Here is a 53,108-nt window from a genome sequence, read left to right as displayed (position 1 = left end):
GGGTGCGCTGGGTGCGTGTCGAGTTTTGTCGGGGGCGCTTGTTTTGACTCGGCGGCTGGCGGCCATGCCTCGTGAGCACATCGGCGACCGTGCGGTGGCCGGGTTGGGTGGTGGGCTGGTGGCGGTGTCGGGTGGTGGTGCGGGGGTGGACCACGTGGGGTGTGGGCTGGCTTAGCGTCGCGGGTATGAGGGTGCTCGGGGGTGGGGTGGACGTTGGGGGGCGGATTCGGGAGCGGCGGCTGGTTCGGGGGTGGAGTGTTCGGTTTGCGGCCAGCCGGGCTGGGGTTTCGCATGCCAGCTGGAGCCGGATCGAGCGGGGGGTTCAGGCGGCTGACAACCGGTTCATGGTGGCGGCCATTGCGAAGGCGCTGGAATGTGCGCCGGAGGATCTGGTGGGGGCGGGAGTGCCGGCGCCCGATCGGGTGACGGCGGCGGCTCGGGCCGGCGTGGTGGGGCTTCGTACGGCGCTGATTGATATTGATCTCAGTGAGCCGGCGGTGGGGGCGGCGCCGTCGGTGAGTGAGCTGGGCCGCAGTGTTGCGCTGGGTCGATGCGCTGCACCAGGCGTGTGACTATGCGGGGGCGGCTCGGCTGCTGACGGGGCTGCTGCGTGACCTGCACGCCGAGACCGCGGGGCCGGATCAGGCTGAGGCGTTGCGGCTGCTCTGTGACGCGGCCTCCATCGCGGCCACGGTGTTGCGGTGTCTCGGATTTCCCGCGGATGCGTGGCTGGGGGCGGAACGGTGCCGGGACGCCGCCGACGCGTCCGGTGATCCGGTGTTGCGGGGGCAGGCGGCGTACGCGCTGGCCAGGGCGGCCGTTGCGTGCGGGTCGTATCAGCGAGGGCAGACGATCGCCGAGCGAGCCGTGGACGATCTCGGGCGGTACGCCGACCGCGCCGACGGTGCCGAGGTGCTCGGGTCGTTGCACCTGGTCGCCGCGTTGGCCAGCCGGAGCCGGCAGCGGCTCGACGACAGCCGGGACTGGCTGAACGAGGCCGCGGAGCTGGCCCGCCGCACCGGGGAGAGCAACCTGCTGAGCATGTTCTGGGGTCCGACCAACGTGGAGCTCTGGCGGATGAGCATCGAGGTCGACGACGGCGACCCCGGCCGGGTTGTCGAGATCGCCCGGCGTACCGACCCGTCAGCGATCTCGGCCGGTGTGCGGCAGGTCTTCTACTACGCCGACACCGCACGGGCGCTGGCCCGGCTCGGCGGACGCGACCGGGAGGCGATCCGGCTCCTGCTCACCGCGGAGCGGATCGCGCCCCAGCACGTACGCACATCGGCCGAGCTCGCGGCGACCGTCCTGACCCTGCTCGAACGTTCCCGCCGTCAGGCGGGTGGCATGGAGTTGCGCGGTCTTCGCGAACGCATGCAGACGGGATGAGACTCAGAACCCGTTTCCCGATGCTGCCCCTGTCGTTTACCCGGTCGATCGTCCCTACCGGCGACGCGCCGCGACCGCGGCGCGCAGAGCCGGCCAGAGTCTCAGTCGCCGGCTCCCGTCAGTGGCGGCGATGAGCTCGGCAAGCTGCGCCCGCTCGTGATGCGGCACCATCGTGATCACGAGAAGCAGCGGCAGCGACGCGGCTATCACCTCAGTGAGGGCGATCAGCACGACCAGTAGGCCGACTACGCCTACGACAGCGAGAGTGGACATCGTTTCCTCCGATCAGCGGGTCACGGCGACCGCGACGACGAGCACAAAGGCAATGCTCACGGCGAAGATGACGACGACCGCCGCGGCGGCCGACTGGATGATCGCGCCGACCGGTCGCACTGCCCGCCCGGCGAAGCGAAGAGCCACCAGCAGACAGACGCCGGCTAAGAGAAGGAGGAGCCCCGGACGATCCACCAGGGCCGGAAGGTGCGGCTGCGTGTCGATCATTTCGGCACTCCAAGGGCCGTAGCTGACCAATTACCCTCAGTGTGTATTCACCGCGCGTGAATATCCAGCGAGTTCAGTCTGTGCTAAGTGGATCGTGAATAGGTATCGATCAGCTACATGGCAATGTGATAGCGTTCACCTTGCAACCATGCACTCCGACGGGTGACAGAATCGCCCGATTCATCCCGGTATCCCGGTCCTATTCGACCAGATGGGATACCAATCCTGCGCAAAATATGCGAACTCCTGAGTACGGAGTTCTTATCTTGACTAGGGTGCCCTGGTGACTAACTCTTTCGAGGGAGCCGGCGAAGTCGGCTCCAGCGACACCTCACTGAAGGTGATCGCCAACCGCTGTGCCGCCGGCTCGTGCCCCACGATCTACGAATCGGCCTCCGGTTCGCTCGTGGTCCAAGGCTTTATCGTGAAATCGCAGAACACGGGGATCGACGTCCCTGCCGGTGAGGCTCTCGTCGAGATTCCCGCGGAGCTGCTGGCGGAAGCCATGCGCAACTTGTCCTGACCACCACAGGGGGTGCTTCGGTGTCATCGGCTCCAGGCACCCCCGCCGACTCCGGCGAGCCGGTGGGGACCGTGCTGGCGCGCATGCGGCGCGCACGGGAGCTGACGGGTGCGATGCTCGCTGCCCAGGTCGGCATGAGCCAGCCCAAGATCTCCCGGATCGAGCGGGGGCAGGGCGCCGCCGATCCCGAGGACGTCGCCGTCATCGCGCGGGCCCTCGGCGCCACGGAAAGCGAGGCGCAGGCACTGAAGGAGCGCGCCGAGCGCGCCCACAACCGTGTCACCGACTGGCGCCCCACTGCCACCAACCTCGCCGGCAGGCAGGGCACCCTTGCCGGTTGGGAGCTGGCGGCCACCGAGATCCGTGACTTCCAGCCGGCCTTGATCACTGGACTGCTGCAGAGCGACCGTTACGCGCGCGCCGCCTTGTCTGGGTTTCAGCGCTCACCGCAGCCACAGAATCGCGACGCCGCCCTCCATAGCGCCGTGCTCGCTCGTCTCGGTCGACAGCAAGCGCTGGCTGATGGAGGCAAAACCTTCCACTTCGTCTTCACCGAGTCGGTGTTGCGCAACCGGATCTGCTCGCCGATCGACATGCTTGGTCAAATCGAAAAGCTCCGGGAGGTCGGCGAGCAGCCGAACGTCCGGATTGCGATCATCCCGGACGATGCCGAGGTCGAGCTGCCCGCGCTGCACGGCTTCGTGCTCTACGACGACGACCTGGTCGTCATCGACCTCTTCAACACCGGGCTGACCACTCGTGGGCGCACGGACGTGGCCGAGTACCGCGAGGTCTTCGATGCCTTCGCGCGGCATGCCACCGCAGACGTCGCCGAGATGCTCGACCGGTATCACGGCTACTACCTGGATCAGATCCAGCGGCCCGGGGGACGCTAGCCGCGGGCGGTGTGGCGTTCGATCAAGGGCATGGAGCGGGGCTCCGTGGTGGACCAGGAGCCCTCGGCGCGGTGGACGGCCAAGCCGGCGGTTTTCAGGGTGACGTCGTTGCCGTCGTACTGGTCGTCGGGGAGCAGGAGCAGGGAGACCTCGGAGACGGTGGGGTTGTGGCCGACCACCAGGATCGTGCGGACCGTGTCGGGGATGGTCTGGAGCAGGTCGAAGACCTCCGTGCGGCCTCCTGAGTAGAGGGACTCCTCGTAGCGGACCTCGGGGGCGCCGCCGCCGGGCTTGGCCTGGGCCAGGGCGATCGACACGCCCTGCCAGGTCTGGCGGGTGCGGGCGGCGGGGGAGCAGAGGACCAGGTCGGGGTGGAGGTGCTCGTCGGCCAGCCAGGCACCGGCGGCGTCGGCGTCGGTCTCGCCCACCTCGGTGAGCTTCCGGTCGAAGTCGGGGAAGTCGCCGGGGGTCTCGGCTTTGGCGTGGCGGAGCAGAACGAGCGTCCGTGCGGTCATGAGGACAGCTTGCCTGATTGAGGAAACGAGCGGGTGGGTAACCCAGTGTCGAGGCATTGACCCCGGTGAGGATCAAGGAGGCCCGTGATGGGCATCGGCGGCAGCATCTTCCTGCTGGCGGTTGGCGCGATCCTGGCGTTCGCCGTCAACGCGGATATCAGCGGGCTCGACATCAACATCATCGGCTGGATCCTGATGGCGGCCGGCCTGGTCGGGCTCATCATCACCCTCTGGTACTGGAACAGCCGCCGGCGCACCGTCGTGACGCGGCAGTCCGCGGGGCCGGTGGCCGGCACGACCACGCCGTACCCGAACCAGCAGGTCCGTAGCGAGTACCGGGAGACCCGGCGCGAGGACGCCCCGCCGCCCCCGCCGCCCGGCTACTAAAGAGACTCGCGACGCCGGCCGGCCGCCTCCCCCCTAGCGGCCGCGCCGGCGTCGCGCGCTTTCAAGTCGGCCCGCCCGCACAACGGAGGCCACCCAAGCCCGCGAGACGCGGGGCGGGCCGACGGATCAGAGGGCCGACTTGATCGCCGTCGCCACCGGGGTCGCCGGGCGGCCGAGGAGCTGCTCGAGGTCGTCGCGGGGCACGAAGAGCGCGCCCGCGGCGGTGGCGCGGTCCACGTCGGCGAAGACCTCGGCGGCCTCGCTCGGCAGGCCCACGCCGATCAGCAGCTCCTTGTACTTGTCGACGTCGAGGTCGGTGTAGGTCACCTGCTTGCCGGACTGGCGGGAGATCTCGGCGGCCAGCTCCGCCTTGGTGACGGCCTCGCCGCCCAGCTCGTAGATCTTGCCCACGTGCCCGTCGGTGGCCAGGACGGCCGCCGCGGCCTCGGCGTAGTCGGCGCGCGGCGCCACGCTGATCTTGCCGTCGCCGGAGGCGCCGACGAGGCCCTGGGCCAGCGCCTGGTCGACCGGGTAGTTCTCGATGTACCAGCCGTTGCGCAGGATCACGTACGGGAGGCCCGACTCCTTGATCAGCCGCTCGGTCTCGGCGTGCTCGGCGGCGAGCTTCATGTCGGTGGTGTCGGCCTTCGGCGCGCTGGTGTAGACGAGCAGGCCGACGCCGGCGTCCTTGGCAGCCTCGATGACGTTGGCGTGCTGCGGGACGCGCTTGCCGGGCTCGGAACCCGAGATCAGCAGCACCTTGTCGGCGCCCTCGAAGGCGGCCCGCAGCGCCGCCGGGTCCTCGTACGCCGCCTGACGGACCGTCACGCCGAGGTCGGCGATCTTTTCGATCTGGCGGCCGACGCCGACGATCTCGGTGGCCGGCACGCCCTTGGCGAGCAGCGACTCGATGGTGAGGCGGCCGAGGTGTCCGGTGGCGCCGGTGACGACGATGGTCATGGAAGCTCCTACGAAGGTGTTGGTCCGACGCCAGGAAGCAACAGCGCAGGTCGGCGACCACTTCCCGTTGGATAGTAGGCACCTTTAAGTGCAATACTTACCCGTGTGGAAGTGACTGCGTACGCGAAGGACTGCCCGAGCCGGCAGATCCTCGACCGGATCGGGGACACGTGGAGCGTTCTGATCGTGGTGATGCTGGCCGACGGCCCGCAGCGCTACACGGCGCTCGCCAAGAAGATCCAGGGCGTCAGCCCCAAGATGCTCACCCAGACGCTGCGCGGCCTGGAGCGCGACGGCCTGATCACCCGGACGGTGCACGCGGAGGTGCCGCCGCGCGTCGACTACCAGCTCACCGAGCTGGGCACCAGCCTGCTCGGGTTGGTGCGGGCGCTGGAGAACTGGGCCGAGTCGCACATCGAGGACGTGCAGCGGGCCCGGCACGCCTACGACAACCCGGGCGTCAAGAGCGACTACGCGTACAGCGCGAAGTAGATGGCGATGTGGTGGCACAGGGCGGCCACCAGGGTGCAGGCGTGGAAGAACTCGTGATGCCCGAAGACTGTGGGCCACGGGTTCGGCCTGCGCAGCGCGTAGAAGACCGCGCCGACCGTGTAGATCACGCCACCCACCGCGAGCAGCACGAGGCAGGTGACGCCGCCGACATGCAGCACGTCGGGCAGGATCGCGACGGCGCCCCAGCCGAGCGCGACATAGAGCGGGGCTCCGGCCCAGCGCGGCAGGTGCGGCCAGATCGTCTTGAGTGCCACTCCGCCGATCGCGCCGCCCCAGATCAGCGAGAGCATCAGGGTCGCCTTGCCGCTGTCGAGCAGCAGGACGCAGAACGGCGTGTACGTGCCGGCGATGAAGATGAAGATCATCGAGTGATCCATGCGCCGCATGATCTGGTAGCCGCGTTCGCTCCAGACGCGCCGGTGATAGAGCGCACTGATGCCGAAGAGGCCGCACACGGTGGCGCTGTAGATCAGGACGCTGAAGAACGGCGACATGCCCGGCCGGCTGAGGGCGATCGAGGAAAGCACGATGCCGCAGGCCAGGGCGACGAAGAACGCGTACTGGTGCAACCGGCCGCGCAGACGCGGCTTGCCGAGGTCGGCCGGCTTCATCCGAAACGGGGCGGAGGTCGTCACGAGACCAGGTTACGGTATCGTAAGTTACCCGCAAGTAGAACTGGGATGACGTCATGAGGATCCGCCGGGCCGGCGCCGCCGGACTGCTGATCGAATGCCGTGACTCCGAGCAGGTCGAGGCCTGGCGCCGGGAGCTCTGGCGGCGTCGCGAGGCCGGTGAGCTGACCGCGACCGACATCGTCCCGGGTGCTGGGACCGTGCTCCTCGACGGCGTGCCGCCGGGCACCGCGGAGCTGCTGGAGAGCTGGCCCGAGCCCGATCCGGCCACGATCGCCGAGGGTCCTCTGGTGGAGGTGCCCACGATCTTCGACGGCGAGGATCTGGCCGACGTCGCCGAGCTCTGGCGGGTCTCGGCCGAGGAGGCGATCGCGCGGCTTCGGGACACCGACTTCATCGTTGCCTTCTGCGGCTTCGCTCCCGGTTTCGGCTATCTGCGGGGGCTTCCGGAGGAGTGGGCGGTCCCCCGGCTCGCCGCTCCGCGGCCTCGCGTCCCGGCCGGCTCGGTCGCGCTGGCGGGCGCTTATTGCGGCATTTATCCCACGGCCTCCCCGGGCGGGTGGCGGCTGGTCGGCCGGACGACCCTGGATCTTTTTGATGTACGCCGTGAAGCGCCGGCCACGCTCAGCCCCGGCGTGCGAGTGAAGCTGGTGCCCGCCACATGATCACCGTGACACGCAGCGGCCCCCTGACAACCGTGCAAGATCTTGGCAGGCCCGGGTACGCGCACCTCGGCGTCCCGCGGTCCGGCGCGCTGGACGTGCCCGCCCTGCGCCGCGCGAACGCGCTGGTCGGCAACCCGCCGGACGCGGCGGGGCTGGAGACCACGCTGATGGGGTGCGCGCTGCGGTTCTCGGCGGCGGCGCGGGTCGCGGTCACCGGGGCCGAGGCGGTGGTCAAGCTGGACAAGGTGCCCGTCGACGGCGTGATCGACGTACCGGCGGGATCGGTCCTCGATGTGGGGCGGGCGATCAAGGGGGTGCGGTCGTACATCGCCGTCGCCGGAGGGATCGACGTCGAACCCGTGCTGGGCAGCCGCTCGACGGACACGCTGTCGGGGCTCGGGCCGGCCAAGCTGACCGACGGCGCGACGCTGCCGGTGGGGTCGGCTCGTGGTGCTTCCCTCGACGAGGGCTCGCCGGCTGACTACCCCGAGGAGCTGGAGCTGGGGGTACGGCTGGGGCCGCGCGACGACTGGTTCGCGCAGCGGGAACTGTTCGTCACCCCGTACAGGATCAGCCCGATGAGCAACCGGATCGGATGCCGGCTGGCCGGCAGCGCCCTGACCCGCACCCGGATCGGCGAACTTCCCTCCGAAGGCGTGCTGCTCGGGGCGGTGCAGGTGCCGGCGGACGGGCAGCCGCTGATCTTCCTGGCCGACCATCCGACGACCGGCGGCTACCCGGTGATCGGCGTGGTCGACGACGTGACGCCCCTTGCGCAGGCGCGGCCGGGGACTACCGTGCGATTCCGTGCCCTCCATTGACCTCAACGCCGACCTCGGCGAAGGATTCGGCCGGTGGCGCCTCGGCGACGACGAGGCGCTGCTCGACATCGTGACCTCGGCGAACGTGGCATGCGGCTTTCACGCCGGCGACCCGACGACCATGCGGTGGGTCTGCGCGGCGGCGGTCGACAAGGGAGTCGCGATCGGCGCTCAGGTCGGATACCGCGACCTGGCGGGCTTCGGCCGGCGGCGGATCGACTACGAACCGGACGAGCTGCGCGACGACATTCTGTATCAGATCGGGGCCTTGAGCGCCTTCGGGCCTGTGGCGTACGTGAAACCGCACGGCGCCCTCTACAACGTCGCGGCGGTCGACGACGTGCAGGCGGGCGCGGTGGTCGCCGCGGTGCTGGCCTACGACTCGACGCTGCCGGTGCTGTGCCAGCCGGGGTCGACGCTGGCCCGGCTGGCGGTCGAGGCCGGGCTGACAGTGGTGGGCGAAGGCTTCGCGGATCGGGCTTATCGGGCGGACGGCACGCTGATGCCGCGCTCTGTGCCGGGAGCCGTGCTGCACGATCCGGACGCGGTGGTGGCCCGGGCGGTGCGCATGGCGGTCGAGCGGGTGGTCGAGACCGGCGACGGGCAGCTGGTGCCGTCGCCGGTCGCGTCGATCTGCGTGCACGGGGACACGCCGGGGGCTGTGGAGCTGGCCGGGCGTGTCCGTGCGGGCCTGCGCGAGGCGGGGTTGAGCGTCGAGCCGTTCGCTTAGGCGGTGTGGTTACGCCTCGTCCATGCCTCGCAGGATCAACGGGAGGCGGGTGGGGGCATCCGGGGTTACCACGACGGGGACGCCCCAGTCCTGGCGGGTCAGGTGGCAGGCGGCGAACTCCACGTCGACGTCGCAGGTGGCGGCCTGGGCCACGACCTGGAGCACCCCCTTCGGGACGTCCGGGTTGATCACCAGTGGGCGGGTGAGGTCGGTGGTGACGCCCGCGCCGGAGAGCAGCAGCTCGGGCGGGGAGGCGGAGACCTCGAGCCGGGTGGAGGGACCGAACTGGGTGTCGAGCTTCTGGCCGGGGGCGGGGGTGAAGATGACGTCCAGCGTGAGGTTGCCGGGGGCCACGGGTGAGGGCGGGCGCTCGGTGCGGTGGCGTTCGCCGGTGACGCTCTGGACAGCGCCGGGGGCCAGGCGGGTCAGGCGGTGGGCGGCCGATTCGACCACGAGCACGTCGCCGGTCGAGGTGACCAGCACGTCGCTTGGCTCGGCCAGGCCCGAGTCGACGGTGGAGACCGTGTCGGCGGTGGGGTCGTAGCGGCGTACGGCGCCGTTGTAGGTGTCGGCGATCAGGACCGAGCCGTCGGGCAGCGCGGCCACGCCCAGCGGGTGCTGGAGCAGGGCCTCCTTGGCGGGGCCGTCCACGTGGCCGAAGTCGAAGAGGCCCTGGCCGACGGCGGTGTGCATGACGCCGGCCTCGATGTAGCGCAGCGCCGACGTCTCGCTGTCGGCGATCCACAGGCGGTCGCCGCCGACGGACAGGCCGGACGGCTGGGCCATCCACACGTCGGGGATGGGGCCGTCGCGCAGCGACTCGACCGTCGTGCCGGCGTAGACGCCGACCGTGCGCTTGATCGGGTCGAACCACCACAGCTGGTGGATGCCGGCCATCGCGATGATGACCTTGTCGTCGAACCAGGCGAGGTCCCACGGCGAGGAGAGGTCGGCGGCGAGCGCGTCGTGCGGGTGCTCGTCGACGGCGGAACGCCAGGGGCGGCCCGAGCCGGCCACCAGCGTGATCTCGCCGTCGGAGAGGCGGACACCGCGCAGCTGGTGGTTGACCGTGTCGGCGACGACCACGTCGTAGCCGGCGACCGAGGCGACCTCGGCGGGGAGCTGGAGCAGGCCCTGCGGTTCGTTGAACGGGCCGAACCGGCGCACCAGGGTCTCGCCGTCGGCCTCCAGCTCGGCGACCGAGTGGCCGGTGGAGTCGCTGACCAGCAGGTTGCCGTTCGCCAGCTCGATCGCCTTGCCGGGGAAGCGCAGCAGGGTGTCGGGGGCGGGCGGCGGAACGTACGGGCCGTCGCCGCGGTGCAGGGTGCCGTCGGCGGTGTGCTTCTCGATCAGCTCGTCGATCAGGCGGGACAGGCCCTCGGCATGCCCCTCACCGGCCATCGAGGCGACCAGGTAGCCGGTCGGGTCGATCACCGCGAGCGTCGGCCACGCCTTCGCCGCGTACTGCTGCCAGAGGTGCATGTCGCCGTCGTCGACGACCGGGTGGTGCACGCCGTAGCGCTCCACGGCGGCGGCCAGGGCCTTCGGGTCGCGCTCGTGCTCGAACTTGGGCGAGTGGACGCCGATCACGACGAGGGCGTCACCGTACTGCTGCTCCAGCGGGCGCAGCTCGTCGAGGACGTGCAGGCAGTTGATGCAGCAGAAGGTCCAGAAGTCCAGAATGACGATCTTGCCGCGGAGATCGGCGAGGGTCACATCCCGGCCGCCGGTGTTCAGCCAGCCACGGCCCCGGAGCTCCGGCGCCCGCACACGTCCAGTCATCCGACCATCGTGCCGCACCGGCATCGCCGGCGCGGCACGAAGGTGGTCAGGATGACAACGGCGTCACTTGTTGGGCTTCAGGCAGAGGACCTGCGACTTGCCGTCGCTCGTGGTGGTCAGCACCGACGGGTTGGCCGGGTCGGCGCACTGCGACTTCTCGTCCACGATGGAGACCACCTGGAACGTGTTCGCGCCGCCGCAGTCCGTCTTGACCGCCGCGCTGCCGTCCTGCTTGACGCAGTCGCCCGTCTTCATGGCGGCCTGGTCCTCGCCGCCGGCGACCAGGAACACCAGGCCGAAGACGACGCCGAGCAGCACGATCGCGCCGAGCACGACGGCGAGCAGGATCGGGAAGACCCGAACGTGCGGGGTCTCCGGCTTCGCGGCCGGCGCCTCGGGCTTGAAGCTGTCGAACTTGCCCTGCTCGGAATCGGGGCCGGGCCAGCTGGTGGTGTCGTTCGGGCTCGGCGGGGTCACCGTGGCACGGCTCGCGGCGCTGCCGAAGCCGCCGCTGGTCTCCGGGTTGCCGAAGCCGCCGCTCGTGTCGGGGCCGCTGCCGGGCACGAAGGCGCCGCCAGGCTGGCCACCCGGCGCCGGGAAACCGCCGGTCGCGGGCGCGAAGCCGTTGCCGTTGATGCCCGGGGGCATCGGGGGCAGGGCAGGAGCCGGGACGTACGGCTGGTCGCGGCCGGCGACGTCGGTGGTGAGCTCGTTGAACTGGTCGCCCTGCGCGCCGGGACGCGGCCCGAACGGCGAGTTGCCGCCGGGGGCCTCACCGGGCCGGGGGCCGAAGGGCGAGCCACCGGGAGCGCCGAACGGCGAACCGCCGGGCGCGCCGAAGGGCGAGTCGCTGGGCGCGCCGAAGGGCGAGTCGCTGGGCGCGCCGAACGACGAGTCACCCTGCTGACCGTAAGGCTCACCCTGCTGACCGTAAGGCGAGTCGGGCTGCCCGAACGGCGAGTCGGCGGGCTTGCCGAACTGCGTGTCGGGCTGGCCGGACTGCGGGTCGGCGGGGCGGCCGAACGAGTTGTCGCCCGGCTGCCCGAACTGCGAGTCGCCGGGCTGACCGAACTGGGCGCCCCCGGGCTGCCCTTCACCGGCCTGGCCGAACTGTCCGTCACGGGGCTGGCCGAACTGTCCGTCACCAGGCTGGCCGAACGAGGCGTCACCGGGCTTGCCGAACGGGGCGTCACCGGGCTTGCCGAACGGGGCGTCACCGGGCTGACCGAACGGCGAGTCACTGGGCTGACCGAACGCCGAGTCGGCGGGCTTGCCGAACGGCGAGTCACCGGCCTGGCCGAACGGGGCGTCACCAGGCTGACCGAACGGGGAATCGGCGGGCTTGCCGAACGCAGCGTCGGCGGGCTGGCCGTAGGGTCCGTCGGCCGTGGGTGAGCCGGGCGGCGTGCCGAACGGGGAGCCGCTCGCGGAGTTGTCCGGGGCGCCGTAGGTGGAGCCGCCAGCGGGAGCGCCGTAGGTGGAACCGCCGAACGACGAGCCCTCGGAGCCGGGCGTGCCGGGCCCGAACGGGGCGGTCTCCGGCGGCGCCGCGGGAGCGCCGGTCGGAACCGCGGCGGAGGCCGAGGCGGCACCGGCGGGCGAGACGCGGGCGCTGGCGCGGGCCGGCGACTGCGGAGCGACACCGGGCGTGCCGGGCTCGTTGCCCGGACCGCCGCGGTCACCGGACTGGAAGTCGAAGCCGTCAGGCCGGGCGGTGAACATGCCCGTCGGCTCGCTGAAGTCCGCGGCCGGCTGGAAGCCCTGAGGAGAAGCCGGCTGGAAGCCCTGCGCCGGAGCCGATGGGAAGCCCTGCGAGGCGGGCGGGAACTCCGGCGCGGCGGCAGCCGAGGAGGAGGGCGCCGCAGAGGCGTCCTCCTGGTCGGGCTCGGCGGGCGCGGGCCGGCCGTAGACACGCGCCTGCGGGGCGGCCGCCTGCGGGGGCAGCTCGGTGGCCTCGACCGGGGCGACGCGGCTCGCTGTGGGCACGGAGGCGCTGGCCGTGACGGGCCGCGCCGAACCGACCGCGGGCGAACCACCGGCGGCGGGACTGGCCGGACCGGCCGACCCGACGGAGGCGGAGCCGGACGACGATGAGGATCCGGCGGAGGCGGAGCCGGACGACGAGGAGCTGAATGACGACGAGTCGGGCGACGAGCTGAACGACGACGAGTCAGGCGACGAGCTGAACGACGACGAGCCGGGCGACGAGCCGAATGACGACGAGTCAGGCGATGAGCCGAACGACGACGAGCCGGACGACGGGGATCCGAACAAAGAGGCCTCACCCGACACGGGCCCGCTCGAACCGGCGCCGGCGGGACCGGAGCTCGGCTGGAACTCGGACGGGTCGCGCGGCTGCGGCACCGATCCGTTGCGGGAGTCGGAGCCGGTCAGGGCGCCGAGCGCCGCGCCCGGCACCCGCTGCGGATAGCCGCTCGGGTTGTCGCCGGCGGGCTCGGGACGCCTGTACGGAGCGTGCTCGTCGGGCGCGTCGCCGGACTGTCCGTCACCACCGAACGGCGACGCCGGCCGCGCGGAGCCGTAGACCGGGGCGGACCCATCCGCCGGGCGAGCGGACCCATAGGGCTGGGCCTCGTCGGCGGCCTGGCCGAACGGCGCGGGAGGCTGCGCCGAGCCATAGACGGGCTGCTGCTCACCCTGGGGAGCGCGCCCGAACGGATCGGGCAGCGCCGCGCCCCGGCTGGGCAGATCGGACGGCGTGCCCCGGCTGGGCAGATCGGACGGCGTGCCCCGGCTGGGCAGATCGGACGGCGCGCCGCCCTGGCCGGGCTCACCCGAGCGGCCGAACGGATCGGACGGCGCCCCCTGGCCGGGCTCGCCGGAGCGGCCGAACGGGTCGGCGAACGACTCGGACCGGTAGGGGTGCGGCGGGATCTCGGCGGAAGCCGAAGACGGGGAAGGCCCCGAAGACGGGGAAGGCGCCGAGGAGCCGGAAGCCACGGGGAACGCGGCAGGCGCGGACGCGGACCCGGAGGCGGGGAACGCGGCAGGCGCGGACCCGGACCCAGCACCGAAGGCGCTGAACCCGCCGGACGGCGGACCGTCGGCGGCGCCGGGCGACTGCGGGCTGCGGATCGGCAACTCGCCGCTGGGTGAGCCGTTGGGTGAGCCGTTGGGCGACTGGGTGCGGATCGGCAGGTCGCCGCCGGGCTGCTGGGGCACCGCCTGTGGGGCCTCGGGCTCGGGGGCACCGGCCGCGCCGCGCAGCGGGAAGCCGCCGCTGCCGCCGCCTCCGCGGGTCGGGAACGCGGAACCGCTGCCGCCGCCGCGCACCGGGAAACCGGCGGGGGCCTCCGGCGCCGGCGGAGCCGCCGCGGAGCGCACCGACGGCGGGGCGTCGGGCAGGTCGCTCAGGGTCGCGCCGGGCACGCGCACGCGCTGGTTGTCGAAGACCGAGATGCCGGGCGGCCGCCCGGTGGCCGGGTCGACCTGCTGCTCGCCGCCGCGGTTGGCCTCACCGGCGGCGAAGCCGTTGAAGCCCTCGAACTCGTCCACGGTGCCGGCCGGGTTGGCGTTGCGCTGCGGGAGCGGCGCGCCCTGGCGCTGGACGAACTGGTTCTCGGAGTCGGGGGTGGAACGCACCGGGGGCGCCCAGGCGGACTCCTGCGCGGGCGCTTCGTAGGACTCGCCGGGGGCGACCGAACCGTAGGGCGAGGCGCCGGCGCCCCGCTGGGGCAGCGCGCCGCCCTCGTCGGGCTGTGGCACGCGGGCCGATCCGTAGGGCGTGCCCCCTCGGCCGTCGGGGCCGAAGGAGGCGACCGTGGGCACCACGAACGGCGAGCCGCCGTTGGGCGTCGCCTGCGGTGGCGGGCCATACGAACTGGGGAAACCGTCGGCGGGCGGCTGGGCGGACGCCCGGCCCGAAGCCCGCTGCGCGTCGGTGTCCGGCGGGAAGCCGTCCGACGTGGGTCCGCCCGACGTGGCCTCGGCCGGTCGGGAACCGGCGTAATGCCCCTCGGACGTCATGAGCGCCTCCTCATACATTTCGGCCGTGCCGGGCTTTGCACGGACGCGGCCCGCCGGCGGGCGCCGGAGGCCGTGCCCAGCTCTGAGGCCAGGCCGTGCGGGATCCGCGGGCCAAGTGACGAGGCCGTGAACCCCGGCCCCCGCGCCGACCGGCCGAGCCGGCTCGATGGCCGTGCCCAACCGTACCGGGCGATGGCTGCAGGAGGAATCCCGGTGTACGTCCGGAAGGGGACCGATCAAAGATCTTTAAGCGTGACGTGAAAATGCAAACGGCCCGTCCGGAGGGAATCCGGGCGGGCCGTGGCGCCGTCGGGTCAGAAGTTGCGGCGCTGGGCCATGAGGGCGATCTCGTCGCGCATCGACTGGGTCGGGGCGCTCATCCACGCACGGTCGATGGCACGGTTCTCGCGGTTGATCATCCGGCGCCGGCGGAGGCGTTCGGTGATGCTCATTGCTGCAGTCACTTCCCTTTTGTGCCGGGATCTTCCGGCCACATCGTGGTGCTCGTCTCGGTGGGTCCATTGTGCTACTCACCGAGACGAGCTGCCAACGATTTAGGGGGTGACGTGCAGCACCTGCCTAACGATCGTAGGTCAAGAAAACTGGTTGCCTAAGCATCAACGGTGTGCCTAGCTCCAGGAGAGCAGCGCCCCCTCCGGGTCGGTGAGGAAGTCGCCGACGTCGCGCAGGAACTTCGAGCCCAGCTCCCCGTCGATGATGCGGTGGTCGAAGGAGAGCGCGAGCGTGGTGACCTGGCGCGGCTTGACCTTGCCCTTGTGCACCCACGGCATCGGCTTGATCGCTCCGAACGCCAGGATCGCCGACTCGCCGGGCGGCAGGATCGGCGTGCCGGTGTCCACCCCGAACACCCCGACATTGGTGATCGAGAGCGTTCCGCCGGACATGTCCGAAGGCGGCGTCTTGCCGGATCTTGCGACCTGCACCAGCGTGTTCAACGCCTCGGCGAGCTCCCGCAACGTGAGACGCCCGGCGTCCTTGATGTTGGGAACGATGAGGCCGCGCTCGGTGGCCGAGGCGATGCCGAGGTTGACGTACTCCTTGACGACGATCTCGTTCGTCGCGCCGGACCAGGTCGAGTTGACCATCGGGTGACGCTTGACGGCGAGCAGCACCGCCTTGGCCACCAGCAGCAGCGGCGAGATCCGGATGTCGCGGAACTCACGGCGCGCCTTGAGCTTCTCGAGCGCCTTCATGCTCCGCGTCACGTCGATCGTGAGGAACTCCGTGACGTGCGGCGCGGTGAAGGCCGACGCGACCATGTTCTCCGCGGTGAGCTTGCGCACGCCCTTGATCGGGATGCGCTGCTCACGGGAGGCGTCGAAGACGGCCGCGGCCGGTCCGGTGGTCACGCTGGGTGCCGCGACCTCCGCGGACTGCCGATTCGCAACAGCCTTCTGTACGTCATCACGGGTCACCGAACCCATGGGCCCGGTCCCGGATACCGACGCAAGATCGACGCCGAGATCCCGCGCGAGCTTGCGCACCGGCGGTTTCGCGAGCACCGGACCGGCCGGGCGGCCGTTGGTCACCGGCGCGGCGGGAGCGACCGGCGCGGGCGGCGGTGGCGGCGGAGGCGGGGCAGCGGCGCTCGTCGAGGGCGCTGACGGCGTACCGGATCGGGGTCGTCTCTTCGCCGTTGTGGTCCTGGGGCCGTAACCCACGAGGACCGGCGTGCGGCCGGCGGCCGGCGCGGGACTGCCCGCCATGCCCGGCTCGACGGCGCCCTCGGCCGGCGCGATCTGCACCGCGGCCAGCGACTCGGCGGACGGCACGGGACCGTCGAACGACGGCACGGGCCCCGCCGACGGATCGGTGTCGATCGCGATGATCGGCGTGCCCACCTCGACCGTCGTGCCGGCCTCGACGAAGATGCGGGCGACCACGCCGCCCCACTTCGCCGGGATCTCGACAGCGGCCTTGGCCGTCTCGACCTCGACGATCGGCTGGTTGAGCTCGATCGTGTCGCCGACCTTGACGAGCCACGACAGGATCTCGCCCTCGGTGAGACCCTCACCGAGGTCGGGCAGGGGGAATTCCTTGATCCGGGACATCGGCGTCACCATCCGAACGATCGGTCGACGGCGTCCAGGACCCGATCGAGATCGGGCAGGTACTCCTCCTCGACCCGGGCGGCCGGGTAGGGGATGTCGTAGCCGGTGACCCGCAGGACCGGGGCCTCCAGCGAGTAGAAGCAGTGCTCGCTGACCCGGGCGGCGATCTCGGCGCCGAGGCCGAGCGTGCCCTGGGCCTCGTGCACGACGATCGCGCGGCTCGTGCGCTTGACCGACTCGTACACGGTCCCGTAGTCGATCGGAGAGAGCGAGCGCAGGTCGATGACCTCGAGGTTGCGCCCGTCCTCGGCGGCGGCCGCGGCGGCGTCGAGAGCGGTGCGGACCATCGGGCCGTACGCGATCAGCGTCGCATCGGTGCCCGGCCGGGCCACCCGCGCCTGGTGCAGCGGGAAGGCGCCCGCCGGGTCGGCGCCGAGGTCGACGTCGCCCTTCTCCCAGTAGCGGCGCTTCGGCTCGAAGAAGACGATCGGGTCGTCCGAGGCGATGGCCTGCTGGATCATCGTGTACGCGTCGGCGGGGTTGGAGCACGTGACGACCTTGAGGCCGGGCGTGTGCGAGAAGTACGCCTCGGGCGACTCGGAGTGGTGCTCGACCGCGCCGATGCCGCCGCCGTACGGGATGCGGATCACGATGGGCAGCTTGACCTTGCCCATGGAGCGATAGGACATCTTCGCCACCTGGGTGACGATCTGGTTGTACGCGGGGAAGACGAACCCGTCGAACTGGATCTCACAGACCGGCCGGAAGCCGCGGATCGCCAGGCCGACCGCCGTGCCCACGATGCCCGCCTCGGCCAGCGGGGTATCGATCACCCGCTGCTCGCCGAAGTCCTTCTGGAGGCCGTCGGTGATGCGGAAGACACCGCCGAGCTTGCCGACGTCCTCGCCCATGACGACGACCTTGGCGTCGTTCTCCAGCGAGCGGCGCAGGCCGTGGTTGAGCGCCTTGCCAAGGGTGATGTTGTCGCTCATCAGTGCTCGCTCCCCTCGAACGAAGCCTGGTAGTCGGCGAACTGCCGGCGCTGCTCGTCGAGATCGGGCGAGCCGTTGGGATAGACGTGGTCGAACATCGTGACGGGCGCGGGATCGGGCATGGCCAGCACCCGCTCGCGCAGGTCGAGGGCGAGCGTCTTGGCCGCCTCGTCGACCTCGGCGAAGAACGCGTCGTCCGCGATCTGCTGCTTGGTGAGGAACGCCCGGAGCCGGGAGATCGGGTCCTTGGCCTTCCACGACTCGACCTCGCTGGCGATGCGGTAGCGCGTCGGGTCGTCCGAGCTGGTGTGCGCGCCCATGCGGTACGTGTACGCCTCGATCAGCGTCGGGCCCTCGCCCTGGCGCGCGCGGTCGAGCGCGGACCGGGTGACCGCGTAGCTGGCCAGCACGTCGTTGCCGTCGATGCGGACGCCGGGGAAGCCGAAGCCGGCGGCCCGGCGGTAGAGCGGGATGCGGGTCTGGCGCTCGAGCGGCTCGGAGATCGCGTACTGGTTGTTCTGGCAGAAGAACACGATCGGGGCGTTGAACACCCCGGACCAGACGAACGACTCGTTTACCTCGCCCTGGCTGGTGGCACCGTCGCCGAAGTAGGCGATCACGGCCTCGCCGTCGGGGCCGCCGGTCTTGCCGTCCATGGTCACGCCCATCGCGTACCCGGTGGCGTGCAGGGTCTGTGCCCCGATCACCACCGTGTAGCCGTTGAACTTGTGCTCGTTGGCATCCCAGCCACCCTGGTCGACGCCGCGGAACAAGCCGAATGGCATGATCGGGTCGATGCCGCGGGTGTAGAGGACACCGTGCTCGCGGTAGGTCGGGAAGGCCATGTCCTGCGGGCGCAGGGCCCGTCCGGAGCCGACCTGGGCCGCTTCCTGGCCGAGCAGGCTGGCCCAGAGGCCGAGCTCGCCCTGCCGCTGGAGCGCGAGCGCCTCGCCGTCGAGCCGGCGGACCGTCACCAGGTCGTGGTAGAGGCCCTTGTACTCGTCGTCGGTGAAGTCGACGGAGTACGTCGTGCCGTCCGCGGTCGTGACGCTGTCGACGCGCTCCCCCTCGGGGGTGAGCAGTTGGACGAAGCCGCCTGCCGGTGCGTCGGCACCGACTTCGCTTTCGCCGTTCGCCATCGTGTCTCCCTGTTTCGTGTCAGCGCCGCGGCGGGTGTTGCCCGTCCACGCGGCGAACCGCCTCGGTCGCCGCGCCTGGCCCGGGTGAGGTTGCCGCGCAGCGTTTCGGCGCGGGCCGAGACCCCGCCGGGGAGTGACGGCCCCCACCACGCCCCGCTGAGTCGGCGAAGCGACGGCGGCGGTGCCGTCGCCCCCATCCTGACAGAGAACGTGAGCCCCGTTACAGGTCGGGTCGATCACAACTGCGAAATTCACCGGTCACATCGGTGCCCGTATTTGTCCTATTAAGTGGTTTTCGTACGGTCACTACCGTACGAACGGAGCGATTCCGCCGCTGCCGATATGCGGATGCGTCGTTCACTCCGGTAGCCGGGACGGATCCATGTTGATCATTTGCGTGCCGTGTCGGCCGACCTGTTCGTGACTCGTTCGTGACCAGCTCGTGACTCGCGATCGTGACTCGTTGGGAGGGAACCGGACCGTGCCGGATCAGCGCGACGACGATCTCGTGCCGCCGATGAAGGTGATGCGCAAGCGTCTCAACGGGGTGTACCGCGCCGACACCGGCTTCTCCGGACCCACCCGCCGGTACGTGCTGATCGTGGCGCTCCTGGTGGGGCTCGCCTCGATGCCCACGCTCGCGGCGATCACGGCCGGCACCAGCGAGATCAACGGGGACCGCACCGACACGATGGACGTGCCCGTGCTGCCGCCGGCGGTGCCGGGGCCGGTCTCGGTGCCGCCGTCCGCGTCGGCCTCGGCCGGGCCGGCGCCCGCCGTGCCGGCCCCGGGGGAGTCGCCCACCTCGCAGGGCGCGCGGCAGGCCGCCGACGCGGCGCGCCGACTGGGGATCCTGCTGGGGCAGGCCGGTATGCGAAAGCCGGCGCCGGCCACCCGGCCGGACGCCCCATCGGGGGACACGCCGCGCGGCGCGCGCCCGGCGGGCGAGAGGACCGGCGACAAGAAGGCCCCGAAGAAGCGGTGGGCGGCGGCTCGCGCGGGGATCCCGGCCGTGCCGGATCTGCCGGTCGTGCCCGCCGAGCCCAGGGAGCCGGAGCTCCAGGCGCCGCCGGCCGACGACGTGCCCGCCCGCGACGACGCGCCCGCCCGCGACGACGCGCCCGCCCGCGACGACGCGCCCGCCCGCGGTGGCGCGCCCGGCCGTGATGAGCCGTCCGGCCGTGATGAGCCGTCCGGCCGTGATGAGCCGTCCGGCCGTGATGAGCCGTCCGGCCGGGACGCCGGCGACGAGGGCGACGAGGGCGACGACTGGTCCCACGACGGCTCCTCCGGCGAGGGGGACGACGGCGACCAGGGCAGCGAAGGCAACCAGGGCGGCAAGGACGACCACGGCAGCGACGGCGACCAGGGCCACAGCGACCAGGGCCACGGCGACCAGGGCCACGGCGACCAGGGCCACGGCGACCAGGGCCACGGCGACCAGGGCCACGGCGACCAGGGTGACGGCGAGATGCCGTCCGTGCCCGGGCTGCCCGAGGTGCCCGACGAGCAGCCCGCCTGGAACCACCGTCCCGTCTGCCACGAACGCGGCCGCTGCGGCGACGAGCCGTCCCATCATCGCCGGCCCGGCCATTCCGACGATCGCCGCTGCGAGCGCGGCGAGAAGACACCCGAGAAGAAGGTCAACCGTCACCGGAGGTCAGCAGTGACCGAACGCCCGCACAACATCCGAGCGACCCGCATCCTCGAGCGCAGCTATGCGAACACCGGCGGGTATCACGGCCGCCGCCTCATCCCCGAGGCCCGCTCGGAGGAGAACCAGATCGCCAACCGGTCCTACCGGGGCGCCCACCGCGCCGGCAGCCTGCACCACGCCGACGACCAGACCCCGGAGCAGCGGCGCAGCTCCCGCGTCGGCCGGCATCACGCCGACCACGCCGAGGACCACACCCGGCATTAGCCCCCGTCGAGGCGGTAGCGGTTGGCCTCCAGCCAGGCGTCGATGGCGTCGGCGTCGTTCGGGTCGACGCCCTCGGAGATCAGCTGGGCCACGGCCGCCGTCGCCGGGCTGCGCCGCTCGCCCGTCGCGTACAGCCGGGCGAACTCGGGGATCATCTCCTCGACCACCTCGTCGGTCTGCGTCGCCGCGCTCTCGGGCAGGTCGCGGCGCCGCGTCGCGTAGGCCGACCAGGCCCGCGTGACCCGCGGCAGCATCGCGGCGTCGTCCATGTCGAGGACCGCCCGCCGGTGCACCCAGTCGAGCAGGAAGAGCCCGGCCACCGCCGGGCTCCAGCGCAGCGGGTCGGGCTCGGGCAGGCCGGCCGCGTGGTCGAGGATCAGGCTCAGGCAGAAGTGCAGTGAGGCCAGCTCGTCGTCGGCGGTGATCCGGTCGAGACCGAAGCGGGACGCCTCGGGCGAGGACATGAAGTCGCGCACCAGGTCGTGCCCGTTCGTGGGCGGCGGCTCGTCGAGCGGCGGCGTCGTGGTGGCCGGCAGCAGCGCCAGCCGGGCCGCGGCCAGCGCGCGATCGGTGGAGAGCGAGCCCTCGGACGGCAGGTCGCCCAGCCCGTCGGTGATCTCGAGGTGGCGGGTGACCTCGCCGCGCAGCCGGCCCGGGTCCTCCTCGCGGAACCAGGTCAGCTCGTCGTCGGCGCACATCTGGCGCACCTGCGCGAGGATCCGCTCGGCCGACGTGCCGACGAAGATGTCCTTGGTGATGCCGATGTTGTGGTCGACCAGGGCGACGACGGCGTGCTCGGGACCGCCCTCGTCCGCGTCCTCGTAGGCGTAGGTGACCAGATAGGACGTCTGATCGCCGTACACGTCGCCGTAGGCGTAGCACCCGGTGGGCCGCACGCGCCCCAGCTGCGCCGTCCACGGCGGCGCCTGCGATCCGCGGCGCACCTGGTCGGCGCCCTCCGCGTCGGGCACCAGCGTGGCGAAGACCTCGCGGATCGTGGTGGCGGCGGCGGTGCGCCGGCGCGCGGTGGCGGCGAGGAAACCGCTGACGAAGTCGCGCACGGCGGCGGCCCTGTCCTCGGCCGCCACGGAGTAGACACTGCCGAGCAGGGCGGTGCCCAGCATCTCGGCGTCCAGCGCGCAGTCGAGCTTCGCCACGTCGCGGGCCGCGTGCAGGACCGCTTCGTACGGAGTCTGAGGTGCCGGCATGTCGCGAGCGTACCCGTGACTGTCGCTGCTGGAACTACTCCGTGCGGACCGCCGTGAGAGCTTCACGCGCTTGTGCGTACGCGTTGAGCACCTCGCGGACCGGGGCGACCACGTACTCCCGGGCCACCTCGGTGATCGACTGCCGTAGCCGCTGCTCGGCCTTCTTGCGGGCGCGTCTCGATCCCCACTCAACGATCGGCTTGAGCGCGAGCCACAGCACCACGCCCAGGAAGAGCCCGCCGAGCAGCAGGACGGTCGGCAGTGGCACCGCGCCGACCTGGGGATTGTCCAACTCGGGCAGGCCGAGCAGCCGCACCACGTAGCCCAGCAGCAGCCAGCCGAGACCCACCACGGCGGCCGTGATCAGCAGCCACTGGAGGGCACCGACCGCACGCCACCACAGCGGCGTCTTGTCCATGCCGAGCTGGGTCTTGCCGACCGCGCGGTCGAGCGCGTCCGGCAGGTCGGCGGCCCGCGAGCGGGCGGCGTTGGTGAGCGCCGGCGTCCACACCTCGGGCAGCGGGGCGGCCGCGCGGGTGGCGACGGCGCGCACCGAGAGGCCGACCGCGGACTTCTGCGCCGCGTCCGCCTCGGGCAGCGAGGTGCGCGGCACGATGTCGGTGGAGACCGCGTCGGTCTCGGCGGCCGTGTCGAGATGGAGCCGCTTGAGCGGGTCGGGCCGGAGCTTGCGCAGGCCGCGGACGAGCGGCCAGCCGGTGGCCGCGGCCGCCCGGTGCCGGTACGCGGCCGCCGCGGCGTCGGCCGCCGCCCCCACGCCGGCCGAGGCCGCGAGCGCCTCGGTGAGCTGGCGGACCGTGGCCCGGTCGACCTCGTCCTCGGCGGCCGGCGGCCCGATCATGGCCATCAGCGGCTCGCTGACCGCGTCGACGTCGCCCGCGACGCGGCGCAGCGCGGCCTGCTTGCTCGCCACCGTGGTCTCGAGCGTGGTGCGCAGCTCGGCCAGCATGCCGGGCTGCTTGGCCGAGGTGGCGAGCACCGGCGCCGCGCTCAGGCCGTCGTCGACGAGCAGGCGCTTGAGGTCGTCGAGCACCAGCTCGGTGTCCTGGGTGGACAGCCGGTCGGCCTGGTTGAGCACCACGACGGTGACGTCCGCGTGCGAGCGGAACTGGGAGAGGTAGGCCTGGTGCAGGATCCGGTCGCCGTACTTCTGCGGGTCGACCACCCAGACGATCTGGTCGACGAGGCCGAGCAGCCGGTCGACCTCGAGCCGGTGTCCACGTTCGACGGAGTCGAAGTCGGGCAGGTCGAGCAGGACCAGCCCGCGCAGCGCGGCCTCGTCGTCGCCGTCGAGCGCGCTCTCCCGGATGAACCGGTGGCGCGGCAGCACGCCGACCCAGTCGAGCAGCTTGTTCGCCGGCTCGAGCGGGCCCCACACGCAGGCGTGCGCGACGCCGGTGGTCGGCCGGCGCACGCCGACCGGCGAGAGCTTGAGCCGGGCCAGCGCGTTGAACAGGCTGGACTTGCCGCTGCCCGTGCTGCCGGCGAGCGCGACGACGGTGTGGTCGCGCGAGAGCGCGAGCCGGTTGCCGGCCCGCTCGATCAGCGTGTGGGCGGCGACCAGGTCGCCGTCGGGCAGATGGGGGTCGACCAGCCGCAGGAACCGGCCCAGCGCCTCGAGCCGCTGGACCAGCCGATCGGGGTCGACGCGGCCGTCGTCCGCGCTGTGTGCGCCTCGCACCTTCTCCACCAGGCTCATGACGCGCTCCCGGTCAACGCGAGTTCGCTACGGGCTTCCTCCACCTCGGCGGCGGCGCGCCGAAGCTCGCTCCCAGGATCGGCCGCCGGGCCGGCCTGGGCAAGGCGGTCGCCGAATCGGGCCGCCTCCTGGTCGAGCAGCTCGCCGACGCGGAGCATCAGGTCTTCGCGGGCCTGCGTGGCCAGGGTACGGATCGCCTGGTCGCCGAAGATCGCCTCGAGCACCTTTTGGGCGGCGACCGTGGTGGCCGCGCCGCTGGCGACCTCGAGGCCGGTCGGGATGAAGGCGGTCGTGGTGAAGACGGCGATCATCACGGCCAGGCCGGCGCCGTTCACCGCGTAGGCCGCGCCGCGGGCGACCACCCTCTTTTCGGCGCCCTCGGAGCGGACCAGGCCGAGCACCCACTCCTGCCAGTCGCGGACCAGGCGCTCGGCCCGCTCCGGCAGCTCGGGCGAGGGCCGCTGGAGGGCGGGCTCGAGCAGCGCCGCGCCGGCCGGGTGGGCCTGCCAGGCCGCGTACGCCTGCTCGGCGGCGTCGGCCGCGACCCCGCGCAGCAGCGTGACCAGCTGCGACTCGAGCGCGGCCTGGAGGTTGCGGCCGGGCAGCGGGCGCCCGGTGATCGCCGAGATGAGCTTGTCGCGCAGCTGGCCGACCTTGTTCTCGAGGGTCTTGAGGAACTCGCCCGTGCCGACGAACTCCTGCCACCGGGCCAGCACCTCGCCGCGCAGCAGCCGTCCGTCGCGCAGGCCCTCGGCCATCGTCCGGCGGGCGTTGCGATAGGCGGCGTCGACCCGGTCGTTCAGCGCCTTGGCGGCCCGGCCCTGCTCCTCGGCGGCCTCGGCCAGGCCCTCGACGGCCGGGCCGAGCGCGATCAGCGCGCCGTCCAGGGTCTGGCGCACCACCGCGCCGCGCGCGTTGGCGTCGGAGGCGAGCTGGCCGAACCAGTCGTGCAGCGGGCGGATCACGTCCTCGGGGATGAGCCCCTGGCCGTCCAGCCGGATCTCGGGCAGCACGAACAGCGGCGCCCCGCCCAGCTCGCGGACGGCGAGCATGTCGCCGAGGTGGGTGGCGACCTCGCCGGCGGCCTCGGGCGGCACCCGGTCGAGGACCAGGGCGATCACCGTGCCGCGCAGGCGGGCGGTGGTCAGCAGCTCCCACGGCACCGCGTCGGCGTAGCGGGCCGCGGTGGTGACGAAGAGCCACAGGTCGGCCGCCGCGAGCAGCTGCGCGGCGAGCTTGCGGTTGAGGTCGACCACCGAGTCGATGTCGGGGGCGTCGAGGAACGCCAGGCCCGCGCCGAGCCCAGGCGCCGAGACGAGCTGGAGCGTGCGCGCGTCGGTGCTCGACTCGCGGGTGCGCACGAGGCCGGGTAGGAGCCGGCCCTGCTGGAACCAGGGCAGGTCGGCCGGGTTGCTCACCAGCACGGGCGAGCGGGTGGTCGGCCGCAGCACGCCGGCCGCGCTGACCGGGGCCCGGACGATGCTGTTGACCAGCGTCGACTTGCCCGCGCCGGTGGAGCCGCCGACGACCACCAGCAGCGGCGCGTCGAGGCGGGCGAGGCGGGGCAGCAGGTAGTCGTCGAGCTGGGCGACCAGCGCCGCGCCGACGCGCTGGGCCTCCTCGGCCGACGGCATGATCAACGGGTACGAGGCGGCGTCGATCGCGGCGCGCAGCCGGGTGAGGGCCGTCGCGAGCTTGGCCACGGCCGGCGGCAGCTCCACGGCCGGGCCCTCGGCCAGGACCGCCTCGGCCTCGGGCGCTTCCTGCGGCTTTTCCGTGGGGTCGGAAGCGGGAGCGGGAGCGGCCTCGGGCTCCTCGGCGCCGGGATCCGGATGTGGCTGACGGGACACGACGGCTTCCGTACGATCAGAGTGGTCCGCGGCATCGGCGCTCGCGGCGCTCACCTGCGCGTCTGTCGCCGAGCTCGTGGATGGGAGCGTGGCGCCGGGCACGGCGGACAGGGCCGACGGACCGACCGCCTCACCGTGCGTCGTCACGGGTAAAGAGTGCCCGATCTATGCATGCAGAACAACAGGTACCGGTATGCCGTGACCGGACAGGTATCTACCGAAGTGCTGGAGCGGGTGTGCGAGCATCGTAGTTGCGCGCAGGAGACTCAACTTCGATTTGACGTTGGCGACTCCCGTGGCATCATTGAGTCGGTTCCACTCAACCTTGTAACCGGCTGGGTCTGTCTTTGAACCGGCAGCTCTGTAAGAAGCGAGGAACACCATGGCACGTGCGGTCGGCATCGACCTCGGCACCACGAACTCCTGCGTCAGCGTTCTGGAAGGAGGCGAGCCCACCGTCATCGCCAACGCGGAGGGCTCCCGGACGACCCCGTCCATCGTGGCCTTCGCCCGCAACGGCGAGGTCCTCGTGGGTGAGGTCGCGAAGCGCCAGGCGGTGACGAACCCCGACCGGACGATCCGCTCGGTCAAGCGGGAGATCGGCACCAGCTGGTCGATCGACATCGACGGCAAGAAGTACACCCCGCAGGAGATCTCGGCGCGGGTCCTGATGAAGCTCAAGCGCGACTCCGAGGCCTACCTCGGTGAGCAGGTCACGGACGCGGTCATCACCGTGCCGGCCTACTTCAACGACGCGCAGCGCCAGGCCACCAAGGAGGCGGGCGAGATCGCCGGCCTCAACGTCCTGCGGATCGTCAACGAGCCCACCGCCGCCGCTCTCGCGTACGGCCTGGACAAGGGCTCCAAGGAGCAGACCGTCCTGGTCTTCGACCTCGGCGGCGGCACCTTCGACGTCTCCCTGCTCGAGCTGGGCGACGGCGTCATCGAGGTCAAGTCGACCTCGGGCGACAACCACCTGGGCGGCGACGACTGGGACCAGCGGATCATCGACCACCTGGTCAAGACGTTCCGCGGCGAGCACGGCATCGACCTCGGCTCGGACAAGATGGCCCTCCAGCGCCTGCGCGAGGCCGCCGAGAAGGCGAAGATCGAGCTGTCCGCCGCGACCACCACCAGCATCAACCTGCCCTACATCACGGCCGGCCCCGACGGCCCGCTGCACCTCGACATGTCGCTGTCGCGCGCCGAGTTCCAGCGCATGACGCAGGACCTGCTCGACCGCTGCAAGGGCCCGTTCGAGTCCGCGATCAAGGACGCCGACGTCAAGCTCTCCGACATCGACCACGTCATCCTGGTCGGCGGCTCGACCCGCATGCCGGCGGTCGCCGAACTGGTCAAGAGCATGACGGGCAAGGACCCCAACAAGGGCGTCAACCCGGACGAGGTCGTCGCCGTCGGCGCCGCCCTCCAGGCCGGCGTGCTCAAGGGCGAGGTCAAGGACGTCCTGCTGCTCGATGTCACCCCGCTCTCGCTGGGCATCGAGACCAAGGGCGGCATCATGCACAAGCTGGTGGAGCGCAACACCACCATCCCGGCGCACCGCTCCGAGGTCTACACGACCGCCGAGGACAACCAGCCCTCCGTGCTGATCCAGGTCTTCCAGGGCGAGCGCGAGATGGCGGCCTACAACAAGAAGCTCGGCACCTTCGAGCTCAGCGGCATCGCTCCGGCGCCGCGCGGCGTGCCGCAGATCGAGGTCTCCTTCGACATCGACGCGAACGGCATCGTGCACGTGTCCGCCAAGGACCTGGGCACGGGCAAGGAGCAGAAGATGACGATCACCGGTGGCTCCGCGCTGCCGAAGGACGACATCGAGCGCATGATGCGCGACGCGCAGGACCACGCCGACGAGGACAAGAAGCGCCGCGAGGACGCGGAGACCCGCAACCTGGCCGAGCAGCTCCAGTGGCAGACCGAGAAGTTCCTGGCCGAGAGCGGCGACAAGCTGCCCGAGGACAGCAAGACCAAGATCGGCGAGGCGCTGGGCGAGCTGCGCGGCGCGCTGGGCGGCACCGACATCGAAAAGATCAAGGCCGCGCACGAGCGGCTGTCGCAGGTGTCGCAGGAGGCCGGTTCGGCGCTCTACTCGCAGGGTGACGCCGCTCAGGCGGCCGCCGGTGCGGGTGCCGGTGGCCCCGAGGGTGCGCCCGGTGGCGCGCCGGGTGGCGCCGCGACCGGCTCGGCGGGCGGCAACGACGACGTCGTGGACGCCGAGATCGTGGAGGACGACAAGAAGTGAGTGCCACGGACGACGAGAACGACGGTCAGGCGACCGAGCGGGTCGTCATCCGGGACCGCCGCAAGATCGATCCGAAGGGCGAGAAGGCCTCGGGCACGGCCGCTGTCGGTGCACACCGCGCGGCCGATCCCGAGGAGGCCCCGGCCGAGCCCGAGGCCGACGCCACGGTGGCCGAGCCGGAGGAGACCAAGCCCGGCCTCGGCGCCGAGCTGGAGGCCCTGCGGAACGACCTCGAGGAGCGGACCCACGACCTGCAGCGCGTGACCGCGGAGTACGCCAACTACCGCAAGCGGGTCGACCGCGACCGGGGCGCCGCGGCCGAGCAGACCACCGGGTCGGTGCTGACCGCGCTGCTCCCGGTGCTCGACGACATCGACCGGGCGCGCGAGCACGGCGACCTCGTCGGCCCGTTCGCCTCGGTGGCCGACTCGCTGATCGCGGCGACCGGCAAGCTGGGGCTGGCGGCCTTCGGCGAGAAGGGCGACGCGTTCGACCCCAACCGTCACGAGGCGGTCGCGCACCAGACGTCCCCGGACGTCACCGAGCCGACCTGCGTCGAGGTCATGCGCCGGGGCTACACGCTCGGCGAGCGGCTGCTGCGACCGGCTCTGGTCGCGGTCGCCGACCCGGAGTGATCTCACACGTTCGTCCCGCCCACCGCGCCGCGGTGGGCGGGACCTGCCGCTAGGAGGGGGGAGGCGGGATGAGCTCGAAGGACTGGCTCGAAAAGGACTTCTATGCCGTTCTCGGCGTGCCCAAGTCCGCTCCGACCGACGAGATCAAGAAGGCCTACCGGAAGCTCGCCCGGGATCTGCATCCCGACCGCAACCCCGGTAACACGGAGGCGGAGGAGAAATTCAAGGCCGCCTCCGAGGCATACGACGTGCTCTCGGACGACAAGAAGCGCAAAGAGTACGACGAGATGCGCTCGCTGTTCGGCTCGGGCGCGTTCCGCCGGGGCGCCCGCTCCGGCGGTGGCGCCCAGTTCGACCCGTCCGACCTGTTCGGCGGGTTCAGCAACGCGGGCGCGGCCGGCGGTGGCGGTGGCGCCGGTGACCGCCGGTTCGGCGGCGCCGGCTTCTCGGACATCTTCAGCTCGATATTCTCGGGCGGCGGGCCTGGTGGTGGCGCCGCCCGGCGAGGGCCGCGACGCGGCCGCGACGTCGAGACCGAGGTGACGCTCGACTTCGCCCAGGCCGTGCGCGGCACGACGCTGCCGCTGACCCTGCGCTCGGCGGGCGAGTGCGACACCTGCCACGGCAGCGGGGCAAAGCCCGGCACGTCACCGCGGACCTGTCCGCAGTGCGCGGGCAGCGGCCTGATCTCGCGCAACCAGGGGTCGTTCAGCTTCTCCGAGCCGTGCCGCGAGTGCCAGGGCGCGGGGACGATCGTCGACGAGAAGTGCCCGGAGTGCCGCGGCACGGGCGGGGTCACCAAGGCCCGCACGATCAACGTCCGCTTCCCCGCGGGCGTGGCCGACGGCCAGCGCATCCGGCTCAGCGGCCGGGGCGAGCCGGGCGATCGCGGCGGGCCGGCGGGCGACCTCTACGTGCAGGTCATGGTGCGGCCGGACGAGATCTTCGGCCGTACGGGCGACGACCTCACGCTGTCGGTGCCGATCACCATCGCCGAGGCGGTCCTCGGCACCGATCTGCGCGTGCCGACGCTCGACGGGCCCGTCACCATGAGGGTGCCGCCCGGCACCCCGAGCGGCCGCAAGCTGCGGGCCCGGGGCAAGGGCGTGGCCCGCAAGAGCGGACCGCCGGGAGACCTCATCGTCACGGTCGACGTGCAGGTGCCCAGCGAGGTCACCGGGGAGGCCCGGGACGCGCTGGAGCGTTTCGCCAAGCTGACCCCGCCCGCCGGGCGGGAGCGGCTCGAGGCTCGGGTACGCAAGGGCAGTTAGGGCCTGTCAAAGTGAAGGAGGTGGCACATGCATGAGGAGATCAGTATCTCGGTCGAGCAGGCCTCCGACGCGAAGGTTCTGATCATCTCGGTCGCGGCGCGCCTGGCCGGGATGCACCCGCAGACCCTGCGGCAGTACGACCGGCTCGGCCTGGTGCAGCCCGGCCGGACCGGCGGCGGCGGTCGCCGGTACAGCGAGCGGGATGTCGCCCTGCTGCGCGAGGTGCAGAAGCTCAGCCAGGAGGAAGGCGTCAACCTGGCCGGGATCAAGCGGATCATCGGCCTCGAGCAGCTGGTCGGCGACCTCCAGCAGCGGGTGCAGGAGCTGGAGCAGGCGCTGTCCGACGCGTACGACCGGATCGCCCAGCTCGAGAGCCCGTACAGCGGGCGCGACCTGGTGCGTCAGGAGAGGCAGTCGACGGCGTTGGTGGTCTGGCGGCCGCGCCGGGCGCCGGACAGGTAGGGAGTGCGGGGCGGCCGCGAGGCCGCCCCGGCGCCTGTGGCGTCAGCGCCTGTTGTAGAGACCGAGCCGCCGCGGGTTGCGGACCAGGCCGCCCTCGATCCAGTCGGCGTAGTCGAAGAGCTCGGGCCGGCTCATCAGGACCCGGCAGTTGTATGCCCAGGTCTGCATCGGCTCGTCGCCGACCTCCTCGGCGCGCTCGACATATTTTTTGAGGCGGCGTTTGCGCTGGCCGGTCGCGTTCTGCCGGACGCCGTCGGCGGCGTAGATGTACATGCAGTGCTGCGCGAAGCGGCGGGCCGGGCACTGCCTGTCCATCGCCAGCTCGAAGAGCACCGGGGCGAGGACGTCACCGGAGATGAGCAGGTCCCAGTCGGACGGCATCGCGTCCAGCGGTACGGCCTCGGGGTGGTATGCCCACGCCTGCAGCTCCTCCGGCCGAGGATCGACCGGGTTGGCGAACCCGAAGAAAGTCGACTCACGCACTGTCACGCCGCCGCCTGCCAGAAAGTCCCGATAACACGTGGTTGTCGGAGCGGAACGGTAGCGCGCCGACGATGTCCTACGGAAGTGTCACGGCGTCACAATCGGATACTAGTCAGTAGCTTTGAGCACCGGTGCCTGCTGAGCCTGCGTGCGGCGCCGGACAAAAGCCTTGAACCACTGATAGTCGGGCAGGCGCGCGAGCAGCGGCCCGGTAACGACCGTGATCAATACGTACGCCGTCGCCAGCGGCGCGAGTCGCGGCTCCACGCCCGAGGCCACCGCCAGCCCCGCGATGACGATCGAGAACTCGCCGCGCGGCATCAGGGCGAGCCCGGCACGCAGCCGGCCGGGGAGCGCGATGCCGGCGCGCTTGGCGGCCAGGTAGCCGGTGACGACCTTGGTCGTCATGGTGAGCGCGGCCAGGCCCAGGGCGGGCAACAGCACCGGCGGGATGTCGGCCGGGTCGGTGGAGAGCCCGAAGAAGACGAAGAAGACCGCCGCGAACAGGTCACGCAACGGCGACAGCATCTGGGTCGCGTGGTGCGCCACCGGGCCGGAGATCGCGATGCCGACCAGGAACGCGCCGACCGCCGACGAGACCTTGAGCTCCTCGGCGACACCGGCCACGAACAGGGTCAGGCCGAGCACACCGAGCAGCAGGGCCTCGGTGTCCTGTGCGGAGATCAGGGCGCTGATCTGCCGCCCGTACCGGATGGCGACGACCAGGACCGCGATCACCGTGACCACCGCGATGCCGAGCGCCTTGGCGCCGCCGAGCAGGCCGGCGCCGGCCAGGACCGCGGTGACCAGCGGCAGGTAGAAGGCCATCGCCAGGTCCTCGATGACCAGCACCGAGAGGATCACCGGGGTCTCGCGGTTGCCCAGGCGGCCCAGGTCGCCGAGCACCTTGGCGATCACGCCGGACGACGAGACCCAGGTGATGCCGGCGAGCACCAGGGCGGCCCGCCAGTCCCAGCCCATCAGCAGCGCGAAGCCGGCGCCGGGCAGCGCGTTGAGCAGCGCGTCGATGACGCCGGCCGGTGCGGCCGCGCGCAGGTTGCCGACCAGCTCGCCCGCCGAGTACTCCAGGCCCAGCATGACCAGCAGCAGGATGACGCCGATGGCCGCGCCGACCTCGATGAACTCCTCGCTCGCCGAGAGCGGGACGATGCCGCCCTGCCCGAAGGCGAGACCCGCCAGCAGGTAGAGCGGGATCGGCGAGAGGCCGATGCGGCGGCCCAGCCGGCCGAGCATCCCGAGGGCGAAGAGGAGCGCTCCTACCTCGATGAGGAGGATGGTGGTGTGGTGCACGCGCCGGCCTAGCCGTCGTCGTCGCCGGCCAGGATGGCGCTGACGCCGTCCAGGCCATCACGGGTGCCGACGGCCACGACCACGTCGTTCGGCTCGAAGACGAACGACGGACCGGGCGAGACGATCACCTCGCGGTCGCGCATCACCGCCACGATGGACGCGCCGGTGCGGGTGCGCGCGCGGGTGTCGCCCAGCCTGCGGCCGACGAAGGGCGAGCCGGCGCCCAGCCCGATCTGCTCGGTGAGCAGCCCGGAGGCCTGCTGCCGCAGGCCGGCGAGCTGGCCGAGCATCAGCGACGCGCCGAGCACGTCGGCGAGCGCCTCGGCCTCGTCGTCGGTGAGCGGGATCGACGCGAGGCACGCGTCCGGGTCGTCCACGTCGTACAGGACCAGGTCGCGGCGGCCGTTGCGATGCGAGACCACGCCGACCGTCCGTCCCGAGGACGTGACGAGGTCGTGGCGGACGCCTATACCCGGCAGAGGAGTCTGTTCCACCCGTACGCGCACGATCACAACGGTAACAGCGCGGCGGGCTCCGGCTCGGGCGCCGCGACGCGGGCGCGGCGGGCGCTGACCAGCAGGACGAGGCCGACGGCGCAGAGCGCGAGGCTGAGCACGTACGCGAGCCGGTAGCCGTACGTCTGCGCCAGGCCGAACGCCGGGGCGGCGAGGATCTGACCGGTCGTGAAGGTGTTGGTGATCATCGTGGTGGCGCGCCCGGGGTGACCGGGCATCAGGTCCTGCATGTACGAGATGCCGAGCCCGCTGACGGCTGCGATGGCGGCGGCGTTGAGCGGCTGTGCCGCCGCGAGCACCCGGATCGAGCCGGCGCTCGCGGCGACCGCGTGGTAGCCGACCGCGCAGCAGACGCCGATGAGGATCAGCGTGCGCGACGACATCCGCATGGTGAGCGCGCCGAAGCCGAGCATCAGCGGGATCTCCAGGGCCGCGCAGAGCCCGAGGATCAGGCCGGCGGCGCGGACCGTGCCGCCCAGCTCGGTGCTGACGTAGAGCGGGGTCGCCTGCACGGCGAGCGTGCCGGCGGTCTGCACGACGGTGAAGCCCGCGACGATCAGGAAGAGCATCGCGCGCGGCGGCACCGGCGCGATGGTGTCGGGCAGGTCGGTGGGACGGTCGCCGGAGGCTCCGCCGACCTCGGGGAGCCAGCGGATCACGATGAGCGCGGTGATCGCGTACATGATCGCGGCGAACCCGTACGTCCAGCCGAAGCCGTGCGCCGCGAGCACGAGCGCCGCCAGCGGCGGGCCGCCGACCCAGGCCACCGAGAACAGCGTGCGCAGCGTGCTGATGCCGAGCGCGGCCCTCTTCGGGTCGCCGCTCTGGAGCACCTGGCGTGCGTACGCGAAGGACTGGGGGAACAGCGTGCCGGCCAGGGCCGTGAGGGTGACCGTGAGCGCGAGCAGCACCCAGTAGTCACGCACCACCGCGGTCAGCGCGGTGCCGGCGAGACCGGCGAGCGCGGCGGCGATGAGCAGCTTGCGGCGGATCGGGCGACGGTCGGAGACGCGGCCGATCAGCCAGGAGACGACGACGCCGGCGACCGGGGCGGCGATCAGGAAGGCCGTGGTGCGGATCGGGCCGGCGTGCACGGCGTCGCTGAGGAAGAGCGCCAGGTACGGCCCGACGAAGGAGGCCGAGATGCCGACCGCTACGAAGGTGAGAGCAAGCGGAAACAGGCGTCGCGACACGTTGTTTAACGCTACAACGCGAGGTCGGGGGTTAATCAGGGCTCGTGGTGACGATCACTTGCGGGGCGCGATAGAGTTGAGCCGGTTACGCTCAAGTTTCTTGTTCTTCAGGGGAGCGGATGAACGCCGAACGCCTCACCACCAAGAGCCGCGATGTCATCACGGGGGCGGTCGCCGACGCCGGACGGCGCGGGCACGCCACCGTCGAGCCGTGGCACATGCTGCTTTCTCTGCTGGACACCGGCGGCTCGACGGCCCCGGCCCTGCTCCGCGCGGTCGGCGCCAACCCCGCTGACGTCCGCCGGGTGGCCGCGCGCGCGATCGAGCAGCTCCCGTCCGCCCGCGGCGCCAGCACCGCCGAGCCGAGCCTGTCCCGCGAGTTCGTCAACGCGATCGGCGAGGCCGAGCTCATCGCCCAGCCCCTCGGCGACGAATACGTGTCGACCGAGCACCTGCTCGCCGGCCTGGCCCGCGTCGGCGGCGCCGTCGGCCGCGCGCTCAAGGACGTCGGCGCGACCGAGGAGGCGCTGGTCGCGGCGTTCCCCCAGGTGCGCGGCGGCGACCGGCGCGTGACGAACAACGACCCCGAGTCCACGTACAAGGCACTGGAGAAATACAGCGTCGACCTGACCGCCCAGGCGCGCGAGGGTCGGATCGACCCGGTGATCGGCCGGGACGCCGAGATCCGCCGCGTCGTGCAGGTGCTCTCCCGGCGTACCAAGAACAACCCCGTGCTGATCGGTGAGCCCGGCGTCGGCAAGACGGCCATCGTCGAGGGCCTCGCCCAGCGCATCGTGGCCGGCGACGTGCCCGAGACGCTGCGCGACAAAAAGCTGGTCTCGCTCGACCTCGGCGCGATGGTCGCCGGCGCGCAATACCGCGGCCAGTTCGAGGAGCGGCTCAAGAGCGTCCTCGAAGAGATCCGCAACTCCAACGGCCAGGTCGTCACGTTCCTCGACGAGCTGCACACCGTCGTCGGCGCGGGCAAGGGCGAGGGCTCGATGGACGCCGGCAACATGCTCAAGCCGATGCTGGCCCGCGGCGAGCTGCGCATGGTCGGCGCCACCACCCTCGACGAGTACCGCGAGCACATCGAGAAGGACCCGGCCCTCGAGCGGCGCTTCCAGCCGGTCGTGGTCGGCGAGCCCACGGTCGAGGACACCATCGGCATCCTGCGCGGGCTCAAGGGCCGCTACGAGGCACACCACCGGGTGCAGATCACCGACGCGGCCCTGGTCGCCGCGGCCTCGCTGTCGGACCGCTACATCAGCGACCGGTTCCTGCCCGACAAGGCGATCGACCTGATCGACGAGGCCGCCTCCCGGCTCCGCATGGAGATCGACTCCCGGCCCGTCGAGCTCGACCAGCTCCAGCGCCAGGTCGACCGCATGCGCGTCGAGAAGCTGGCCCTCGAGAAGGAGACCGACCCCGCCTCCCGCGACCGGCTCAGCCGGCTGGAGCGCGACCTGGCCGACCGCGAGGAGGAGCTGACCGCCCTCAACGCCCGCTGGGAGCGCGAGCGCGGCGGCCTCAACCGGGTCGGCGAGCTCAAGAAGCAGCTCGACGAGATCAAGGCCGAGCTCGAGCGCGCCCAGCGCGACGCCGACTGGGAGCGGGCCTCCCGCCTGCAATACCAGGAGATCCCCGCCCTCGAGCAGGAGCTCGCGAAGGCGTCGGCCGCCGACCAGGAGGAGGCCAAGGCCGAGCCGCCGATGGTCAAGGAGGAGGTCGGCGCCGACGACATCGCCGAGGTGATCTCCTCGTGGACCGGCATCCCGGCCGGCCGGATGATGGAGGGCGAGACCGCCAAGCTGCTGCGCATGGAGGAGTCGCTGCGCGCCAAGGTGGTCGGCCAGCACGAGGCCGTCGCCGCGGTCGCCGGCGCGGTTCGCCGGGCCCGGGCCGGCATCGCCGACCCCGACCGCCCGACCGGCAGCTTCCTCTTCCTCGGCCCGACCGGTGTCGGCAAGACCGAGCTGGCCAAGGCGCTCGCCGGTTTCCTCTTCGACGACGAGCGCGCGATGGTCCGCATCGACATGAGCGAGTACGGCGAGAAGCACTCGGTCGCCCGGCTCGTCGGCGCCCCGCCCGGATACGTCGGCTACGAGGAGGGCGGCCAGCTCACCGAGGCGGTCCGCCGGCGCCCCTACAGCGTGGTGCTGCTCGACGAGGTGGAAAAGGCGCACCCCGACGTCTTCGACGTGCTGCTCCAGGTGCTCGACGACGGCCGGCTCACCGACGGCCAGGGCCGCACGGTCGACTTCCGCAACGCGATCCTGGTGCTCACCTCCAACCTCGGCTCGCAGGTGGCCGACTTCACCATGGGCGACGAGGAGCGGCGCGACGAGGTGCTCGCGGTGGTGCGGGCCCACTTCAAGCCGGAGTTCCTCAACCGGCTCGACGACATCGTGGTGTTCCACGCGCTCACCAAGGAAGACCTGGCGGCGATCGTCGACATCCAGCTGAGCCGGCTGCGCACCCGCCTCGCCGACCGGCGGCTCTCGCTGGAGGTGACGTCGTCCGCGGTCGACTGGCTGGGCGAGCACGGCTACGACCCGATCTACGGCGCCCGGCCGCTGCGGCGGCTCGTGCAGTCGGCGATCGGCGACTCGCTGGCCAAGGCGCTGCTCGCGGGGGAGATCCGCGACGGTGACCAGGTGGTGGTCGACCTCGCTCCCTCGGCGGACGGGCTGACCGTCACCCGCGGGATGTGAAAAAGAGCCCCGGGCGCAAGCCCGGGGCTCTTCTCATCAGTCGGTGGCCGTCCTCTGCCGGTAGGCCTGGGTCATCAGGACGTCCGTGACCAGTTGCTCTCCGCCCTCGGCGGGCCAGATGCGGATGCCGTCGCGGTGGAGCTGATATCGCACGTCTTTGAATCGGGTCCGAGTGTCGTCATGGTGAACGACGTCGAGGGTGTCGGCATGGGGCATGGGACTCACCGGTCCTTAACAGGTCTGGGGCAGCCGCGGTGTGGTCACGCGGCCGGCGTAACGGGACAGGTGCCCTAGGACGGTCTGCCTCGGCCCTCAGCGCTCTGGGTTGGGGCGGGCGACTCGTGCGGGCAGGGGGCGCCGCGGGAGGTCTCTGCTGCCACGTCGGCGCCACGGATGGAAGTGTAGGGGTCAGAATCGACCCGTGTCGCCCCCTGAACGAGCGACCTATTTCTGGATATTTCGTCCATCGTCGCCCGATGCTGCCACAGGTTGAGGGCGCGCGTTCCGCTGTCGCGCATATGGCGACCGCCCGATACCGTAAGTGGATCAAGATAGGGGGAATGGTGACCGTTCCGAGCTATTCGGCGCCCGGCTACCCGGCGCCGGCACCGAGGTCGCGCCCGGCCATCGTGACGGTCGCGTCCTACCTGCTCTACGCCGTCGCGGCGATCGAGGTGGTCAACGCGATCATCACGTTCGCGACGATGAGCCGCCTCACCGACGCGGTGCGCGAGGCCTACGCCGGCACCGAGGCGGAAGGCGCCGAGGGCATCGTCAGCGGCGCGTTCGTCTTCGGTGGCGTCCTCAACCTGCTGATCGGGCTCGGCTTCGCCGTGCTGGCGTACTTCAACGGCCGCGGCAAGAACCCGTCCCGCATCGTGACCTGGGTGATCGGCGGCATCGCGATCTGCTGCTTCGGCGTGAGCCTGAGCGGCAACGCCCTGGTCGGCGCGATGGAGTCGGCCGGTACGACGGACTCCAGCACGTGGCAGGACGACGACATCGAGCAGCGGCTCAACGACGCGCTCCCGTCCTGGTACACGCCGAGCACCACGGCCCTCGCGGCGATCGCGCTGCTGGCCATCCTCGCCGCGGTGATCCTGCTGGCGCTGCCGGCCGCGAACGACTTCTTCCGCAAGCAGCCGGCGGGCGGCTGGGACCCGGCGACCGGCTATCCGCCGTACCAGGGCTACGGGCAGCCGGGCGGCCAGTACCCGGCCTATGGCCAGCAGAACCCCTATCCGCCCTATCCGGGGCCGCAGGGACAGCCGGGGCAGCCGGCGCCGGGGCTTCCGCCCTATCCGGGGCAGGGGACGCCGGCTTCGGGCCTTCCTCCTTATCCGGGGCAGGGGCCGCAGGGACAACCGGGGCAGCCGGGGCCGGGGCCGGGGCCGCAGGGGGAGCCGGGGCAGCCCGCGCCGGGGCTTCCGCCCTATCCGGGGCAGGAGACGCAAGCCACGCCGCCGCCGGCGTCGGATCCGTATGCGCAGCCGCCCGGCAGCACGCCGTCGTGGGGCGCTCCGCCGCCGTCGTGGGGGGAGAGCCAGCCGCCCTCCGCCCCGCCTGCCTCTTCTTCGCCTTCTTCCCCGCCGTCGCCCTCGTCGCCCTCGCTTTCGTCGTCGTCGCCGCCGTCGTCGTCGCCCTCGACATCGTCGTCGCCGCCGTCGTCGTCGCCCTCGACATCGTCGCCGCCGCCGTCGTCGTCGCCGTCGTCGTCGCCGTCGTCGTCGTCCTCGCCCTCGCCCTCGCCTTCGTCGCCGTCGGAGGAGGAGAGGAAGCGGCCGCCGTCGGACGGGACGCAGCCGCCGAACCCCGCTTGATGCCGCGCTGGACGGGTTTCGCACCGTTGGGCGCTTCGCCCGGGTAGGTTCGGGCCAACGGATCACCCCGGGGAGTCGTCGATGTCGTACCCAGTCCAGCCGTCACCCATCGCCGTGGCGCAGCCGCCCTCGCCGGCGGGCCGGCCACCGACGGTGACGGTGGCCGCCGTCCTGCTCTGGGTGATGGCCCTGGTCGGCCTGATCTACGCGATCGCCACGCTGGCCGTCGTCCCGGGAACGCTCGACCGCTTCCGCGCGGTCACGGAGGGTCCGCTCCAGCAGTTCCCGGGCGACACCGACCCGGAGTACTACGTGGCCGTCGTCTGGCTCGGTGCGGCGGTCGCCCTCGCCCTGGCGGTGATCGTCTTCGCCCTGTACGTGGTGCTGGGCCTGGCCCTGCGCCGCGGCAGCAACGTGGCCCGGATAGCGACGCTGGTGGCCTGCGTCCTGGGCATCCTCGGCGGCGCGGCGAGCGCCCTCACGGTCGCGGTGCAGCGCGGCGGCGACACGGCGCCGTGGTCGCTGGGCGCGAAGCTGAGCGACGCGTACCCGGGCGGCTGGATCGGCACGAACGCCGGGCTGGCGGTGGCGCAGATCCTGGGGTACGCGGTGGTCGGTGTGCTGGTGCTGACGGCCCCGAAGGCGTTCTTCCGCAAGCCCGTGGCTCCGGCCGCGCCGGGGGTCGGCGTGCCGCCCGGCGGTTATCCGCCGGCCTACGGGGCGCCCTACCCGGGCTACCCGGCCGTGGGCCACGGCCCGTACGCGCCGGCCCAGGACCAGCAGAATCCGTACGGCCCCGCCGCGGCCCACCCCTACGCCGCGGCGCCGCCGTTCGGCACTCAGTACAACCCCGGCTTCGCGCCCCAGCCGCCAGCTCCCGCCGACGCCGGCGGCCCGGACTCGCCTTACGCCCGCCCGGCCGCCGCCCCGATCACCGCTCCCGCGGAGAGCGCGCCCGCCGCCACGCAGCCGGCTGCTCCTTTCCCGCCGACCTCCCAGCCGGCCGCTGCCCCGGCATCCGCGGCCACACCGTGGGCGCCCGCTTCCGAGCCCTCCCATGCGGCTTCCACATCCGGGTCGCCTTCGCCTGCGACGCCCGATTCCGCGCCGCCTCCGCCTGCGCCCGCCGCCACACAGCCGGCGCCCCCTTTCCCGCCGACCTCCCAGCCGGCCGCTGCCCCGGCATCCGCGGCCACACCGTGGGCACCTGCTTCCGATCCCTCCCTTGCTGCGTCCGCTTCCGGGTCGCCTCCCTCTGCGACGCCCACCTCTGCGACGCCCACCTCTGCGACGCCCGCCGCGCCGTCCACCTCTGCGCCGTCGACCTCCGGGACGGCGCCGGCTGCTGCGGCCGTTTCCGGGGCGTCTTCGGGGGGTGGCGCCGGCTCGGGAGCCTCATCGGCGGCGTCGCATGACGTCTCGTCGGGCGAGCGCGGGGTCCCGGCGAGCGCTCCCACTGGGGGCGCCGAGGCCGGAGTGGGTGCTTCCCCCGTACAAAATGGGGCTTTGCCTCAGGCGCAGGCCGCGAGCGATCCGGCGTCGGCGGGCGGGGCACCGGTCCCTTCGGGTGAGGGGGACGAGCCGAAGGCGGGGCAGCGCGACAGAGCCCCGGCGTCGGATGATGAGTACTGGTCGCGTCCTTCCGACTAGTTACCCGTGAGTTACCCCCTCATTTTGAGGATCTCCCCCTCATATTGATGGGTATGGGTCACCCGAACGGGTAGCTTTCTCATCCGGCGATGTCCCTCATTCGGCTGTCCGGATAGCGCTGAGCCAGCCGGTCGGAGGGTGTTTTTCGCTACATGGGTAAACGTCGGATCCCGCGATTCACAGGAGCTTCCCAGCGCCACGACCGGGTGATCTGCCGGCCAGGGCCGGTGTGACCCAGGACATAGGTGCTTTGAGCTGCATCGATGTTCCCGGGATCGGGCGAAAGGGACTTCCTCTACTGTAAGGCTTGTTTATAGAGGGGCCCAATGCTGTGCGTCAATAGTGCCCTTCAGCACCGCCGGGGCGAAAGGTTCCAGTTTCGTTCCAGCCAGTACGCTCGATACATGCAAGCACGCCACGACCTGCGTAAATTCATCACTGAATTGCCCCTCGCAGAGCGTGGTGCCGTGCTTTCATCGGGTCGTGAACTTCCGGCATCCGGCCGCCCGGTCCGGAAGATCGCGCACGGTGTTGAGACGACGACGGCGAGGTGTGTGCGGACCTCGCTCGAATCGGATCAGTCACCGGAAAAGGATCGACGAATTGACAATGTGGGGCGTCTCACTCCCGGGGCGGGGATCGAGACCTCGACACAGATGGGCAGCGACCTGACGGCGGCTGAGGCGTTGCAGGAGGCAGAGACCGAGTTCGGAGCAGGGGTAAAGGTTGATCGGGAGTTCGGGTTACCGGCCATCCCGGATCGGCCGTCCCGGCGACCGATCTCGGCCTTACGGCCTCGAAGTTAGGCGGTTCGTTCCTGCACACATGCAGGAGAATCGATGCAGTTGGTGGAAGGATGGAGATCGTGGGAACTGCGTTGGCGGAAATGACAATGCCTCAGATCTCGCCGCTTGCCGGCGAGCCAATTGAACGTGCCGACGCCGAGCGGCTGGCCGGGGTGCTCAAGGCACTGGCCGACCCGGCGCGGCTGCGGCTGCTGAGCCTCATCCAGTCCGCGACGGACGGCGAGGCCTGCGTGTGCGACCTGACCGCTCCGCTCGGCCTGTCACAGCCGACGGTGAGCCATCACCTGCGGATCCTCACCGAGGCCGGTCTGCTCGAGCGTGAGAAGCGGGGTGTGTGGGCGTACTACCGCCTGGTGCCGACCGCCATCGCGACCATCGCCGACCTTCTGACCCCGCCGCGCAAGCGGGCTACGAAGAAGGCGCGCTGACCGCTTTCGGGACTCGCCTGGCGTCACCGGCATTTTGTGGGGCGTGACGCCAGGCCGAAGACCTCTCCTCCTCCAGTCCACCCCCAGGACCTTCAGGAGTAACGGGTGAACTACGTCCACGGCGATCTGCGCGATCAGCTCGCTTTCGTGGGTTTCGACGTGGTCCAGGCGGGCCTCGTCGCCGGCTCCGGCGGCAACCTCTCCGCGAGGATCCCCGACGAGGACGCCATCTGGGTCACCGCCAGTGGCTCCTGGCTGGGCCGGCTCAGCAGGACCACCTTCGCCGCCGTACGCATCGCCGACGGCTCCCCCGCGACGGTCGGCAACGTGCCGCCCCCGCAGGTCGAGCCGACCAGCGAGCTGGCGTTGCACTTGGCGCTGTACAGGGCTCGCCCGGACGTCAACGCCGTCATCCATCTGCACCCCCAGACCGCTCTGCTGCTCGACGCCCTGGGTGAGCACATCCGGATCGTCACCACCGATCACGCCTTCTACCTGAGGCGCGTCTCCACGGTGCCGTTCCGCCTGCCCGGCACGATCGAGCTGGCCGCCCTCACCGCGGCCATGGCCGCCGACGGCACCGACTGCCTGGTGCTGAGTCAGCACGGCTGCGTGGTCATGGGCGACTCGGTGGAGCTCGCCCACAAGCGGGCCCACAACCTCGAGGAGGCCGCGCAGCTCACCTACCGGGCGCTGGCCGCCGGCCGCCTGGAAAACCTGCGCGACTGCCCCGAGGACTTCCTCAACCGTCTTTCCGGCTCCACCGCACTGACCGTCTGACCGCGATCGGCCTGCGCGCCGTTGCGACCCGCCCACCCGGGCGCACCAAGTCAGACTCCGTCCCACCAGACTCGTCCGGCCGGCCGCCCACCGCAGCCTCCGCCCGGCAAGTCCCGTCCAGGAGCCCGCCGCCCTCCGGGCTCACCTCCAACCGTCGGCACACGCCGACCTCCTCGCACAAGCGACGCCGCCCGGCTTGCTGGGCGGCGTCGCTTTCTTGTATTCACCAGCCACCGCCACGCCGATTTGTCCCCGTCCTTCCGGCGCATCCTTCCGCCCGCCACCGCACCGATTCATGCCGGCCCTTCCGGCGCCGCGTCTGACGCACCCTCGCCGCTCGCCGCTCGCCGCTCACCGCTCACCGCTCGCAGCTCGCCGCTCACCGCTCACCGCCACGCCGTTTCATCTCGGGCGCCGCGCCCGACGCACCCTTACCGCTCTGCGTCGCCTGGCGTTTCCTCTCCTGCCGCGCCGGCCTCGCGGCCCTTCCGCCGCGCCGCTCCGCACCCTTCGCCCGTCCATCCGAGAAGCCCGCCGCCTTTCCCCTCCATCGCCCAAAAAGAAAGCCGCCCGCGGGTGCGGGCGGCTTTTGTGGACTGGTCGGTCAGGGGCGGCGGTGGGAGCGCGGGGGGTAGCGCTTGTCGTTCTCGTCCTCTTCGGTGGCGGCCTCGACCAGGCCGGCGATGCTGGCCGCGGCGACGACGCCGATGGCGGCGGACGGCTCGGGCGAGCTCGACAGGCCCTGCTTCTTGTGGCGGCGCTCGCGGAGGATCTCGATGAAGATCGGCAGCAGCGAGATGAGCACGATGAGCGCGACCACCGGCAGGATGTAGCGGTCGATGTGGTCGCCGATGGCGTCGTAGATCTGCTGGGCCAGGGCGTGGCCGACGATGATGATGCCGTCGGTCCACAGGATGGCGCCGACCACGTTCCAGAGGAAGAACTGGCGGGCCGGCATGCCGAGCGTGCCGGCGACCGGGTTGAGGAACGTCCGCACGATCGGGATGAACCGGGCGAGCACGACGGCCTTCGCGGGGCCGAACTTCTCGAAGTAGTACTCCGCCTTCTCGACGTACTCGCGCTTGAAGAGCTTGGAGTCGGGCTTGTCGAACATGCGGCGGCCGTATTTCGCGCCGAGCCAGTGACCGAGCTGGGCCCCGACGATGGCGCAGATCGGCGCGCCGATCAGCAGGCCGACGTAGGACAGCTGCGTGCCCTCACCGAAGATCGAGTCGGCCACGGGCGAGGCGGCCACGCCCGCGAGGAAGAGGAGCGAGTCGCCCGGGAAGAAGAACCCGACCAGCAGACCGGTCTCGGCGAACATGATCGCCCAGACGCCGATCAGTCCGAAGGTGTGCAGCAGGTCCTTCGGATCCATGGGATTGAAGGCGAGCTGCTCGCTGAGCGCACGGATGTCCACGAGGAGCCAGGGTACCGGCACCCGCCCAAGTGGATCCTGTCTGCTTCCTGTGGAAAGGCTTTCCGCACCGCCCGCGCATACATAGGTGCACGTTCATCTGGCCGAACGTCGGTGCCAGGCGCCCGAACGGGTCGCGGCCGCCGGGCGGGGCGACCGCGACCGTGATCACAGCCGAGGATCCACGGGCTCACTCTCCGACGCGAGGATGGCGAAGACGAGCTCGTGTACGCGCCACAGGGGCTCGCCGGCCGCCAGCCGGTCGAGCGCCGCCAGGCCGAGTCCGTGCTCGCGCAGGGCCAGGTGGCGCTTGCGGCCGAGGTTGCGGCGCCGCAGGCGGGCCAGCTGTTCGGGACGGGTGTATTCGGGGCCGTAGATGATGCGCAGGTATTCGCGGCCCCGGCACTTCACCCCGGGCTGGATCAGCCGGCCCTGCGTGTCGGCGGCGGTCAGGCCGGACCAGGGCTTGACCACCATGCCCTCGCCGCCGGCGGCGGTCAGGGCCAGCCACCACTCGGTGGCCTCCGCCTCGGACGCCGGGTCGGCTAGGTCGACGACGACGCGCCGCGTGGGGGTGAACAGGCCCGGGTCGGCCGCCACCAGCCGGTCGGCCATGGCCAGCTGCCAGCCGTGGTCGCGGCTCGCGTACGAGACGTTGTCGCCGGCCAGCACCGCGAACGGCGCCAGGGTGACACCGGTGAGGCCGTCCGTCGGCTTCACGTACGACCGGTAGGCGGCGGAGTAGCCGTCGATCTCCGCGGACCGCAGCTCCAGCCGGTCGCGCAGCGCCGCCACGTCGAGCCCGCGCGCCGCCGTGCGCTCGAGCACGTCGAGGGCGGCCGGCAGCGCGGCTCGGCCCGCCGCGCCGACCCCCGCGTACCGCTCGCGGATCAGGCCGCCCGCCTTGGCCGACCAGGGCAGCAGCTCGGCGTCGAGCAGCAGCCAGTCGCTGCCCAGCTCGTCGAAGAGCCCGGCAGCGGCGGCCCGGACCCGGGCGAGCAGCGGCTCGTCGAGCGACGGGCCGAAGAACGGCCGCCCGGTCCGCGTCCAGATCGCGTCGGCCCCGCCGACCCCCGAGCGCGACACGCGGATCACCGCGCGGGAGCCCATGTGCTTCTCTTCGCACACGACCTTTTCCACGCCGGCGGCGCGCATGTCGGCGAAGGCGGTCGCCGGGTGTTCGAGGTAGCCGTCGAGCTCCGACGTCGAGCAGGGCGCCATCGTCGGCGGCAGCCAGACCAGCGTCGCCGGGTCGAGCGCGAACCGGCTCATCACCTCGAGCGCGGCGGCCGCGTTCTCGGCGGCGATCGTGGTGCGCCTGTACCCGTAGTCGAGATGACGCCGTCCGGTCACGTCGGCGATGTCGAGGCCCTCGTCGGGACGCTCCGGACCAGCCAGCGGGCGCGCGGGCGCGTAGTACTCCCGCTCGGCCGGGACCGACACCAGCTCCCGCGACGGCCAGCGCAGCGCGGTCAGCGCGCCGCCGAAGACACAGCCGGTGTCGAGACAGATGGTGTTGTTGATCCACTCCGGCTTCGGGGTCGGCGTGTGGCCGTAGACCACCGCGGCCGGCCCGCGGTAGTCGCGCGCCCACGGGTAGCGGACCGGCAGGCCGTACTCGTCGGTCTCGCCGGTGGTCTCGCCGTAGAGCGCGAAGCTCCGCACCCGGCCGGAGGCCCGCCCCTGGTAGGCCTCCTTGAGGCCGGCGTGCGCGACCACCAGCTTGCCGCCGTCGAGCACGTAGTGGCTGACCAGGCCCTCGATGAAGGCCTTCGCCTCGGCGACGAACTCGGCCGGCTCCGCCTCGAGCTGCGCCAGCGTCTCGGGCAGCCCGTGGGTGAGCTGCACCTTGCGGCCGTTGAGCTTGCGGGCCAGCTTCTGCTCGTGGTTACCCGGCACGCAGAGCGCCGTGCCGGCCGCGACCATGCCCATCACCAGGCGCAGCACGCCCGGCGAGTCGGGGCCCCGGTCGACCAGGTCGCCGACGAAGACCGCGGTGCGGCCCTCGGGGTGCACGGCGTTGACCGGGCGCCGCAGCGGATCGCGCTCGATCGCGTAGCCGAGGCGCTCGAGCAGCGTCTCGAGCTCGGCGCGGCAGCCGTGCACGTCGCCGATGATGTCGAACGGGCCGGTGACCTCACGCTTGTCGTTGAACAGCTTCTCGTAGCGGATCTCGGCGGCGGCGATCTCCTCCGGCCCGCGCAGCACGTGCACCTTGCGGAAGCCCTCGCGGGTCAGCGAGCCGAGGGTGCGCCGCAGGTCTCGATGCATGCGGGTGAGGACACGGCGGTCGAAGGTGCGGTCGGGGCGCGCCTGGGTGCGTTCCCACGCCAGCGACTCGGGCACGTCGAGGACGATCGCCACCGGCAGCACGTCGTGCTCCTTGGCGACCCGGACCAGCTCGGCGCGGCCGTGCGGCTGGAGGTTGGTGGCGTCGACGACCGTGAGCCGCCCGGCGGCCAGCCGCTTGCCGGCCACGTAGTGCAGCGCGTCGAAGGCCTCGGCGGAGGCGGACTGGTCGTTTTCGTCGTCGGCCACGAGGCCGCGGAAGAAGTCGGACGACAGCACCTGGGTGGGGCGGAAGTGGGTGCGCGCGAAGGTCGACTTGCCCGAGCCGGAGATGCCGACCAGCGCGACGAGCGCGAGCTCCGGGATGTCGATCATGCGGTCACCGCCTCGAAGAGTGCGAGCTGCGTCGGGGATCCGGTGGTCTCGTCGACCTCGCCGACTGTCCTGAACGTCACGTTGTATCCGTATGTCTCGGCGGTGCGGGTGGCCCACGACGCGAACTCGGCGCGCGTCCACTCGAAGCGATGGTCGGAATGCCGCATGCCGGTCAGCCCGGCGTAGTGGACGTTGTATTCGGCGTTGGGCGTGGTGACGACGACCGCGCCCGGGTGGGCGTGGCCGAAGACGCTCGCCTCCAGCGCGGGCAGCCGTGGCGGGTCGACGTGTTCGATGACCTCCATCAGCACCGCCGCGTCGTAGCCGCGCAGCCGGTCGTCGCGGTAGGTCAGCGCGGACTGCCACAGCCGGAGGCGGCCGCGCTGCCGCTCGGGCATCCGGTCGAGCCGCAGCCGGCGAGCGGCCATCTCGAGCGCCCGGGCGGAGACGTCGGTGCCGACGATCTCGGTGTATCGGCGGTCCTTGAGCAGGGCGGTCAGCAGCGCGCCGCCGCCGCAGCCGAGATCGAGCACCCGCGTCGCGCTCACGTCGGTGAGGGCGGCGAGCACCGCGTCGCGGCGCTGCTCGGCGAGCGACTGCCGGCGGACCACCGGCAGCTCGGCGTCCTCCTCGGCCGGCGGCTCCTCGGCCTCCTCGCCCTCGAGCGACTGGAGCGCCGTGGTGGCCAGCGCCCGCTTGTGTGCCAGGTAGCGGCGGGCGATCAGCACCTTTTCCGGGTGGCCGGCGAGCCAGCCCGCACCGGAGCGGAGCAGCTTCTCGATCTCGTCGGGCGCGACCCAGTAGTGCTTCGCGTCATCGAGGACGGGCAGCAACACGTACAGATGATTGAGCGCCGCGGAGAGCGTGAGCGAACCCCGCAGGGTGAGGTCGACGTAGCGGCTGTGGCCGCCGATCTCGGGCTCGAACGGGATCGGCGTGGCCAGCACCTCCCACCCCAGCGGCGTGAACAGGCGCGTGGCCAGCTCGGCCGTGCCGCGGAGCACCGGCACGCGGATCTCGAGCGGGATGGGTGTCGCGGCCAGCTCGGGGCGGTCCTTGGAGGCGCCGCGCAGGGCGGAGCGGAAGACCTTGGCGAGGGCGCTGGCGAGCAGGCTGGACGCCGCGTACGGCCGGTCGTTGACGAACTGGCTCAGCTCGAACGCGTCCCGCTGGGCGCGCAGGCGCTGCGGATCGACGTCGAGCATCAGCGCCGCCGTGCACCGCTCGTCGCCGGCCTCGGGGTACATCACATACGCCGTGCCGGTGGGCACGTCGAAGGAATGCACCTTGCCGGGATGCTTGACCAGCAGGTAGCCGAGGTCGGTGGCCGGGCGGTGGGTGGTCGTCAGGGTGAGCAGCACGCCCGTAATGATGGGCCGCGGAAACGATCTAGGGCGACCTTTTTACGGAGCCTGTGGATAACCTGCCCGGCGCGGAACCACGCCCGATTTCAGCGGTATTCGTCCTCCAACCGGATCGACCGGCTCTGCTCCTGCGCGTCCCACTCCGGCGTCTCGTCGCCGAGCGAGGGCGTGGGATCGTCGCCGTCGTCGTCCAGGTACGCGTCGGTCGCCTGCTCGGCGGCGTCCGCGTCGGGCGCTTCGAGGTCGTCGCTGCCTGGGTAGGTCATCGCGGGCTTCCTTCCGGTGTGGTCCGGGGCCACGTTTCCCCCTCAGCATGCTCGCAAACCGGCCGCGCGTACTTCCGTACGGCCGAGTTACGGGGTCATTTCTGATCGTCCGGACGGCTACGGAATACTGCCTGTTGGAGGACAGCGCGGTCCTGCCCTCTGTCTCCCGAACGCAAAGAGCAAGGAGCGCACCGATGCCCATCGCTTCTCCCGAGGTCTACGCCGAGATGCTCGACCGCGCCAAGGCCGGCGCGTTCGCCTACCCGGCGATCAACGTGACGTCCTCCCAGACGCTCAACGCGGCCCTCCAGGGCTTCGCGGAGGCGGGCAGCGACGGCATCATCCAGATCTCCACCGGCGGCGCCGAGTACGTCTCGGGCCCGACCGTGAAGAACATGATCACTGGCGCGGTCGCGCTCGCCGAGTTCGCGACCGAGGTGGCCAAGAACTACCCGATCAACATCGCGCTGCACACCGACCACTGCCCCAAGGACAAGCTCGACAAGTACGTCCGGCCGCTGCTCGCGATCAGCAAGGAGCGCGTCGCGAACGGGCAGGCCCCGCTCTTCCAGTCGCACATGTGGGACGGCTCGGCCGTGCCGGTCGACGAGAACCTCCAGATCGCCGAGGAGCTCCTCAAGGACGCCGCGGCCGCGCACATCATCCTCGAGATCGAGGTCGGCGTGGTCGGTGGCGAGGAGGACGGCGTCTCGGCCGCGATCGACGACAAGCTGTACTCGACCGTCGAGGACGGCCTGGCCACCGCCGCCGCCCTGGGCCTGGGCGAGAAGGGCCGCTACATGACGGCCCTGACCTTCGGCAACGTGCACGGCGTCTACAAGCCGGGCAACGTCAAGCTGCGTCCCGAGATCCTCAAGGAGATCCAGGAGGCGGTCGGCGCCAAGTACGGCAAGGAGAAGCCGTTCGACCTGGTCTTCCACGGCGGCTCCGGCTCGCTGCTCTCGGAGATCCACGGCGCCCTCGACTACGGCGTGGTCAAGATGAACATCGACACCGACACGCAGTACGCGTTCACGCGTCCCGTCGTCGACCACATGATGAAGAACTACGACGGCGTCCTCAAGATCGACGGCGAGGTCGGCAACAAGAAGGCGTACGACCCGCGCGCCTGGGGCAAGCTGGCCGAGAATGGTCTGGCCAAGCGCGTCGTCGAGGCGTGCGAGCACCTGCGCTCGGTGGGCACCACTCTCTCGAAGTAATCGAAAGGACGGCGGGCGGTCCACTTACGAGGGGACCGCCCGTCCAACCACCCCGCCGCCACCCTTAAGGGGACTAACGACTCAGCCGCTTGTTGCCGTGTTACTCAGAGGTATGTATACGATCGTCGTCCCCCGGGAGGTGGATCATGATCGTGCTGGGGATCCAGGGCTACGAGCCCACGTGGCACCATGACGCCGAGGCCCTGGCGGCAGTTCATCGCACCAGGTTTGTGCGGCTCATCGGCAAGAAGTTGCGATCAAGCTGGCTGATGTGGGACATCGCCGAGCGAGGCTGGTTCGCTGATGGACCGGTGATCCTCGACTTTGGAGTGACAAGGGTCGAGATAACCCATCGTAAATTCGATGAGTGCGCGATCACCTGGGACCAGATCGACCTGAGCCTTCCCATCGACTGGTACGAGCATTTCGACTGGCGCCCCGATCCGCACGCGGCGCTGCGGGCGGCACGCGGGCAGCGCCTGCGCTCGGTCAACATCATCGAGCTGATCACGACGGCCGAGTGGCGGCCCAGGGTGCTGCACGCGGTCGAGTTCCTGTTCGAGGAGGCTCGCCTGGCCGTCTACAACGCCATGGACGAGAACGGTCTGACGGACGTGCCGGAGAAGGATCTGCCGGTGACCAACTGGCGGCGTGTGCACGTGGCGTAGTTATCCACAGGCCACCAAGATCTTTCCCCGCGCCTCCTCGCGCACTGGTTGACTGCCCGCGCCGGCTTATCCGGGCCGGTGCGACAGCGCGGTCATCGCCTCGTCCAGCGAGTCGGTGACCACGACCAGATGGGACTGATCGCCATGAGGGCTCTTCGCCAGCAGCGGACGCAGCAGCGCCTCGACCGGCAGCTCACGCCAGTGGTCGACGCCGAGGAAGACGAAGGCGCCCGACGGCCCGTCGGTCTGGTAGAAGGTCTTCGTCGCCGCCTGGAAGATCTCCTGCACCGTGCCCGCCCACCCCGGCGCAAAGACGATGCCGCCGCGCGAGAGCCGCAGGATCGAGTCCTCGCGCACGGCGTTGGAGAAATACTTGCCGATCTGGCCGGCGAAAAGGTTGGCCGGCTCATGACCGTAGAGCCAGGTCGGCAGCGCGAGGCCGCCGTGCCGCAGCCGGCCGACGACGTCGGCCACAGCCTTGGGCGGAGCGGGAAACCTCTTGCGTACGTCGAGAGCCCGCGCCGTGTAGGGATCGTGGTCGGCGAAATGCGGCGCGGCCGACAGCATCTCGATCGCCTGGCCCAGCTGGGTCGCCGGGCGCGCGGCGAAATAGGCGCCGAGGTTGGCCGCCTCCATCACGCCCGGCCCGCCGCCGGTCACGACCAGCCGGCCCACCGACGCCAGCCGCCAGGCCAGCGTCGCCGCCATGCGATAGGCGGCGGAACCGCGCGGGGCCGCGTGCCCTCCCATGATCCCCACAGCGCCCGCCACGCCGCGGCCGTGCACCCAGGCGGCGAGGGCCTTGCCCAGGGCGTTGTCGATGCCGGCGTCGTGCAACCGCTGCGCGATCGCCTCGCGGATGTCCGGGGACGCGCCGCCGTGCGCGAGGAAGTGCTCGTAGACCTGAGTGTCGTACATACCGGCGAAACCGCCGTGGGCGAAGCCGAAGGCCAGGTCCTCGGGCGTGTAGAGGGTGGCCGGGTGGGTCGGGTAGGGCCGCGCGTCGAAAGGCGGGACCAGATGGGCGCCGCGCCTGATGAGGTCGATCTCGACGTCGTCGCTCGCCAGGCGGCAGCCGATGAAGAGCGCACCGCGCACGTCCACGCCGGTGAGATCCGGCGGGTTGAGATCGAGACGCAGCCCCAGGATCACCAAGTCGGCCAGCGACTTCTTCGCGAGATGGACGTCGAGCTCGGCGCGCGACTCGATCTCGTTGACCGTGGCGTCGAAGGGGATGTCGCCGCCGAAGACGGGCTGAAGGGGATCGCCGACCATGCCCGTAGGGTAGCCAGCGTGCGAAATGCAGCGGGATCGCTCTACGGCCTGGCATACGGCGACGCGCTGGGCAAGCCCACCGAGTTCCAGGACTACGCCACCATCGTCGCTGCCCACGGTCCGGGCGGGCCGCGACAGCTGACGGGGCACCCGGCGCTGGTCACCGACGACACCCAGATGGCGCTGGCGGTGGGTGAGGCGATCCTCGCGGCGCCGGCGTTCACCGCGCGGGCGCTCGAACCGGAGCTGCGGCGGGCGTTCGCGGCGTGGGCGGCGAGCCCGGACAACAATCGGGCGCCGGGCATGACGTGCCTGCGGGCCTGCGCCGAGTTGGCGGCCGGAAAGCCATGGCAGCAGGCGACCCAGGCGGGGTCGAAGGGCTGTGGGGCGAACATGCGGGTCACGCCGGTCGGGCTGGTGCCGGGTCTGAGTGACGATCAGCGGGCGGGCGCGGCGCAGCTCCAGGCCGGGCTCACGCACGGGCACCCGACGGGGCTGGCGGCGAGTGAGCTGACCGCGTACGCGGTGCGGTGGCTCGCCGACGGCCTGGCGCCCGGGGATCTGCTCGCCGCGCTGCGGGAACGCTGTGACAGCCAGCGGAAGGTGTATCGCGAGGAGTGGCTCGGCGACCTGTGGCAGCGGTCGGGCGCCGGGTCGGCCGAGGAGTTCATCGCCGTGGGGTGGGCGGAGACGGCCGCGGCGCTCGACCGGGTCGCGACCGCCCTGGCGGCGGGCGACTTCGAGGGCGACCCGTGCCTGGCCACGGGCGAGGGGTGGATCGCCGAGGAGGCGCTGGCGACGGCGCTGTACTGCTACCTGATCTCGCCGGAGGAGCCGGTGGCGGTGCTCGGCCGGGGCGCGGCGTCGTCCGGCGACTCCGACTCCATCGCGTGTTTGGCGGGTGCCTTCGCGGGAGCGGCGCTCGGCATGGAGGCCTGGCCGGCCGGGTGGGAGCGGCAGATCGAATATGCGGACAGGCTGCGGCGACTCGCCGACGCCTGGGATCGGGGCTGAGCGGAATCAACGGGGACGGGACGGGTTGAATAAGGTCATGCAGAACCTCCTTCCCGAGCCGCCGGCCACGCTGCTGCCCGCCGATGAAGAGGCCGACAAGGCCCTCGCGGAGGCCACCCAGGCCGGCACCACCGACGCTCTCAAGACCGTCGCCGCGGCGCATCCCGCCTACAGCGGTGGCTGGGCCGCGCTGGCCGCCGACGCGCTCGCCGCGGGTGAGCCGGTGACCGCTTACGCCTACGCCCGCACCGGATACCACCGCGGGCTCGACGCGCTTCGGCGCAACGGGTGGAAGGGGCACGGGCCGGTTCCGTGGGCGCACGCGCCCAACCAGGGCTTCCTGCGGTGCCTCCACAGCCTGTCGCTCGCGGCGGCCGAGATCGGTGAGGCGGACGAGGCGGCGCGCTGCGCCCAGTTCCTCCGCGACAGCGACCCTGCCGCGGCCGACGCCCTGTCCTGACCGCCCGCCCGCCGTCGGCGCGCGCTGGGGTCACGCGGCGCGCGCCGAGTGTGGGCCGTGGCTGCAACGCGGCGCGCGCCGCGTCTGGTGCGGCGCTGCGCCGGTGGTGCTGTGTGGGCTGTGGGGTGTCAGAGGCCTTCGGCTACGGCGGCGGCGATCTTGAGCCAGGCGTCTCGGGTGTTCGATGACAGGGAGCCGTAGCGGAGGGGCTCGCCGGAGTCGATCAGCTTCTCGTAGGGGGCCAGCAGGACCGCTCGGGTGCGGGCGGCGAAGTGGCGCTGGATGGCGGGCAGGTCGATGTCCTTGCGGGTGGGGGGCATCGAGACGACGCTGACGGCCTGGCGGACCAGGCGCTGGCGGCCGCTCTGCTCCAGGTGGTCGAGCATGCGGGCGGCGGTCTCGGCGGAGTCGTTACGGGCCGACATCGTGATCACCAGCTGGTCGGTCGCGTCCATGGCGGCCTGCCAGTTCTGGGCTCGGACGTTGTTGCCGGTGTCCACAAAGATCAGTTTGTAGAAGCGGCTCACGATCTCGCGGATCTCGGCGAAGGCGTCCGCGGTGAGCATCTCGCCGGCGGTGGCGGACTCGTCCGAGGCGAGCACGTCGAACATGCCCTCGCCCTGGGCGCGGACATATTGGGACAGGTCGCCGACGCGGCCGTGGGCGCCGCGGAACAGGTGCAGGTCGCGCATCATGTCGCGGACGGTGCGGGCGTGGAAGTCCTGCTGGGCGCGCATGCCGAGGGTGCCCTGGGTCTCGTTGTTGTCCCAGGCCAGCACATATCCGCCGCGGTTCTGGCCGAACGTCATCGCCAGCAGGAGCACGGCCACCGTCTTGCCGGCGCCGCCCTTCGGGTTGACGACGGTGACCTGGCGCAGGCCGCCGAAGTTGCGGCGGACCATCTCGACGTCCTGCTTGCGCTCGACCTCGTGCCGGCCCGGGGCCAGCTTCACCAGGCCGCCGGTGATGTTGTTGACCGCGCCGCGCAGGCCCGACTTGGCCACCGGCTCGGCGGGCTTCGCCAACCGGCGGCGGGCGAACTCCTCGGCGGTGGGCGTGCCGTCGGACACCCACGGCAGATCCTGGAACGGATCGGTGGGCGGCTGACTGGGGCCGCCGGGCTGCGGCGGCTGCGGGTGCGGCTGCTGCACCTGAGGATGCGACTGCGGCATCGGCGGGTGAGGTTGTGCCGGCGGACGCGCTTGGTGAGCCTGCGGACCCGGCGGGAACGG

Annotated in this window: 47 protein-coding genes; 23 read left to right on the top strand and 24 right to left on the bottom strand. The window is 71.6% G+C overall.

The window, feature by feature from the left end; all coding sequences use genetic code 11:
* Positions 1-185: 185 nt before the first annotated feature.
* Together Ade02nite_RS49815 and Ade02nite_RS37580 are read left to right on the top strand one after the other, a co-directional pair.
* On the top strand, positions 186-572 hold the full coding sequence (locus Ade02nite_RS49815; protein WP_239169335.1) for a helix-turn-helix domain-containing protein: 387 nt from the start codon (positions 186-188) through the stop codon (positions 570-572).
* Positions 520-1,389 carry an XRE family transcriptional regulator gene (locus Ade02nite_RS37580; protein ID WP_239169337.1) on the top strand — a complete coding sequence of 290 codons (870 nt, stop codon included), beginning with the start codon at positions 520-522 and terminating at the stop codon, positions 1,387-1,389. Before Ade02nite_RS49815 ends, Ade02nite_RS37580 begins: the two co-directional genes overlap by 53 nt.
* A gap of 54 nt (positions 1,390-1,443) precedes the next feature.
* Here Ade02nite_RS37580 and Ade02nite_RS37575 read toward each other — a convergent pair whose 3' ends face one another.
* Positions 1,444-1,662 (bottom strand): hypothetical protein, encoded by a 219-nt coding sequence (locus Ade02nite_RS37575; protein ID WP_203774228.1) that lies wholly within the window; start codon positions 1,660-1,662, stop codon positions 1,444-1,446.
* A gap of 12 nt (positions 1,663-1,674) precedes the next feature.
* Positions 1,675-1,890 (bottom strand): hypothetical protein, encoded by a 216-nt coding sequence (locus Ade02nite_RS37570; RefSeq protein ID WP_203774226.1) that lies wholly within the window; start codon positions 1,888-1,890, stop codon positions 1,675-1,677.
* Positions 1,891-2,173: 283 nt separating this feature from the next.
* On the opposite strand from Ade02nite_RS37570, the gene Ade02nite_RS37565 reads away from it, so the two are divergent.
* Both Ade02nite_RS37565 and Ade02nite_RS37560 read left to right on the top strand, forming a co-directional pair.
* Positions 2,174-2,413 carry a hypothetical protein gene (locus tag Ade02nite_RS37565; protein WP_239169334.1) on the top strand — a complete coding sequence of 80 codons (240 nt, stop codon included), beginning with the start codon at positions 2,174-2,176 and terminating at the stop codon, positions 2,411-2,413.
* Between the two features lie 71 nt (positions 2,414-2,484).
* On the top strand, positions 2,485-3,309 hold the full coding sequence (locus Ade02nite_RS37560; protein ID WP_203774224.1) for a helix-turn-helix domain-containing protein: 825 nt from the start codon (positions 2,485-2,487) through the stop codon (positions 3,307-3,309).
* On the opposite strand, the gene Ade02nite_RS37555 is transcribed toward Ade02nite_RS37560, so the two are convergent.
* Entirely contained in the window at positions 3,306-3,824 is a 519-nt protein-coding gene (locus Ade02nite_RS37555; protein WP_203774222.1) for a SixA phosphatase family protein, read from the bottom strand. The two genes, Ade02nite_RS37560 and Ade02nite_RS37555, sit on opposite strands and share 4 nt — an antisense overlap.
* A gap of 87 nt (positions 3,825-3,911) precedes the next feature.
* On the opposite strand from Ade02nite_RS37555, the gene Ade02nite_RS37550 reads away from it, so the two are divergent.
* A complete protein-coding gene (locus tag Ade02nite_RS37550) occupies positions 3,912-4,211 on the top strand; it encodes a DUF6458 family protein (protein ID WP_203774220.1) in 300 nt (99 codons plus the stop codon).
* Positions 4,212-4,337: 126 nt separating this feature from the next.
* On the opposite strand, the gene Ade02nite_RS37545 is transcribed toward Ade02nite_RS37550, so the two are convergent.
* Entirely contained in the window at positions 4,338-5,171 is an 834-nt protein-coding gene (locus Ade02nite_RS37545; RefSeq protein WP_203774218.1) for an SDR family oxidoreductase, read from the bottom strand.
* Positions 5,172-5,276: 105 nt separating this feature from the next.
* Between Ade02nite_RS37545 and Ade02nite_RS37540 the strand changes: the two genes are divergently transcribed.
* Entirely contained in the window at positions 5,277-5,663 is a 387-nt protein-coding gene (locus tag Ade02nite_RS37540; protein WP_203774216.1) for a winged helix-turn-helix transcriptional regulator, read from the top strand.
* Here the strand turns inward: Ade02nite_RS37540 and trhA are convergent.
* A complete protein-coding gene (gene trhA, locus Ade02nite_RS37535) occupies positions 5,642-6,319 on the bottom strand; it encodes a PAQR family membrane homeostasis protein TrhA (RefSeq protein WP_203774209.1) in 678 nt (225 codons plus the stop codon). The two genes, Ade02nite_RS37540 and trhA, sit on opposite strands and share 22 nt — an antisense overlap.
* Before the next feature lie 53 nt (positions 6,320-6,372).
* Here trhA and Ade02nite_RS37530 point away from each other — a divergent pair, with 53 nt between their 5' ends.
* The 3 genes from Ade02nite_RS37530 to Ade02nite_RS37520 are packed head-to-tail and all read left to right on the top strand — an operon-like array spanning position 6,373 to position 8,532.
* Complete coding sequence (locus Ade02nite_RS37530; RefSeq protein WP_203774205.1) at positions 6,373-6,981, top strand: 5-oxoprolinase subunit B family protein; 609 nt, start codon at positions 6,373-6,375, stop codon at positions 6,979-6,981.
* On the top strand, positions 6,978-7,802 hold the full coding sequence (locus tag Ade02nite_RS37525) for a 5-oxoprolinase subunit C family protein (RefSeq protein WP_203774204.1): 825 nt from the start codon (positions 6,978-6,980) through the stop codon (positions 7,800-7,802). The genes Ade02nite_RS37530 and Ade02nite_RS37525 overlap by 4 nt, the downstream gene beginning before the upstream one ends.
* A complete protein-coding gene (locus tag Ade02nite_RS37520; RefSeq protein WP_203774238.1) occupies positions 7,798-8,532 on the top strand; it encodes a LamB/YcsF family protein in 735 nt (244 codons plus the stop codon). Before Ade02nite_RS37525 ends, Ade02nite_RS37520 begins: the two co-directional genes overlap by 5 nt.
* Before the next feature lie 9 nt (positions 8,533-8,541).
* Here the strand turns inward: Ade02nite_RS37520 and Ade02nite_RS37515 are convergent, their stop codons facing one another.
* From Ade02nite_RS37515 to pdhA, 6 genes are all read right to left on the bottom strand, one after another.
* Entirely contained in the window at positions 8,542-10,314 is a 1,773-nt protein-coding gene (locus Ade02nite_RS37515; RefSeq protein WP_203774203.1) for an NHL domain-containing thioredoxin family protein, read from the bottom strand.
* Positions 10,315-10,377: 63 nt separating this feature from the next.
* On the bottom strand, positions 10,378-14,301 hold the full coding sequence (locus Ade02nite_RS37510) for an LppU/SCO3897 family protein (RefSeq protein WP_203774202.1): 3,924 nt from the start codon (positions 14,299-14,301) through the stop codon (positions 10,378-10,380).
* 314 nt (positions 14,302-14,615) lie between these two features.
* A complete protein-coding gene (locus tag Ade02nite_RS37505; protein WP_203774200.1) occupies positions 14,616-14,753 on the bottom strand; it encodes a hypothetical protein in 138 nt (45 codons plus the stop codon).
* 177 nt (positions 14,754-14,930) lie between these two features.
* Positions 14,931-16,373: a dihydrolipoamide acetyltransferase family protein gene (locus tag Ade02nite_RS37500; protein ID WP_203774198.1), complete on the bottom strand. Its 1,443-nt coding sequence runs from the start codon at positions 16,371-16,373 to the stop codon at positions 14,931-14,933.
* 5 nt (positions 16,374-16,378) lie between these two features.
* A complete protein-coding gene (locus Ade02nite_RS37495; protein WP_379037278.1) occupies positions 16,379-17,365 on the bottom strand; it encodes an alpha-ketoacid dehydrogenase subunit beta in 987 nt (328 codons plus the stop codon).
* Positions 17,365-18,504, bottom strand: a complete 1,140-nt coding sequence (gene pdhA, locus Ade02nite_RS37490; protein WP_203774196.1) for a pyruvate dehydrogenase (acetyl-transferring) E1 component subunit alpha — start codon at positions 18,502-18,504, stop codon at positions 17,365-17,367. Before pdhA ends, Ade02nite_RS37495 begins: the two co-directional genes overlap by 1 nt.
* Before the next feature lie 481 nt (positions 18,505-18,985).
* Here pdhA and Ade02nite_RS37485 point away from each other — a divergent pair, with 481 nt between their 5' ends.
* On the top strand, positions 18,986-20,425 hold the full coding sequence (locus Ade02nite_RS37485; RefSeq protein ID WP_203774194.1) for a hypothetical protein: 1,440 nt from the start codon (positions 18,986-18,988) through the stop codon (positions 20,423-20,425).
* Here Ade02nite_RS37485 and Ade02nite_RS37480 read toward each other — a convergent pair.
* Genes Ade02nite_RS37480 through Ade02nite_RS37470 form a run of 3 tightly spaced genes read right to left on the bottom strand, consistent with a single transcriptional unit; the run spans position 20,422 to position 24,984 of the window.
* Positions 20,422-21,633, bottom strand: coding sequence for a hypothetical protein (locus Ade02nite_RS37480; protein ID WP_203774192.1), 1,212 nt, complete (start codon positions 21,631-21,633; stop codon positions 20,422-20,424). The genes Ade02nite_RS37485 and Ade02nite_RS37480 overlap by 4 nt on opposite strands.
* Positions 21,634-21,667: 34 nt before the next feature.
* Complete coding sequence (locus tag Ade02nite_RS37475) at positions 21,668-23,350, bottom strand: GTPase (protein WP_203774190.1); 1,683 nt, start codon at positions 23,348-23,350, stop codon at positions 21,668-21,670.
* Complete coding sequence (locus Ade02nite_RS37470) at positions 23,347-24,984, bottom strand: GTPase domain-containing protein (RefSeq protein WP_239169336.1); 1,638 nt, start codon at positions 24,982-24,984, stop codon at positions 23,347-23,349. Before Ade02nite_RS37470 ends, Ade02nite_RS37475 begins: the two co-directional genes overlap by 4 nt.
* A gap of 598 nt (positions 24,985-25,582) precedes the next feature.
* On the opposite strand from Ade02nite_RS37470, the gene dnaK reads away from it, so the two are divergent.
* From dnaK to Ade02nite_RS37450, 4 genes are all read left to right on the top strand, one after another.
* Positions 25,583-27,460: a molecular chaperone DnaK gene (dnaK, locus tag Ade02nite_RS37465; RefSeq protein WP_203774181.1), complete on the top strand. Its 1,878-nt coding sequence runs from the start codon at positions 25,583-25,585 to the stop codon at positions 27,458-27,460.
* Positions 27,457-28,095, top strand: a complete 639-nt coding sequence (grpE, locus tag Ade02nite_RS37460; protein WP_203774174.1) for a nucleotide exchange factor GrpE — start codon at positions 27,457-27,459, stop codon at positions 28,093-28,095. Before dnaK ends, grpE begins: the two co-directional genes overlap by 4 nt.
* Positions 28,096-28,163: 68 nt before the next feature.
* Positions 28,164-29,366, top strand: coding sequence for a molecular chaperone DnaJ (gene dnaJ, locus Ade02nite_RS37455; protein WP_203774172.1), 1,203 nt, complete (start codon positions 28,164-28,166; stop codon positions 29,364-29,366).
* 27 nt (positions 29,367-29,393) lie between these two features.
* Positions 29,394-29,828 carry a heat shock protein transcriptional repressor HspR gene (locus tag Ade02nite_RS37450; RefSeq protein ID WP_203774170.1) on the top strand — a complete coding sequence of 145 codons (435 nt, stop codon included), beginning with the start codon at positions 29,394-29,396 and terminating at the stop codon, positions 29,826-29,828.
* A gap of 42 nt (positions 29,829-29,870) precedes the next feature.
* On the opposite strand, the gene Ade02nite_RS37445 is transcribed toward Ade02nite_RS37450, so the two are convergent.
* The 4 genes from Ade02nite_RS37445 to Ade02nite_RS37430 form a co-directional block, all read right to left on the bottom strand.
* Positions 29,871-30,317 (bottom strand): hypothetical protein, encoded by a 447-nt coding sequence (locus Ade02nite_RS37445; protein ID WP_203774168.1) that lies wholly within the window; start codon positions 30,315-30,317, stop codon positions 29,871-29,873.
* 102 nt (positions 30,318-30,419) lie between these two features.
* On the bottom strand, positions 30,420-31,622 hold the full coding sequence (locus Ade02nite_RS37440) for a cation:proton antiporter (protein ID WP_203774166.1): 1,203 nt from the start codon (positions 31,620-31,622) through the stop codon (positions 30,420-30,422).
* Positions 31,623-31,630: 8 nt separating this feature from the next.
* The gene (locus Ade02nite_RS37435; protein WP_203774164.1) at positions 31,631-32,128 is read right to left on the bottom strand and encodes a cation:proton antiporter regulatory subunit; all 498 of its coding nucleotides are present in this window, start codon (positions 32,126-32,128) and stop codon (positions 31,631-31,633) included.
* Positions 32,129-32,130: 2 nt separating this feature from the next.
* Positions 32,131-33,330 (bottom strand): sugar efflux transporter, encoded by a 1,200-nt coding sequence (locus tag Ade02nite_RS37430; RefSeq protein WP_239169333.1) that lies wholly within the window; start codon positions 33,328-33,330, stop codon positions 32,131-32,133.
* Positions 33,331-33,449: 119 nt separating this feature from the next.
* Between Ade02nite_RS37430 and clpB the strand changes: the two genes are divergently transcribed.
* The 5 genes from clpB to Ade02nite_RS37400 all read left to right on the top strand — a co-directional run bounded on the left by clpB (position 33,450) and on the right by Ade02nite_RS37400 (position 41,528).
* The gene (gene clpB / locus Ade02nite_RS37425; protein ID WP_203774162.1) at positions 33,450-36,044 is read left to right on the top strand and encodes an ATP-dependent chaperone ClpB; all 2,595 of its coding nucleotides are present in this window, start codon (positions 33,450-33,452) and stop codon (positions 36,042-36,044) included.
* 560 nt (positions 36,045-36,604) lie between these two features.
* Positions 36,605-37,864: a hypothetical protein gene (locus Ade02nite_RS37415; protein WP_203774153.1), complete on the top strand. Its 1,260-nt coding sequence runs from the start codon at positions 36,605-36,607 to the stop codon at positions 37,862-37,864.
* A gap of 81 nt (positions 37,865-37,945) precedes the next feature.
* Positions 37,946-39,514: a hypothetical protein gene (locus tag Ade02nite_RS37410; RefSeq protein WP_203774151.1), complete on the top strand. Its 1,569-nt coding sequence runs from the start codon at positions 37,946-37,948 to the stop codon at positions 39,512-39,514.
* Positions 39,515-40,370: 856 nt separating this feature from the next.
* Positions 40,371-40,748 (top strand): ArsR/SmtB family transcription factor, encoded by a 378-nt coding sequence (locus Ade02nite_RS37405; protein WP_014440216.1) that lies wholly within the window; start codon positions 40,371-40,373, stop codon positions 40,746-40,748.
* A gap of 105 nt (positions 40,749-40,853) precedes the next feature.
* Positions 40,854-41,528: a class II aldolase/adducin family protein gene (locus Ade02nite_RS37400; RefSeq protein WP_203774149.1), complete on the top strand. Its 675-nt coding sequence runs from the start codon at positions 40,854-40,856 to the stop codon at positions 41,526-41,528.
* A gap of 604 nt (positions 41,529-42,132) precedes the next feature.
* On the opposite strand, the gene Ade02nite_RS37395 is transcribed toward Ade02nite_RS37400, so the two are convergent.
* The 4 genes from Ade02nite_RS37395 to Ade02nite_RS37380 all read right to left on the bottom strand — a co-directional run bounded on the left by Ade02nite_RS37395 (position 42,133) and on the right by Ade02nite_RS37380 (position 47,239).
* On the bottom strand, positions 42,133-42,948 hold the full coding sequence (locus Ade02nite_RS37395) for a DedA family protein (protein ID WP_239169332.1): 816 nt from the start codon (positions 42,946-42,948) through the stop codon (positions 42,133-42,135).
* Between the two features lie 165 nt (positions 42,949-43,113).
* On the bottom strand, positions 43,114-45,609 hold the full coding sequence (locus Ade02nite_RS37390; protein ID WP_203774141.1) for a polynucleotide kinase-phosphatase: 2,496 nt from the start codon (positions 45,607-45,609) through the stop codon (positions 43,114-43,116).
* A complete protein-coding gene (locus tag Ade02nite_RS37385; RefSeq protein WP_203774133.1) occupies positions 45,606-46,970 on the bottom strand; it encodes a 3' terminal RNA ribose 2'-O-methyltransferase Hen1 in 1,365 nt (454 codons plus the stop codon). Before Ade02nite_RS37385 ends, Ade02nite_RS37390 begins: the two co-directional genes overlap by 4 nt.
* 89 nt (positions 46,971-47,059) lie before the next feature.
* Entirely contained in the window at positions 47,060-47,239 is a 180-nt protein-coding gene (locus tag Ade02nite_RS37380; protein ID WP_203774131.1) for a hypothetical protein, read from the bottom strand.
* Positions 47,240-47,433: 194 nt separating this feature from the next.
* On the opposite strand from Ade02nite_RS37380, the gene fbaA reads away from it, so the two are divergent.
* A complete protein-coding gene (fbaA, locus tag Ade02nite_RS37375; RefSeq protein ID WP_203774129.1) occupies positions 47,434-48,459 on the top strand; it encodes a class II fructose-bisphosphate aldolase in 1,026 nt (341 codons plus the stop codon).
* A 146-nt stretch (positions 48,460-48,605) separates the two neighbouring features.
* On the top strand, positions 48,606-49,127 hold the full coding sequence (locus tag Ade02nite_RS37370) for a hypothetical protein (protein WP_203774127.1): 522 nt from the start codon (positions 48,606-48,608) through the stop codon (positions 49,125-49,127).
* Positions 49,128-49,193: 66 nt separating this feature from the next.
* Here the strand turns inward: Ade02nite_RS37370 and Ade02nite_RS37365 are convergent, their stop codons facing one another.
* Positions 49,194-50,402 (bottom strand): LOG family protein, encoded by a 1,209-nt coding sequence (locus Ade02nite_RS37365; RefSeq protein ID WP_203774125.1) that lies wholly within the window; start codon positions 50,400-50,402, stop codon positions 49,194-49,196.
* Positions 50,403-50,420: 18 nt separating this feature from the next.
* Between Ade02nite_RS37365 and Ade02nite_RS37360 the strand changes: the two genes are divergently transcribed.
* Together Ade02nite_RS37360 and Ade02nite_RS37355 are read left to right on the top strand one after the other, a co-directional pair.
* Positions 50,421-51,416, top strand: coding sequence for an ADP-ribosylglycohydrolase family protein (locus Ade02nite_RS37360; protein WP_239169331.1), 996 nt, complete (start codon positions 50,421-50,423; stop codon positions 51,414-51,416).
* Positions 51,417-51,453: 37 nt separating this feature from the next.
* Positions 51,454-51,876: a DUF3151 domain-containing protein gene (locus Ade02nite_RS37355; RefSeq protein ID WP_203774121.1), complete on the top strand. Its 423-nt coding sequence runs from the start codon at positions 51,454-51,456 to the stop codon at positions 51,874-51,876.
* 128 nt (positions 51,877-52,004) lie between these two features.
* On the opposite strand, the gene Ade02nite_RS37350 is transcribed toward Ade02nite_RS37355, so the two are convergent.
* Positions 52,005-53,108 (bottom strand): MinD/ParA family ATP-binding protein (locus tag Ade02nite_RS37350; protein WP_369076680.1); only part of this gene is annotated, 1,104 nt, incomplete at its 5' end.

The sequence above is a fragment of the Paractinoplanes deccanensis genome (assembly GCF_016862115.1).
In the GTDB taxonomy this organism is placed as follows: domain Bacteria; phylum Actinomycetota; class Actinomycetes; order Mycobacteriales; family Micromonosporaceae; genus Actinoplanes; species Actinoplanes deccanensis.
Note: the sequence above shows the minus strand (reverse complement) of the source record. Positions and strands in the feature narration are given on the sequence as shown.

What these genes read in the sequence shown, in the direction of transcription:
- Ade02nite_RS37510 (WP_203774202.1), bottom strand. Translation starts at nt 14,301, where the DNA reads ATGACGTCCGAGGGGCATTACGCCGGTTCCCGACCGGCCGAGGCCACG.
- Ade02nite_RS37370 (WP_203774127.1), top strand. Translation starts at nt 48,606, where the DNA reads ATGATCGTGCTGGGGATCCAGGGCTACGAGCCCACGTGGCACCATGAC.
- Ade02nite_RS37550 (WP_203774220.1), top strand. Translation starts at nt 3,912, where the DNA reads ATGGGCATCGGCGGCAGCATCTTCCTGCTGGCGGTTGGCGCGATCCTG.
- clpB (WP_203774162.1), top strand. Translation starts at nt 33,450, where the DNA reads ATGAACGCCGAACGCCTCACCACCAAGAGCCGCGATGTCATCACGGGG.
- Ade02nite_RS37480 (WP_203774192.1), bottom strand. Translation starts at nt 21,633, where the DNA reads ATGCCGGCACCTCAGACTCCGTACGAAGCGGTCCTGCACGCGGCCCGC.
- dnaK (WP_203774181.1), top strand. Translation starts at nt 25,583, where the DNA reads ATGGCACGTGCGGTCGGCATCGACCTCGGCACCACGAACTCCTGCGTC.
- Ade02nite_RS37390 (WP_203774141.1), bottom strand. Translation starts at nt 45,609, where the DNA reads ATGATCGACATCCCGGAGCTCGCGCTCGTCGCGCTGGTCGGCATCTCC.
- Ade02nite_RS37415 (WP_203774153.1), top strand. Translation starts at nt 36,605, where the DNA reads ATGGTGACCGTTCCGAGCTATTCGGCGCCCGGCTACCCGGCGCCGGCA.
- fbaA (WP_203774129.1), top strand. Translation starts at nt 47,434, where the DNA reads ATGCCCATCGCTTCTCCCGAGGTCTACGCCGAGATGCTCGACCGCGCC.
- Ade02nite_RS37475 (WP_203774190.1), bottom strand. Translation starts at nt 23,350, where the DNA reads ATGAGCCTGGTGGAGAAGGTGCGAGGCGCACACAGCGCGGACGACGGC.
- dnaJ (WP_203774172.1), top strand. Translation starts at nt 28,164, where the DNA reads ATGAGCTCGAAGGACTGGCTCGAAAAGGACTTCTATGCCGTTCTCGGC.
- Ade02nite_RS37505 (WP_203774200.1), bottom strand. Translation starts at nt 14,753, where the DNA reads ATGAGCATCACCGAACGCCTCCGCCGGCGCCGGATGATCAACCGCGAG.
- Ade02nite_RS37500 (WP_203774198.1), bottom strand. Translation starts at nt 16,373, where the DNA reads ATGTCCCGGATCAAGGAATTCCCCCTGCCCGACCTCGGTGAGGGTCTC.
- Ade02nite_RS37530 (WP_203774205.1), top strand. Translation starts at nt 6,373, where the DNA reads ATGAGGATCCGCCGGGCCGGCGCCGCCGGACTGCTGATCGAATGCCGT.
- Ade02nite_RS49815 (WP_239169335.1), top strand. Translation starts at nt 186, where the DNA reads ATGAGGGTGCTCGGGGGTGGGGTGGACGTTGGGGGGCGGATTCGGGAG.
- Ade02nite_RS37410 (WP_203774151.1), top strand. Translation starts at nt 37,946, where the DNA reads ATGTCGTACCCAGTCCAGCCGTCACCCATCGCCGTGGCGCAGCCGCCC.
- Ade02nite_RS37405 (WP_014440216.1), top strand. Translation starts at nt 40,371, where the DNA reads ATGGAGATCGTGGGAACTGCGTTGGCGGAAATGACAATGCCTCAGATC.
- Ade02nite_RS37470 (WP_239169336.1), bottom strand. Translation starts at nt 24,984, where the DNA reads ATGCCGTCGGCCGAGGAGGCCCAGCGCGTCGGCGCGGCGCTGGTCGCC.
- Ade02nite_RS37495 (WP_379037278.1), bottom strand. Translation starts at nt 17,365, where the DNA reads ATGAGCGACAACATCACCCTTGGCAAGGCGCTCAACCACGGCCTGCGC.
- Ade02nite_RS37545 (WP_203774218.1), bottom strand. Translation starts at nt 5,171, where the DNA reads ATGACCATCGTCGTCACCGGCGCCACCGGACACCTCGGCCGCCTCACC.
- Ade02nite_RS37570 (WP_203774226.1), bottom strand. Translation starts at nt 1,890, where the DNA reads ATGATCGACACGCAGCCGCACCTTCCGGCCCTGGTGGATCGTCCGGGG.
- Ade02nite_RS37380 (WP_203774131.1), bottom strand. Translation starts at nt 47,239, where the DNA reads ATGACCTACCCAGGCAGCGACGACCTCGAAGCGCCCGACGCGGACGCC.
- Ade02nite_RS37355 (WP_203774121.1), top strand. Translation starts at nt 51,454, where the DNA reads ATGCAGAACCTCCTTCCCGAGCCGCCGGCCACGCTGCTGCCCGCCGAT.
- Ade02nite_RS37575 (WP_203774228.1), bottom strand. Translation starts at nt 1,662, where the DNA reads ATGTCCACTCTCGCTGTCGTAGGCGTAGTCGGCCTACTGGTCGTGCTG.
- pdhA (WP_203774196.1), bottom strand. Translation starts at nt 18,504, where the DNA reads ATGGCGAACGGCGAAAGCGAAGTCGGTGCCGACGCACCGGCAGGCGGC.
- Ade02nite_RS37555 (WP_203774222.1), bottom strand. Translation starts at nt 3,824, where the DNA reads ATGACCGCACGGACGCTCGTTCTGCTCCGCCACGCCAAAGCCGAGACC.
- Ade02nite_RS37515 (WP_203774203.1), bottom strand. Translation starts at nt 10,314, where the DNA reads ATGACTGGACGTGTGCGGGCGCCGGAGCTCCGGGGCCGTGGCTGGCTG.
- Ade02nite_RS37525 (WP_203774204.1), top strand. Translation starts at nt 6,978, where the DNA reads ATGATCACCGTGACACGCAGCGGCCCCCTGACAACCGTGCAAGATCTT.
- Ade02nite_RS37365 (WP_203774125.1), bottom strand. Translation starts at nt 50,402, where the DNA reads ATGGTCGGCGATCCCCTTCAGCCCGTCTTCGGCGGCGACATCCCCTTC.
- Ade02nite_RS37450 (WP_203774170.1), top strand. Translation starts at nt 29,394, where the DNA reads ATGCATGAGGAGATCAGTATCTCGGTCGAGCAGGCCTCCGACGCGAAG.